This window comes from Janthinobacterium sp. GW823-FHT01H08 (assembly GCF_058797855.1).
Genome location: NZ_CM179504.1, coordinates 115,344 through 172,808 on the forward strand (window position 1 = coordinate 115,344; position 57,465 = coordinate 172,808).

Here is a 57,465-nt window from a genome sequence, read left to right on the forward strand (position 1 = left end):
CTGATTTTCATCAAAGTTGTAGCGTTCGGCGCGCACCTTGTCGCTGTAGAAGGCCCAGTCGGCGGCGCCCACCTTGAAGCCGCCTTTGCCCGCATCGATGACCTTCTGGATATCGTCCGCTTCGCGGCGCGCGTTGACGACGGCCGGCTTCGCCAACTCGCCCAGCAGGGCGTTGACGGCGGTGGTGTCGTGCGCCGTCTGGTCTTCCAGCGAGTAGGCCGCGTAGTTCGGGTAGCCCATCAGCGCGGCACGTTCGGCGCGCAGCTTTGCCAGTGCCAGCACTTCCTCGGTGTTGTCGAACTCGCCGCCACGGCTGCCGCGCGCTTGCGATGCCGCCATGATGCGTTCGCGCACGGCGCGGTTGGTCAGCAGCGACAGCGGCGCCTGGCCCGTCGTGTTGACGAGGGCGATCACGTATTTGCCATCGAGGCCGCGCTTCTTGGCCAGGCCGGCAGCCACTTCGATGGCGGCCGGCGACAGGCCGTCGAGTTCTTCGCGCGTATCGACGACGACGGCCGAAGCGTTCAATTCCTTCAGTACATTTTGTGCGAACTTGGTCGACAGGGCAGCCAGCTGGCCGTTGTAGGCGCGCAGCTTTTCCTTGTCCGCCGCCGACAGCTTGGCGCCGGCGCGGACAAAATCGGTGTGGTAGCGTTCCAGCAGGCGTTTCGATTCCGAATCCAGACCCAGCTTGTCGCGCTTGGCGTACAGGGTGTCGATGCGCTGGAAAAGCTTGTCGTTGAGCATGATCGCGTCGCTGTGGGCCGCCATCTTCGGCGCCAGTTCGCGTTCCAGGCCCTGGATCGTGTCATTCGTGTTGGAACCGGACATCACGGAAAACACGGTGCGCACGCGGCTCAGCAGTTGGCCCGAGCGTTCCATGGCGACGATGGTGTTGTCGAACGTGGCCGCTTTCTTGTTATTCGCAATCGCGTTGATTTCCGCCAGGTTGGCGGCCATGCCTGCCGTAAAGGCGGGCGCGTAGTCGGCGTCCTGCACCTTGTCGAACGGCGGATACTGGAATGGCAGGCTGCTCGCTTGCGCAAACGGGTTCGAGGCGGGCAAGGCGGCGGTAGCGGCGGGCACGGTGGTAGCGGCGGTGGCGGCAAAAGCGGCGGCGGCTGGCGCCAGCATCAGGCTGGCGGCGATGACGAGCATTGTAGGACGGGTCATGTCTTCTTTCAAGGAACGCAAGAGAGCCGCGATTGTGTCGCGGGCCAGCCTGAAATAATAACAGCCTGACACACTTGCGTCACCAGCAACTACCGGTGGTAGCGCGCCTGCCAGTAATGAACGGTTTTCATGCGCCCCGCACTACGATGCCGATTTAATAATGCGGCGGACGTTCGTTGACCAGCCCGCCATTCGCCTGCTGCGCCCCGTCGCGCACATGCTCGCCCAGCTTGTGCAGCATCGCTTCCAGCTGGTCGATGCGCTTGCCCTGCTGGTACACCATCTGGTTCAGCGACTCGACCAGATCTTCCTGCTGCGCCAGCTTGATTTCAATATCGACGAAACGTGTTTCCATCTGTTCTGCATTGTCCATGGTGCTCTCGGTGATTCCTGACTGAAAGCGGCATTCTACCGCCGCAACGGCGTGAGCCAGGACAAACTCCCTCCATTCGCCGCCGGACGGGCCCCGATTTCTGTTTATTCTTCCTGGATGGGCTCAAGCCGCTTGACGAATGAGAACAAACGATTACAATGAACACACCAGCGCCACCAGAACCAGTGCTGATCGATACGCGCAAGACGGCCGAATACCGGCGCTGGGAAGATTCCCTGCACGATGTGGCGGCGGCCGCCATCGATGCGCGCATCAAGCACTTACAGCACGGTAAGAAGGGCGACTGGCGGTCAGTGGGCGAAGGCGTGTGCGAACTGCGTTTTTTACAGACGGGACCCGGCTGGCGCGTGTACTTTCACGAAACCAACCTGGGCACCCTGATCTTGCTGCTGCTGGGTGGCAACAAATCGAGCCAGCAGCGCGACATCAAACAGGCGCAAGCGATACTCAAGGACTTGAAAGCCCGGCAAGCGGCCCTGAAGAAAGCGGCGGCGGCATCCACAGGAGCACGAAAGAAATGAACCAACATATCGACCATGACACCTTCGACCTCGACGACCTGGAAGCCTTAGGCCTGAGCAAATTTGATCCGACGCAACACCTGACCAGCAAGGCCGCCGTGGCCGCCTACATGAGCGAAATCGTCGCCACCGGCAATGCCGAACTGTTCCAGTCGGCCATGAACGACGTGGTGCGCGCGTACGGCATGGGCAAGGTGGCGGCCCGGGCCGACATCACGCGCGAAGGCGCATATAAAGCCTTGCGCGAAGGCAGCAAGCCGCGCTTTGAAACCATTTTGAAGATGCTCGATGCGCTGGGCATGCAGCTGGCCATCGTGCCCAAAACCACGCCCGACAGCACCGTGGAAGCGTGAACGCTGCTTAAGCCTTCGGCGCGGCCAGCAAGGCCTTCATGCGCGCCAGGCGTTCTTTCGGCGAAATCACTTCCGCCTCCGTCGGCACCGCATCGCCCACGTCGAGTTGCATTTCCTTGATGAAGCGCGACGGGTCGCAATGGACTTGCTCGCCCGCCCGCTTGCGCTTCTTGCACCAGGTGACGTGCAAGGTGCGCTGCGCGCGCGTGATGCCCACATACATCAGCCGCCGCTCTTCCTGGATACGCGCGGCGATGGTTTCGGCCGGCGCGTCAGGATCGCCCTTGTGCGGCAAGATCCCCTCTTCCACGCCAACGAGAAATACGTGCGGAAACTCCAGCCCTTTCGACGCGTGCAGGGTGGACATGCGCACGGCGTCCTGCTCTTCGTCCTTGCCCTCGAGCATGGTCATCAGGGCCACCATCTGCGTCAGTTCCAGCACGTTCTTTTCTTCGCCATCGCGGTCCTTGCCGCCCCTGCCCCGTTCCTTGAGCCAGTTGACGAATTCGAGCACGTTCTGCCACTTGCTTTGCGCTTGCCGTTCCTCGAAGGCGTCATACAGATACGATTCGTAGTGGATTTCCTTCATCATGTCGTCCAGCACTTCGGCCGCGTTGTCGCCGCTGCCGGCAGCGCCGGGACGGCTGGCGCGCGACTCGAGGTCGTTGATGAAGTTGCAGAAGTCGCGCAGCGGTCCCAGCTGGCGATCCGTCAGCTTGGCCTCGATGCCGCCCTTGAACACGGCCTGGAACAGCGAGCACTGCCACTGCCCCGAGAATGCGCCCAGCACCTCCAGCGTCGACTGGCCCACGCCACGGCGCGGCGTCGTCACGGCGCGAATGAAGGCCGGGTCGTCGTCTTCGTTGGCCAGCAAACGCAGGTAGCTGATGATGTCCTTGATCTCGGCCTTATCAAAAAAACTCTGGCCGCCCGAGATCGTGTACGGGATGCGCTCCTTGCGCAGACACTGCTCGATGATGCGCGCCTGGTGGTTGCCCCGGTACAAAATCGCGTAATCGGAAAATTTGTTCTTGCGCTCGAAATGGTCGGCCGAGATCATGATGGCGACCTGCTCCGCCTCCTGCTCGTCCGTCTGCATGCCCAGCACCTTGATCGGCTCGCCCAGGCCGTGTTCCGACCACAGCGACTTTTCAAACAGTTTCGGGTTGTTGCCGATGACGGCATTGGCCGCATTGAGCACGCGCATGGTGGAGCGGTAATTCTGCTCGAGCTTGATCACCCTCAAATCGGGGAAATCCGTTTCCAGCGTTTTTAAATTTTCCACCGTGGCGCCGCGCCACGCATAGATCGCCTGGTCGTCGTCGCCCACGGCCGTAAACATCGGCTTCTTGCCGATGCCCGTCACCATCAATTTGACCAGTTCGTACTGGCAGGTGTTCGTATCCTGGTATTCGTCGACGAGCAGATAGCGCAAACGGCGCTGCCACTTGTCGCGCACAGGGCCGTTGTTGCGGAACAGTTCCACGGGCAAGCGGATCAGATCGTCAAAATCGACGGCCTGGTAGGCGGAGAGCGTGGCCACATAGCTGCGGTAGATGCGCGCCGCGTTGGCTTCATCTTCATCCTTGGCTTGCGCCAGCGCCATGTCCGGATCGATCAGGCCATTTTTCCACAGCGACATGGCATTCTGGATGCCGCGGATCACCTGTTTATCGGTGGTAATGGCGAGGTCTTGCACGAGGGAAAAACAGTCGTCGCTGTCCATGATGGAAAAGCGATCCTTGAGGCCCACGCCATTGGCTTCCTGGCGCAGGATTTTCACGCCCAGCGAGTGAAAGGTCGACACCGTCAACTGCTTGGCCTGGCGCGGCTGTTTCAATAATTTGGCGATGCGTTCCTGCATTTCCAGCGCCGCCTTGTTGGTGAAGGTCAGCGCGGCAATGGTGCGCGGGTCATAACCCCGGTCTTCGATCAGATGGGCGATCTTTTGCGTGATCACGCGCGTCTTGCCCGAACCGGCGCCCGCCAGCACCAGGCAAGGGCCGTCGAGGTAGGTAACCGCTTCGCTTTGGGGCGCATTCAGACCGAACTGTGGTGCTTTGGACATCAGGGTATTTCCGCAGGGAACAGCAGCCCATTGTAACAGCGTCGCGCAGCCTATTTGCATGGCGGAGCATGCCCGAAAAACAGGCAATGGCATTGATATATCGCCATATGCCGCCATCTTGGCCGATGCAATGCGTGCGGCGATGCCACGCCTGGAGTACCATTCCGCCTATATCGCCCGTGCGCGCCCACTTACCGAATGGCAGTCCCATGAAATTTGAACACCTGATTGAAATCAATGATCCGTTGAATCCGCTGATCGATACCTTGACCCTGGAACAAGTGTGGCGCGGCCTGGTCTTGCGCGCCGAGTCGCCGAAGCTGTTCGTGCCGCACCTCGATGAGTGCCGGATCAGCGAGCGCAGCGACGCCGGTTTCGCGCGCAGCCTGCGCTATGGCGAGCTGGTCATCAACGACAAGGTGGTGCTGGTGCCGCAACTGCAGGTGCGTTACGAAGTGCCGGCGCAAAAGGACATCAGCGCCTCCTCGCTGGTGATGACCATCGAGATGCCCGACGAAGCGAGCCTGTGGGTGCGCTTCCAGTACGACGACGGCCACGACGCGGCCACCGATGCGGCCAACGCCCTGTACGACGACTTCCGCCGCTCGGCCTACAAGGAGTCGGACATCGACACGGTGCGCATCATGCGCGAGCTGGCGCTCGAGGGACGGCTCGATGCAGGTCTGCTGAATTAAGCTCCCGCGCTAAATTCGTGCGCTGCGGCCCCATAGCTGGTCGGGGCGAAACTGCAGTCCCGCCTGCTCCGCGCTGAGCACTTCGCGGATGGCGTGCAAGTCCACGCGCGTGTCGCGCCGCAGCGGCACGTCCAGGCGCGCGCCGCGGGGGCCGACCAGCGACTGCACGTGGGGCGTGGTGGCATTCAGGCCCTTGCGCGTGACGACGCCGATTTCCCCGTTGAGTAATTTGACGAAAGTGCCGACCGGGTAGATGCCCAGCTCGCGCACCAGCAGGGACGCCAGCGGCGCATCCAGGGTGGCCTTGTCGGCCATCAACATTTCACGCAAGGCCACGTTCGGCAGCAAAGGCTGGCGGTAGCTGCGCTTCGACACGCGCGCGCAATAGCGGTCGGCCAGCATGATCAGCCGGGCGCCGATGCCGATCGCCTCGCCTTGCGTGCCCAGCGGATAGCCGCTGCCATCGATATTTTCATGGTGCTGCAGCACGGCCTGCAGCCAGACGGCATCCGTGCCGCCCGCAGCGCGCAGCAAGTCGACACCGGCTTGCGGATGGGCGCGCAAATAGGCGCGTTCCTGCGCGTCCAGCGGGCCCGCCTTGTGCTGGAAATCCGCATGGCGCTCCAGCATGCCCACATTCATGCTCAGCGCGGCCAGCAGCACGCTGCGCACGACCGCGTCGTCGAGTTTCAGCGCGCGCGCCAGCAGGGCCGTGATGACGGCCGTGTCGACGCTGTGGCGCACGGCAAAGTCGCCCGCGCTCTGGTTGTGCAGGATGCAGGCCAGCGCCACGTCGGCATCCAGAACAACGGCCTCTTCCACCAGTTGCGCCAGCGGCGCCAGGGACAGGTGGCTGCCCGCCTGCCCGGCGGCGACGGCCGGCAAGACGAGGGCCAGCCCTGCCGTGACGAGGTTCAGCATGCGCAGGGCCGATGGCGCTTCCGTGGCCGTGCGCGGCACGTCGGCGCTGGTATCGGCGATGACGCCGCGCGCCAGCAGCAATGCGATCTGGTTTTCGCTGCTGATGACATGGCCCAGCCTGGCCAGCAAGCCGCCCGTTTCGCCATGCACGTCCCAGGGCAGGGCCACGCCCAGGGCGAGTTCTCCCGCGTAAATGCGCCGAATTTTCACATCGTCTCCATCATCGCCTGCACCCGCTTGTTTTTACCATCCTGGCATCAGCGGCATGTGCCAATTGAAATGTTTTTTGCTTTTAATCAATATTTCAATGTGGCAGCGATGATCGCGCAATCATGTGCGCTTGTCTACAAAATTGTATAAATATCAAAATTGCATCAGACGCCAGGCGAGCAGTCGGCGCAGCCCGGTGCGTGTTCCGGGTCTTTTTCCAGGTGCAGCGCCAGTTCGCGCAAGGCCGTGCGCACGCCTTCCTCGATGACGGGGTGGTAAAACGGCATGTCGAGCATGGCGGGCACCGTCAGCTGCGCCTGGCATGCCCAGGCCAGCAAGTGGCCCAGGTGTTCCGCCCGTGGGCCGATCAGCTCGGCGCCGAGAAAGCGCTTGCTGCCGAATTCCGCATACACGCGCAAGATGCCCTGGTTTTGCAGCATGACGCGGCTGCGGCCCTGGTTGCCGAACGACACGGCACCGACGGCAAAGCGGCCCGCGTGACTGACGCACAATTGCTGGTAGGTGGCGCCCACGGTGGCGATCTGCGGCTCAGTGAAAGCGATCGCCAGGGGCGTGCGGCGCAAGCCCGGTTTGACGTCGGGAAAGCGCGCCGCGTTGTCACCCGCGATGCGGCCCTCGTCGGCCGCTTCGGGCAGCAGCGGCAAGGCGTTGTCGGCATCGCCCGCGATGAAGATGGCGCTGTTGCCGCACTGCATGGTGTGCGGGTCATGCAGGGGGATGCCGTGGCGGTCGAGCTCGATTTGCGCCGTGTCCAGGCCGATCTTGTCCACGTTCGGACGGCGGCCGATGGCGGCCAGCACGTACTCGAACTGCTCGGTTTTTTCCTGCCCCGCATCATCGCGGCTGGTCAGCGCGATGCCGCCGCCGTCCGGCGTTGTTGCCATGTGCGCGACCTGGGTCATGAAACGGATATCGAGTTCGCGCGCCAGCACGGCATCGGCCTCCCGCAGCACCAGCGGGTCCGTCAGCTGCGCGACTTTATTACCGCGCGCAAACACCGTCACGCGCACGCCCAGCCGCGCCAGCGCCTGGCCCAGTTCCAGACCGATGACGCCGCTGCCGACCACGGCGACTGACTTTGGCAAGTCCGTCCATTCGAACACGGCGTCGCTGGTGATGACGCGCTCGCCCGCCGCCTGCCACTCGGGCGGCACGATGGGCGTGGAACCGGTGGCGATCACCACGCTGGCCGCTTCGACAAGCGTATGTTCGTCGACCTGCAGCTTGCCCGGCGCAATGAAGCGGGCGTGGCCGCGCAGTTTTTCTTCCTCGGGGATGGCGTTGACGCCGTCGAGCACGAAGCCGACAAAACGGTCGCGCTCGCTGCGCACCCTGGCCATCACTTGCCGGCCGTCGATGCGCACGGGGCCCGGATGCACGCCAAAAGCGGGCGCGGCGGCCACGGCATGGGCCGCCTCGGCCGCCGCGATCAGGAGCTTGCTGGGCATGCAGCCCACGCGCGCGCACGTCGTGCCGTACGGCCCGCTTTCGATCATCAGCACGCGCTTGCCCTGCATGCGCGCGGCCTTGTGCGCCGTCATGCCGGCCGTGCCGCTGCCGATCACGGCCACATCCACTTGTATCGTTTTCATCGTGCTACTTATCTCCGCGTCAGATTGCTCACAGCGTTCGATACTACCCGTTTGCCGAAAATAAGGTTTTACTTTGCTGCAATATGTGTATTAGTATAACTAATCAATTCTAAAATTTATAAGCTGAGCTAATGGGATCACTCGATTATCGCGCGCTGGCCGTGCTGGACGCCGTGGCCAGCCATGGCAGTTTCGACAAGGCCGCCCTGGCGCTGGGCATCACCCAGTCGGCCGTCTCGCAGCGTATCAAGGCGCTGGAAGACGCCAGCGGGCGCTTGCTGATCATCCGTGGCCAGCCAGCCGTGCCGACGGGCCTGGGCCAGCGATTGATCGTGCATCACCGCAACGTCAAGCTGATGGAAGCATCGCTCGACATCGACCTGGGCAACAGCGTCAGCATGCCGGAAATCGCCATCGCCATCGATGCCGACAGCCTGGCCACCTGGTTCCCCGACACTTTATCCGCCCTGCTGGCGCCGCCCCGCTGCCAGCTCGACGTGCGCCTGGCCGACAGCGACAGCGCCCTGCAGATGGTGCGCGACGGCTCCGTGTTCGGCTGCGTGGCGGCCGAGTCCGGCACAGCGCTCGACGCGGCGGCCGCCACCAGCGTCACGCCGCTGGGCACCTTGCGCTATGTCTGCGTGGCCACACCCGTGTTTGCGGGCCACTGGTTCGGCGATGGTTTTATTGCCGAGGCCGTGCAACTGGCGCCGGCCGTCGTGGGCCAGCACGGCTTGCTGGCGCGTTTCCTCGCTGAACAATTGAGCATGCGCGAACCGTTTCCGCACCACACCTTGCCGGTCGAAGCGGCGCGCCGCGCCTGCGTGCTCGATGGCCTGGCCTACGGCCTGATGCCGCAGCGCCTGGCCGCGCAGGCGCTGGCGACGGACAGGCTGGTCGATCTGATGCCGGGCAGCACCCTGGACGTAACGCTGAGCTGGCACGCGTGGACCCTGGACACGCCGTTTACCAAGCTGTTGTCGGAACAGATCGTCAAATCGGCGCGCGATTACCTGCAGTAATTTAAATATCGAGCGGGTCCACTTCCAGCGACCATTTCACGCGCGTCTTCATGGCGCGCAACTCCGCTAACCATTCCTTCAGGAACGCCTGCAAGGCCGGCCGCGAAGGCGATTCCAGCAGCAGCTGGGCGCGGTCCACGTTGTAGACGCGCGTCATGCTCATGGGAATCGGGTCATTGATGGTCACCTGCGGGTGTTCCATGCACTCTTTCGCCGCCTGCAGGAATTCGATGGCCGTGGCCAGCTCGGGCGCCTCGGCACGCAGCAAGGCCTGGAACAGATACGGCGGCAGCGCCGCCTGCGCCCGCTCTTCCAGCAAGGTCGTGGCGAAATGGTCGTAATCGTGGTTGACGACGGCGTCGTACAGCGGATGGCGCGCATAGCGCGTCTGGATCAGCACTTCACTGACGCTGCCGCCTTCCGTCTGCGCGGCCCGCCCGGCGCGGCCCGCCACCTGCATCAGCTGGGCGAACAGGCGTTCGCTGGCCCGGTAATCCTGGGAAAACAGGGCCGTGTCCGGGTTCAGGATGCCGACCAGGGTCAGCTTTTTGAAATCGTGGCCCTTGGCCACCATCTGCGTGCCGATCAGGATATCGACTTCGCCCCGGTGCACGGTGTCGAACGCTTCCTGCGCACTGCCCTTCTTGCGCGTGGAATCGGCGTCGATGCGCAAAATGCGCGCCTCGGGAAACAATTGCTGCAAGCCCTCTTCCACGCGTTGCGTGCCCCGTCCCAGCGGCTGCAGGTCGACGTTGCCGCAGGTGGGGCAATGGCGGGGAATGCGCAATTCCAGGCTGCAATGGTGGCAGCGCAAGCGGTGTTCGGGCTTGTGCAGCACCATGAACGAAGTGCAGCGCGTGCAATTGCTGATCCAGCCGCACGATTCGCAGCAGATCACGGGCGAATAGCCGCGCCGGTTCAGGAACAGCAGCGACTGCTCCCCGCGCTCCATGCGCAGTTTTAATGCGGCGACCAGATGCGAGGTCAGGCCGTCTTTCGGCTTGTCGCGCTCCATGTCGAGGATCTTGACGCGCGGCAAGACCGCATTTTTGACGGCCCGCTCGCGCAATTCCAGCTTGCGGTAGCGCCCCGTCTGCGCGTGGTGCCAGCTTTCCAGCGACGGCGTGGCCGAACCGAGCACGATGGGAATCTGCAATTGCCAGGCGCGCCACACGGCCAGGTCGCGCGCGGAATAGCGCAAGCCTTCCTGCTGCTTGTAGGACGGGTCGTGCTCTTCGTCGATGACGATCAGTTTGAGTTTCGGCAAGGACGCCAGGATGGCCAAGCGCGTGCCGAGCACGATGCGCGCCTGGCCCTGGTGCGCGGCCAGCCAGTGCAGCATGCGCTCGCCTTCGGACAGGCTGCTATGCAGGGTGGCCAGCATGACGCCGGGAAAACGCGCGCGGATATTGCCTTCCAGCTGGGGCGTCAGGTTGATTTCCGGCACTAAAATCAGGATTTGCGCATCGTCCTCGCGCGCCAGCACCTGGGCGCACGCCTGCAGATACACTTCCGTCTTGCCGCTGCCCGTCACGCCGTACAGCAGGGTCGGCTTGAAACCCTGCGCGCCGCCGATGGCGTCCGCCGCCTCTTGCTGGGCAGCATTGAGCGCAGGCATGTTCAGCGGCGTGCCGTCATGCGCGTCGGCCAGCTTGCCCAGCTTCTTGATGGCGCGGTCGAGCGCCACGGTGGTGAGCACGCGCAAATTCTTCGGCAAGCCCGGCAAGGCCACTTCACCGAGCGGGCGCTGGTAGTAATCGGCGGCGAAGGCGGCCAGCGCCAGCCACTGTTCAGACAGGGGCGCCAGCTGGCTGCGCACGGCCAGCACGTCCTTCAATTTCGCGGCGGGCACATCGGTGCTGTCGGACACGCCGACGATCAGCCCCATCACTTCGCGCCGGCCGAATGGCACCAGCGCCAGCTGCCCCACTTGCGGCAGCGGCACGGCAGCGCCCGTATCCGCCGCCGCTGTCCAGCGGTAGTCGAACAAGGCGTTCAAGGGCGTGTCGAGCGCGATTTTCAGGATGCACGACGTCAAAATGCACTGCGACATGGGGGTAGGGCCTATCTCAATAAAAAAGCGCGCCGCAGGGGCGATGGCGCGGCGGGATGTCCGGCATCAAGCCAGCGGGCCATGATACTTGTTTCATCCGTCAAACGCCTAACGACGGACGGGACGGCGTGCTCTCGTGCCTGAAGAAAATTCTGTGGATAACTTTGTGGACAAAGCAAAATTAACTTTCAGAAAAATGTGGACATAAAATTTCGACTGCCGTCAAGAGCGGCACGCAAGAAAAATTAATCATTTAAAATCAATGGCTTAAAAATTGATGCCCGGGCGGCCACAAATCCACAGGACATTTCCGCCGCTGTGCATAACTGAGCCATTTGTAATGTATTTATACAGAAATCGGCACCATTTTGAGGCGTCCGATCGGCAAAAACGCGGACGGCATGCAGCAAAATTGACAATTGCCGGGCAAGCGTTCGTTTTTACCTGACGGACGGCGAAACATTGTCCAATTATCATGCGCTGCAACATGCACTTCAGGTGAAACCTGAACATCGGCGCTAAGTATCGGTTAACAAAATACTTTTCAATTTTATCCACAGAATCTGTTGATAACTTTGTGGACAATGAAGGAATAATGCAAGCGGACGAAAGAATAACCTTATCAATAGCAACAAAGTCCGCTAGTCAATGAATTTTTTATTCCTTAATAATCAATCACTTGAAAATCGCCCCCGGGCATGGCTTTGACACTGCCTCTTATTTCCGCAGCAAAAAAAATTGTGCATAAGTCGGTATGTCTTGCTAAGGCGCAGCAAAGAAAAAGGCAGGCTTCCGTTGGAAAGCCTGCCTTTTCTGCCCCTGCGGGGAAAACGACGACTTACTGGCCGCTGCGCATGGCGCGGCTCATGCTGTGCACGGCTTCCACCATCGCTGCCACGGATTCCGGCGGCGTGAACTGGGAAATGCCATGACCCAGGTTGAACACGTGGCCCGTACCAGCCGATGGCGCGCCGAAGGCGTTGAGCACTTTCGCCACTTCGGCGCGGATCTGCTCGGGGCTGGCGAACAGGATGGCAGGGTCGAGGTTGCCCTGCAAGCCCACTTTATGGCCCACCAGCTGGCGCGCGCGCGTCAGGTTGACGGTCCAGTCCAGGCCCACGGCATCGGCGCCGATGTCGGCGATCTGCTCGATCCACTGGCCGCCGCCCTTGGTAAACACGATGGCGGGAATCTTGACGCCATCCTTGTCGCGTTTCAGCTGCGCCACCACTTGCTGCATGTAGGCCAGCGAGAATTCCTGGTAGGCGCCGTCAGCCAGCGCACCGCCCCAGGAATCGAAGATCATCACGGCTTGCGCGCCGGCATCGATTTGCGCATTCAGGTACTGCGCCACGGACGTGGCGTTGATCGCCAGGATGTGGTGCATCAGGTCAGGGCGGTTGTACAGCATCTTCTTGATGGTATGGAACTCTTTCGAGCCGCCGCCTTCCACCATGTAGCACGCCAGGGTCCACGGGCTGCCGGAAAAACCGATCAGCGGCACGCGGCCATTGAGTTCCGTGCGGATTTGCGTGACGGCCTTGAAGACATAGTCGAGCGACGCCAGGTCCGGCACTTGCAAGGCCTTCACGTCCTGCTCCGTGCGCAGCGGGCGCTCGAACTTCGGGCCTTCGCCATCGGCGAAATACAGGCCCAGGCCCATGGCGTCCGGCACCGTCAGGATGTCCGAAAACAAAATCGCCGCGTCGAGCGGGAAACGCTCCAGGGGCTGCAAGGTCACTTCCGTCGCGTAATCGGGATTCTTCGCCAGGCCCAGGAAGGAGCCGGCCCGCTCGCGCGTGGCGCGGTATTCGGGCAGGTAGCGGCCCGCCTGGCGCATCAGCCAGACAGGAGTGTGCTCGGTCGGCTGGCGCAGCAGGGCGCGCAGGAAAGTGTCATTCTGGAGCGGAGCAAATTGTGGCATGGCAGGCAATCGAGCTTGGAGAAGCGGTATTATCGCATCCAATCGCCGCCATTTCATTGATTCCGGTGCCGCTTTGCAGCATTTGCCACGCACAGCGATGACTTTCGTTGTGCCTGCCCTTCCATTATGATGATGAACGCCGCCGCGCTGCCTGACGCCGCCTGGAGGCCCCTCTACCCACCACGACACGGAGCCCGCATGACCTCGACCGCATCCAGCACCCCTTATGGCATTTGGCCATCGCCGATCAGCGCGGCCATCGTCGCCGCCGGCGCCTCGCCGCTGACGCAGCTGGCCCTCGGGGGAGCGGATGGCGCCGACGTGTTCTGGCTGGCCGGGCGCGCCAGCGAGGCGGGCCGCAACACCCTGCTGCGCCAGCGCGGCGCGCGTGTCGATGAACTCACGCCAGCGCCCTTCAATGTGCGCACCCGCGTGCATGAATACGGCGGCGGCGCGTATGCGGTGGCCGGCGATACCGTGTATTTCTCGCATTTCGCCGACAATTGCCTGTACCGCGTGGTCGGCGACGCCGCGCCCGAAGCGTTCACCACGGGCGGCAATACGCGCCACGCGGACTTCGTCGTCGATGCGGCCCGTGCCCGCCTGATCGCCGTGCGCGAACAGCATCCGGCAGAGGGCCATGCGCAGCCGGAAAACTGCCTGGCGGCCGTCGGCTTCGACGGGCACGAAACGGTGCTGGCGCGTGGCCACGATTTTTATGCGGCGCCGCGTTTGTCGCCGGACGGCAGCCAGCTCGCCTGGATCAGCTGGGACCACCCGCGCCTGCCGTGGCAAGGCACGGAACTGTGGCTGGCCGACGTGCAGGCGGACGGCAGCCTCGGTTCGCCCCGCCTGATCGCCGGCGGCGCGCGCGAGTCGATTTGCCAGCCGGAATGGTCGCCGAACGGCTTGCTGCACTTCGTTTCCGACAGCAGCGGCTGGTGGAATCTGTACCGCCTGCATGGCGCCGACATCGAGGCGCTGTGCCCGATGGAAGCGGAATTTGCCACGCCGCACTGGACCTTCGGCGGCAGCATGTACGGTTTTCTTTCCGACGACGAGATCGTCTGCACGTATATCCAGTCCGGCATCAGCTACCTGGCGCAGCTGAACGTGACGGCGGCCAAGCTGGAACCGATACCGCACCCGTACCAGGAAATCCGCGAACTGCGCGTGGGGCCCGGCTTCGTCGCGCTGCTCGGCGGCAGTCCCACCATCGCGCTGGAACTGGCGCGCATTGACCTGTCGAACCATGAACTGGAAGTGCTGGCGCAGTCGATCACGGCCTTGCCCGCGCTGGCGTACCTGTCCGTGCCGCGCAGCTTGAGTTTCCCTAGCAGCAATGGCCGCACGGCGTACGCGTTCTTCTATGCGCCCACGAATGGCGACGTGCAGGCGCCGGCAGGCACCTTGCCGCCTGTCATCGTCATCAGTCATGGCGGTCCCACGAGCATGGCCAGCAATACCTTGAAGCTGGCGACGCAGTACTGGACCAGCCGCGGCATCGGCGTGCTCGACGTCAACTACGGCGGCAGCAGCGGCTTCGGCCGCGAATACCGCGACGCGTTGCGCGGGCAATGGGGCATCGTCGATGTGGAAGACTGCATCGCCGGCGCCCGCTACCTGGCCGCCGAGGGCCTGGCCGACCCCGAGCGCCTGATTATCCGCGGCGGCAGCGCGGGCGGCCTGACGACCCTGTGCGCACTGACCTTCCACGACGTCTTCAAGGCGGGCGCCAGCTACTATGGCGTATCCGACCTGAAGGGTCTGGACGACGATTCGCACAAGTTCGAATCGCGCTACACCGATTACCTGATCGCCCCCCAGCCGCAAGCCGAGGCCCTGTACCGCGAGCGCTCGCCCATCCACCACACGGACAAACTGTCGCGCCCGATGATCTTCTTCCAGGGCCTCGATGACAAGGTGGTGCCGCCGCAGCAATCGCAGCTGATGGTCGACGCCCTGCAGGCGCGCGGCGTGCCCGTCGCCTACGTGCCGCTCGAAGGCGAGGGCCACGGCTTCCGCAAGGCGGAGAACATCGTGCGCACCCTCGACGCGGAACTGTATTTCTACCAGCGCGTATTCGGCCTGCCCGTGACGGCCGGCGAGCCGCCCGTGCATATCGCCAATTTACCCGCATGAGCGAACCGAATGTAGAGCAACATCTGCTGGACGAGTTCGCCGCCCTGGAGCAGCACGAACAGATGATCCTGGCCTTGCTGGCCATCGCGGGCGAACCCGTGGGCAAGCATGCCGTGTATGAACACTTGCAGCGCGCCAACGTCGTCGAGCCGGACGGCACGCCGTTTGCCCTGCTCACCGTCACGGGCATGCTGCAGCATTTGACGCGGCACGCGCTGGCGTCCGAAGTGGTGGGACGGGGCTATGCCTGCGAAGCGAAGCTGCGCTGGCCCGCCATGCGCGCCGCCATCGAGCACCTGGTGTTCCGCGACCTGTGCCAGGCCATCGAGCTGATCAACCCCGTGCGGCGCAACTGGGATGGCTATGTGGAATTGCGCAGCTACCGGCAAGGCGTGGCGCGCCTGCGCATCGCCCTCTTGCGCAATGACGAGGTGCGCCACGTGGCCGCCATCCTGGCCGCCTGCATGGCGTGCTATGAAGCGCAGCAGCTGCATCCGCTGATCGAGATCTTCGGCCGGCCGTTCGAGCCGGAAATGCTGTCTTTCGTCATGCCGCAACTGCAGGACGACATCCTCGCCGTGCTGCTGGGCAACGCCCCGCGCGAACCGGCCACGGCGCACGCCATCCGTACCTACGCGCGCGCGCACCACGCGCGCCAGGCGGCCGCCGGCGACCACATCGGCGCCGCCCTGCCGCTGGCCTTGGCCGAAGACGCCCTGCTGTGCGGCGAACTCGACGCGGCCGCGCGCTACCTGGCGGGCCAGCAGGGGCCGCAGGCACTGTTTGTCGACAGCAGCATCGCCCTGTTGCGCGGCGAACATGCCCACGCCGTGGCGGGCTTTGAAACGGCCCTGAAAGGGTTGCGCAAGGAAACGGGCAAGCGCAAGCTGTGCTTTACGGGCATCGGCGGCCACCTGTACGTGCTGGCCCTGCTGCGTGGCAACGACGTCAAGCTGCTGAAAAGCGCGGAGACCTACCTCGATATCGCGCTGCATGCGCAACCGAACCACGACAGCATCGTCTACCAGCAACTGAACACCTTGCGCCTGGTGCGCGCCGGCGTGCTGCAAGCCGATGCGATCCCCACGCGCAGCTGGGAAACGGGACTGCAAGCGCAGCTGTTCCAGGCCTTGCTGTACTACTGGCTGGCCCTGCCGCAATTGAGCGGGCGCAAGGATCAACTGCGCCTGTTGGTGCAGCAAGCGGACGCGGCCGGCTACGACCTGATTGCCGCGCAGGCGGCCGGCTTGCTGGGCTTGCTGGGCGAGCCGCAGCAGGAGCGTTATGCCACGGCCAAGCGCGCGCAACACGGTCTGACGGACATGGCGCCGTGGTTCGAGCGCCAGGAAGCGTGGCAGCGCCAGCTGAGCGCCCTGATCAACCTGCAGCAGAACGCGCCCGCCGAAGCGCTGGGCGGCGTCTCGCGCCTCGTGTGGCTGGTGGCGTTCGACCCGCGCTTCGGCCTGACGGCCGTGGAAGTGCGCGAGCAGAAACGCGACGCGCGGGGCGGCTGGAGCAAGGGCCGCGCCATGGGCCTCAAGCGCCTGGCCGAAGAGGCGGGCGACATCGATTTCCTCACGCCGCAAGACGCGCGCGCGGCCGGCAGCATCGCGCCGTTCAAACAATATTATTCGTCGGCGCCGCGCTATGAAATCGAGCTGGACAAGGCTGCCGTGCTGCTGGTGGGCCACCCGCTCGTCTTCTGGCTCGATCACCCCGACACGCGCGTGGAACTGATCGCCGGCGCGCCCGAACTCCTGATCAAGTCGCACGAGGGACAGCTGTGGCTGGGCATGCAGCCGCCGCTGCCCGACAACGGCGGCAACGTCGTGGTGCAGAAGGAAACGCCGACGCGCTTGCGCGTGGTGCACATCCTCGACGAGCACCGGCGCATCGGCGCCATCGTGGGTCTGGGCTTGTCCGTGCCCCTGCATGCGGAAAAACAGGTGATGCAGGCCATCGGCGCCATCTCGTCCATGGTCACCGTGCAGTCCGACATCGGCGGCGGCGCCGGCGACGCGGAAGTCATCACGGCCGACCACCGCCTGCACGTGCATTTGCTGCCCTACCAGCAGGGGTTGAAGATGCAAATTCTCGTGCGCCCGCTGCTCGACAACGGCGCCTATTACGCACCGGGCAGCGGCGCCGAAAGCGTGTTTGCCGATGTGGCGGGCCGGGCCGTGCAAGCGCGGCGCGACCTGAATGCGGAACGCGAAGCGCAGCGCCAGCTGATCGGAAAATGTCTGGTGCTGGAAGAGGCGGAAGAAGAGCATGGCGAATGGCTGCTGGGCCAGCCAGCGCTGGGCCTGCAATTGCTGGTGGAGCTGCAATCGCTCGACCCCGCCGGCATGGTCTTGGCCTGGCCCGAAGGCGAAACCATGCGCGTGTCGAAACGCATCGACAGCGGCCAGATGCGCCTGAATATCAAGAGCGAAAAAGACTGGTTTGCCGCCAGCGGCGAAGTGCAGATCGATGAAGACAAGGTGATGGATTTGCGCGCGCTGCTCGATTTGATGCAGAACAATAAAAGCCGCTTCGTGGCCTTGGGCGACAACCAGTTCCTCGCCCTCAGCGATGAATTGCACCGCCGCCTGTCGGAACTGGCCGCGTATGGCGAAGCGCATGCCGATGGCGTGCACATCCACCCGCTGGCCGCGTTTGCGCTGGAAGAGCTGGCCAACGATGCGGGCGGCGTGAAGGCCGACAAACTGTGGCGCGAACACCTGCTGCGCCTGCGCGCGCTCGACGACTATCAACCGCAGCTGCCCAGCACCCTGCAGGCCGACTTGCGCGACTACCAGCTGGCCGGCTACGAGTGGCTGGCGCGCCTGGCGCACTGGGGCGTGGGCGCCTGCCTGGCCGACGACATGGGACTCGGCAAGACCTTGCAGGCGCTGGCGCTGATCCTCGCGCGCGCACCGAACGGTCCCACCCTCGTCGTCGCCCCCACGTCCGTCTGCATGAACTGGATCAGCGAAGCGCAGCGTTTTGCCCCGACGTTGAACATCAAACTGTTCGGCAGCGGCGACCGGGCCGACATGCTCGACACCCTGCAGCCGTTCGACGTGGTGGTGGCCAGCTATGGCTTGCTGCAGCAGGAAGCCACCATGTTTGCCGGCGTGCGCTGGCATACGATCGTGCTCGACGAAGCGCAGGCGATCAAGAATGGCGCCACCAAGCGCTCGCAAGCCGTGATGGCCCTGCAAGGCGATTTCCGCATGGTGGCCAGCGGCACGCCGCTGGAAAACCACCTGGGCGAACTGTGGAATCTGTTCCGTTTTATTAACCCGGGCTTGCTGGGCACCCTGGACCAGTTCAATTTGCGCTTTGCGGGACCGATCGAAAAGGATCAGGACAAGCGGGCGGCGGCCGGCGCGCGCCTGCGGCTGCGCCGCCTGATCGCGCCGTTCATCCTGCGCCGGACAAAAACGCAAGTGCTGTCGGAATTGCCGTCACGCACGGAAATCGTGCTGGAAGTGGAATTGTCGCCGCAGGAAACGGCACTGTACGAATCCTTGCGCCGCGAAGCGCTGGAAAAGCTGGCCATGGTGGAAGGACCGGCCTCGAAAAAGGCCATCCAGATCCTGGCCGAGATCATGAAACTGCGCCGCGCCTGCTGCAATCCGCAACTGGTGGCGCCGGAACTGGGCCTGGCCAGCAGCAAGCTGGCCGCCTTCGCCGAGCTGCTGTCGGGCTTGCTGGAAAACCGCCACAAGGTGCTCGTCTTCAGCCAGTTCGTCGACCATTTGACACTCATCCGCAAGCACCTGGAGCAGCATGGCGTCAGCTATCAGTATCTCGACGGCAGCACGCCCATGCAGGAGCGCAAGCGCCGGGTCGACGCCTTCCAGGCGGGCGATGGCGACGTCTTCCTGATCAGCCTGAAGGCGGGCGGCATGGGCATCAACTTGACGGCGGCCGATTACGTGATCCACATGGACCCGTGGTGGAACCCGGCCGTGGAAGACCAGGCCTCGGACCGCGCCCACCGCATGGGGCAATTGCGCCCCGTCACCATTTACCGGCTGGTGGCGAAACACACGATCGAGGAAGGCATCGTCGAATTGCACCAGCACAAGCGCGACCTGGCCGACAGTCTGCTGGAAGGCAGCGACGCGGCCGCGCGCATGTCGGCCAGTGACATGCTGGGCATGCTGCAGGAGGGGTTGAAGCGATGAGCTTGAAAAAATGCACGGGCAAGCCGCGTTCCATGCGATGATCGTTTTTCCCTGTTTTGATGCCACGCCATGACCGACTATATCGCCACCAGCGCCGGCCAGCGCGCCACCTTTTTGTGCGGCAAATCCTGGACAGCCTATGTCAGCACGTTCATCATCGCCGTGCTGCTGTTCTTTGCCGCCCTGCCGCTGGCCTTCAAGTACAACGCGCGCGCCGCCTTCGTGGTGCTGATCGGCTCGGCGCTGATCGTCGCCTACCGCCTGCTGACCATCCGCAGCTATCAGCTGTACTACGACGAGACGGGCGTGTGGCTGGCGTCCGGCATCTTGCCGTGGAAAAAGAAACTGACGGGCGTCAAATGGCGCGACATGGATGAAGCCGTCTATGAAACGAACTTCTGGAGCTGGCTGTTCCAAGCCTATACGGTAAGAGTCCGCCAGCGCTACACGCAGGAAACGGAAATCCACGCCACCGGCATGGCGCGCGGCAAGGATGCCGTGGCGGCCATCAATGCGCGCCACCAGGACATGCTGCGCGGCAGCGCCATCGTCGTCTAGCGCCGCGCGCTCCCGGCGCAAAAAACTGCGCAGCGGCGGCAATTAATGCTAATCTTTGGGCCGCCCAGGCAAGCAAGGCCAACCTTTCAATAGTTGTTTGTTACTTATATTATCAGTTTATTATTTTCTGATACTGACAGACAGCAAAATATTCAAGAGATAAACTATGCTGATCAAAAATAAAGTTGCGCTCGCCGCATTGATGATGGCTTTTACCCTGACACCAGCCAGCGCCGCCAAGAAACCGCAGAAGCAAGGCAAGGCCGGCACCAGCAGCAGCAAGAAGAAAACCGTCGGCAAGAAAGCGGCCGTCGTCACGGCGGCCACGGCAGCGACGGTCGCCGCCGTCGCCAGCGAGAACAGCAGCGACCGCTCCATGAATAACCTCAGCGGCCAATTCCTCACGGCCCTGTGGCGCCTGGACCCGGAAAGCGCGATTTCGGTCGGCAAGTACGATGGCGCCGCCAACCTGAGCATTCCCGACGCGGCCAGCCGCCAGAAGCAACTGGCCTTCATCGAAGAATGGCTGGGCAAATTCGGCAAGCTGAATGCCGGCAAGATGTCGGACAAGCAACGCACCGACCTGGCCTTGCTGACGAATAAATTGCTGTCGGACCGCTGGTATCTGACCACCTTCCGCGAATTCGAATGGAATCCCGCCCAGTACAACGTGGCCGGCTCCATCGATTTCATCCTGAACACGGAATACGCGGCCCAGCCGCAGCGCCTGCGCACCTTGCTCAAGCGCATCGCCAGCGTGCCGCAATACTATGCGGCCGCCCGCGCCAGCATCGTCAACCCCACGCGCGAGCACACGCAGCTGGCCATCGCCCAGAGCGCCGGCGTGCTCAGCGTGCTTGACGACCTGAACAAGACGGCACAGGGTTCCATCCTGACGCCGGCGGAAAAACAGCTGTACAACGCGCGCATCGCCGCAGCCCGCACGGCCGTGCAAGGCTATGCGGCCTGGCTGACGGAACAGGATGCCGCGCTGGCGCAGAACGGCAATGCGCGCTCCTTCCGCATCGGCAAAGATTTATATGAACAGAAATTCGCCTACGATATCCAGGCCAGCGTGAGCGCCGAGCAGATGTACCAGAAAGCCCTGGCCGCGCGCGAAAAGCTGCTCGAGCACATGGATAGCCTGTCCGACGAGCTGTGGGTGAAAACCATGGGCAGCACGGCCAAGCCGGCGGACCGCACGGCGAAGATCGGCATGGTGATCGACAAGCTGTCCAGCAAGCACGTGGCCCCCGCCGATTTCGTGCCGGAAATCCGCCGCCAGATCCCGGAATTGCAGGAATGGGTGACCAGCCACAACCTGCTGACGATGGACCCGAAAAAGCCCCTCGTCGTGCGTGAAACGCCCGCATACCAGCGCGGCGTGGCCGGCGCCAGCATCGAGGCGCCCGGCCCCTACCGCCCGCAGGACCGCACCTATTACAACGTGACGCCGCTCGACGGCGAAACGCCGGAACAGGCGGAAAGCAGCTTGCGCGAGTACAACCACTGGATCTTGCAGATCCTGAACATCCACGAAGCCATCCCCGGCCACTACACGCAGCTCGTGTACGCGAACAAGTCGCCGTCGCTGGTCAAATCGATCTTCGGCAATGGCGCCATGATCGAAGGCTGGGCCGTGTATGGCGAGCGCATGATGCTCGAATCGGGCTATGGCAACAACGCGCCGGAAATGTGGCTGATGTATTCGAAGTGGAACTTGCGCAGCGTCACCAACACCATCCTCGACTACAGCGTGCACGTGCTGGGCATGACGGAAGCGCAAGCGCTCGACCTGCTGACGCGCCAGGCCTTCCAGACCAAGCGTGAAGCGACGGAAAAATGGCGCCGCGTGCAGTTGAGCTCGGTGCAACTGACCAGCTATTTCAGCGGCTACAGCGAAATCATGGACTTGCGCGAACAGCGCAAGCAAGCGCTGGGCAACAAGTTCGTGCTGAAGGATTTCCACGAGCAATTCCTCAGCTACGGCAGTGCCCCTGTCAAAGTCATCAAGGAATTGATGAATTAAGCGGCGCTCGCCGTCAGCTTGCAAAGGGCGCCGCGGCGCCCTTTTTGCATGCGTTTGCGCCGCCGCAAACCACCAGCGCCCCTGTCCATTAAGCTGACGGGAAGGCAGGCGCCACCGCACTCCTCACTGGCAATTGCCGATTTTTCTGCTAGGGTGAGAGTCAAGAGCGTCCATGCATATGCCCATCCAGTTCGACACCCTCGATTACGCCAAACGCCTCGCCTCGGCAGGGGTGCCCACGCAGCAGGCGGAAGCCCATGCCACGGCCTTGGGCGAGGTACTGGGCTCGGCCGTCGTCGTGCATGGCGAACTGGCGCTGGAGCGCAATCTGCTGGGGGAAATCAAGCTGGTGTCGCAGAACGTCGATACCAAAGTGGGCGCCCTGGAGATGAAGATCGATGCGCTGGAGCTCAGGCTCGACACCAAAATTGACGCCCTGGAGCAAAAATTCGACGCCCGCCTGGAACGCCTGGACTTGCGCCATGGCGCCGACATGAAACACGTCTACTGGATGATGAGCACCTTGATCCTGCTCAACCTGGGCATCCTCAGCAAACTGATGCTGCAGTAAGCGTGCACTCACTTTCCTGGCAACAAAAAAGCCGCTGCTCCCGGGGGAGGTCAGCGGCTTTTGCTTGCGAGTATAGTAAAGCGTCTAGGACGCCTCTTCCGGCGCCTGGGTAGCCTTGACGAAGATGGGCGCCACCAGCAGGCCCAGCTCGAACAACAGGCACATCGGGATGGCCAGCGAGAACTGGCTGACCACGTCCGGCGGCGTGACGATGGCGGCAATGACGAAGGCGCCGACGATGATGTAGGGGCGCACTTCCTTGAGTTTCGCGATGGAAACCAGCCCCATGCGCACGAGGATCACTACCACCACGGGCACTTCGAACGTGGCGCCAAAGGCCAGGCACATCGACATGACGAAATCGAGGTAGTTTTCGATATCCGGCGTCACCGCGATCGACGACGGCGAAAAGTCGCTGATGAAGTGAAACACGCGGCCAAACACAAAGAAATAGCAGAAGGCCACGCCGGCCATGAACAGCAGCGACGACGAGATGACCAGCGGCGCGATCAAACGCTTTTCATGCGTGTACAGGCCGGGGGCGATAAACGCCCACATCTGGTACAGCACCCAGGGCAAGGCGACGATAAAGGCGATCACCAGCGTCACTTTCATCGGCACGAGGAAGGGCGAGATGACGCCGGTGGCGATCATTTTCGAGCCGGCCGGCAGCGAGGCGATCATCGGCGCCGCAATGAAATCGTAGATATGCGAAGGGCCGGGCCAGTAAAACAGCACGGCGCAGACGACGGCGATGCCGATCGACGCCTTGACGAGGCGGTTGCGCAGCTCGACCAGATGCGAGATAAAGGTTTCTTCCACCGGAGATTTGCTACTCATGAGTAAAAGGAGGAGGAACTGGCGCGCGGACGGAAACGCGCCACGCGGGCGGCCGCCGACTGCACGTGCAGCTTGCCGCCATGGCGCTGCTTGTACCAGCCAGGGATGGCGGAATTGCGCACCAGTTTCTTGCGGCGAAATTCGCGCGCCTTGCGGGCCAGGTCATCGTTGGTGGCGCGCAGCATGGCCTCATGGGCGTCGTGATGCCCCTCATACGAACTGGAATCGCCGCGCCAGGCGTTTTCCACCTCGGCCAGGTTGCCGGAAATCGAATTTTCCACGCCATGCATGGATTTCTCCACACTTTGCTTGACGGAATGGGCCGCCTCCTGCACTTCCTTCTGCAGGTTTTTCAGCTCTTCCAGCTCGATTTCGCGCGTGACTTCGGATTTCACCTGGTTCAGGTAGCGTTGCGCGCGGCCATACAGGGTGCCGGCCATGCGCGCCACTCTCGGCAACTTTTCAGGGCCGATGACTATCAACGCAACCACGCCGATGATGGCGATTTTAGAGAGACCGAGATCGATCATAAGCGGACAAGGCTGTTACCGGACGAGGCAAGCGCCCCGCCACGCTATCAGGACTTGCTTTTCTCTTTCGTTTCGACGTCGATGGTGCTTTTGTCGGCCACTTGCGATGGCGCAGCAGGAGGGGTATTGGCTGCCGGCGCGTCATCGTCGCCCTTGACGCCATCCTTGAAGCCTTTGACGGCCTTGCCGATATCACCGCCGATATTGCCCAGTTTCTTGGTGCCGAAGACCAGCATCACGATAACCAGAACGATCACCCAGTGCCAAATACTCAATGAACCCATCACATTCTCCTTGCGGGACGGTGCCCGAATAGCGTCAACCAATGCCGGTAGTATACACGCGAACCCGGCGCACGGCGAAATCAGTGCTGGCCGCGCCAGGGACGGGGACCGCCGTACACATGCATGTGCAGGTGATACACCTCTTGCCCACCGTTCGGGCCGCTGTTGATCATGGTCTTGAAGCCGCCGGCAGGCGTGCCATCGGCGTCATAGCTGACGGCGCAGCCGAACTCGGCGGCGAGTTTCGGCGCCAGGCGCAGCAGCTTGCCCAGTATTTCCGTATGGCTGTCGTCGCAATCGGACAGGCTGGCCACGTGGCGCTTCGGGATCAACAGCAGATGCACGGGGGCGGCCGGGTTGATGTCCTTGAAGGCCAGCAAGTCGTCATCCTCATACACGATGGTCGAGGGAATTTGTTTTGCAGCAATCTTGCAGAAAATACAGTTATCCACGCACGCTCCAGTAGGTCAGTGTTTGTCTGTTTCGCCAGCGTCGCGCAGCTCGTCCTTGCGCGCCGCCTTTTCCTCGAGGCCGGACAGGCCTTCGCGGCGCGCCAGCTCGTCGAGCACCTGCTGCGGCGTCAGGTCGAACTGCGCCAGCATCACCAGCGAGTGAAACCACAGGTCGGCGCATTCGTACAAGACCTTCGACGGGTCGTTGTCGCGGCGCGCATCCTTGGCGGCCATCACCGTTTCCGTCGCTTCCTCGCCGATTTTTTTCAAAATGGCATCATCGCCCTTGGCAAACAGGCGCGCGACATACGAGGTGGCGGGGTCGCCGCCATTGGCCAGCTTGCGCGATTCGATCACGGCGGCCAGGCGTTTTAACGTTTCACTCATTTGCTCTTGCTTTCCGCATAAATCGTCTCAGGGTCTTTCAGGACGGGGTCGGTGATCTGCCATTCGCCCGTTTTCTCGTCGCCTTCGAACTTCTGGAAGAAGCAAGAATGGCGACCCGTATGGCAGGCGATGCCGCCCGCTTGCTCGATTTTCAGCAAGACCACGTCTTCGTCGCAATCGAGGCGGATTTCCAGCACCTTTTGCGTGTGACCCGATTCTTCGCCCTTGTGCCACAGTTTCTTGCGCGAACGGCTCCAGTATACGGCTTCGCCCAGCTCCACCGTGCGCGCAAGCGCGTCGCGGTTCATCCAGGCGAACATCAGCACGTCATTGCTGCCCGCTTCCTGCGCGATCACGGGCACCAGGCCGTGCTCGTCCCATTTGACCTTTTTCAGCCACTTGGCATTGCTTGCTAAGATGGTTCCGTTCTGCATGTTCTTCTATCCCGCTGATATTGACTTGCTTGTCTTTACGCCAGGCGCATGGGGATGCCCTGCTGCGCCATGAAGCGCTTGGCTTCCTGCACCGTGTGCTGGCCATAGTGGAAGATGCTGGCGGCCAGCACGGCGTCCGCCCGGCCCACCTTGATGCCGTCGACCAGATCCTGCAAGCCGCCCACGCCGCCCGAGGCGATCACGGGAATGCTGACGGCGTCGGACACGCCGCGCGTCAGGCCCAGATCGAAGCCCACCTTGGTGCCGTCGCGGTCCATGCTGGTGAGCAAGATTTCACCGGCGCCCAGGCTTTCCATTTTACGCGCCCATTCGAACGCGTCCAGGCCCGTGGCCGTGCGTCCGCCATGGGTAAACACTTCCCACTTGCCGGGCGACACCTGCTTGGCGTCGATGGCGACGACGATGCATTGCGAACCGTGCTTTTGCGATGCCTCAAACACGAGCTGGGGGTTCGTCACGGCCGAGGTGTTGATGCTGACCTTGTCGGCGCCCGCATTGAGCAGCCGGCGCACGTCTTCCACCACGCGCACGCCGCCGCCCACGGTCAGCGGAATGAACACTTGCGACGCCACCGCTTCGATGATGTCGAAGATCAGGCCGCGGTTGTCGCTCGAAGCGGTAATGTCGAGGAAAGTGATTTCGTCGGCGCCCTGCTCGTCATAGCGGCGGGCGATTTCCACGGGATCGCCCGCGTCGCGCAATTCCGTGAAATTGACGCCTTTGACGACGCGGCCATTGGTCACGTCGAGGCAGGGGATAATACGTTTTGCAAGCATGATGGGTTCCAGATTGTCGCCAGGCCAGGACACGCGCAGGCGCGCCCCGGCCGGGCAGGCTTAAACGGCGGCGTCGGTCAGTTCGTCGGCGCGTTCCTGCGCTTGCGCCAGGTCGATCGTGCCTTCATAGATGGAACGGCCGCAGATCACGCCTTCGATGCCTTCGGCCTGGACTGCGCACAGCGCTTCCACGTCGCCGATGTTGTGCAGGCCGCCCGAAGCGATGACGGGGATCTTGACGGCTTGCGCCAGCTTGACGGTGGCTTCGATATTGATGCCGCCCATCATGCCGTCGCGGCCGATGTCCGTGTAGATGATCGATTCGACGCCGTAGGCTTCAAATTTTTTCGCCAGGTCGATCACTTCGTGGCCCGACATCTTGCTCCAGCCATCGGTTGCCACTTTGCCATCCTTGGCATCGAGGCCGACGATGATGTGGCCCGGGAAGGCACCGCAGGCGTCGTGCAGGAAGCCGGGACTTTTCACGGCCGCCGTGCCGATGATGATGTAGGTGATGCCGGCGTCGAGGTAACGCTCGATGGTGTCGAGGTCGCGGATGCCGCCGCCCAGCTGCACGGGGATTTCCTCGATGTCGTTTTCCACGGCGAAATCCTGCACGGCTTTCAGGATGGCTTTCACGGCGCCTTCGTTCTTCGGCTTGCCGGCAAAGGCGCCGTTCAGGTCGACCAGGTGCAGCCGGCGCGCGCCCTGCATCAGCCAATGGCGGGCCATTTCGGCCGGGTCTTCGGAAAATACGGTGGCAAGTTCCATATCGCCTTGTTTCAGGCGTACGCAGTGACCGTCTTTCAGGTCGATGGCGGGAATAAGCAGCATGGTCAGTGTGGTTTAAAAGTGAGTGAGAGGCGGAAAAAAAGCCGGAGAGCCAACGTTAAGGTTGCCAGTGAACGAAGTTCTTGTACAGCTGCAAGCCAGCGGCAGCACTTTTTTCAGGGTGGAACTGTGTCGCGAAAATATTATCACGGGCGACGGCGCAGGCGAACGGCGCGCCATAGACAGTCTCGCCCACCGTGTGCGCTGCCTCTTGAGGTTGAGCAAAATAGCTGTGCACAAAGTAAAAATACGCGTTGTCGGCGATGCCATCCCACATGGCATGGGACGCCGTTTGCCGCACTTGGTTCCAGCCCATTTGCGGCACCTTGAAGCGCGAGCCGTCTTCCTGCACCTGGCCGTCGAGCTGGAAGCGCACGACTTTGCCTGGCAACAAGCCCAAGCCGGCCGCGTCGCCCTCTTCGCTGCCGTCGAACAGCATTTGCTCGCCGATGCACACGCCCAGCACGGGCTTGCTGTCGGCGGCGCGCAGCAGCGCCTCCAATACGCCCGATTCGCGCAGGCTGCGCATGCAGTCGGGCATGGCGCCCTGGCCCGGCAGGACGATGCGGTCGGCGCTGTCGATGTCGGCAGCGACACCGGAAATGCGCACGTCGGCTTCTGGCGCCACGGCACGCAAGGCTTGCGCTACCGAGCGCAAATTGCCCATGCCGTAATCCACCACCACAATTTTATTCATGTTTGATCCCGGAATCTACAATATAGCGAGAGCGGCGCTCACAGGCTGCCCTTGGTCGATGGAATGATGCCGGCCGCGCGCTCGTCGAGCTCGGCAGCCATGCGCAGCGCGCGGCCAAAGGCCTTGAACACGGTTTCGCACTGATGGTGGGCATTCGTGCCGCGCAAGTTGTCGATATGCAAGGTCACGCCCGCGTGGTTGACGAAGCCGCGGAAAAATTCCAGCGTCAGGTCGACGTCGAAGCCGGCGATCATGGCGCGCGTAAACGGGATGTGGTATTCGATGCCAGGGCGGCCCGAGAAATCGAGCACCACGCGCGACAGCGCCTCGTCCAGCGGCACGTAGGCGTGGCCATAGCGGCGGATGCCCTTCTTGTCGCCGATGGCCTTGGCCACGGCCATGCCCAGCGTGATGCCCACGTCTTCCACCGTATGGTGGTTGTCGATATGCACGTCGCCCGTCGCTTCGATATCGAGGTCGATCAAGCCATGGCGGGCGATCTGGTCCAGCATGTGGTCGAGGAAGGGCACGCCGGTATTGAGCTTTTGCTGGCCCGTGCCGTCCAGGTTGAGGGCGACGCGAACTTGCGTCTCATTGGTGTTGCGCGTGATTTCTGCGGTGCGGTTCATGGGAGGCTCTGGCGGTAGGCTAAACGAGGGATGCCTTGAAGGCATCGTAAAAAAGGGAATTTTCTTCCGGGGTGCTGACGCTGATGCGCAGGCAATTGGCCAGCGCAGCATGCATTTTACTCATATTTTTAATTAAAACCCTGCGGGCAAGCAGTTTTGCGCAAACATCGTCGGAATCCGCCACACGAATCAGAAGAAAATTTGCCTTCGAGGGAAATACCGTCACGCCGGGCAGCTCCGCCAGGCGCCGTGCCAGGTCGTCGCGCGCGCTGTTGAGCAGGGCCGCCTGCGCGTTGAGCACGTCGAGGTGCTCGAGCGCGAATTCGGCCGCCGCCTGCGTCAGCACATTCACATTGTACGGCGGACGCACTTTCTCGAACTGCGCCAGCAAGGCCGGCGCGGCCGACATGTAGCCGAGGCGGATGCCGGCCAGGCCCAGTTTCGACACGGTGCGCATCACCACCAGGTTTTCATATTCGGGCAGGCGGCCCATGAAGCTGCGCTGCGCGAACGGCTCATAGGCTTCGTCGACGACGGCGATGCCCGTGTCGCCCAGGGCGGCCAGGATGCGTTCGATATCGGCAGCGGCGAACAGGTTGCCCGTCGGGTTGTTCGGATAGGCGAGGAAGACCAGCGCCGGGCGGTGCGCTTCGATGGCCGCCAGCATGGCCGGCATGTCCAGGCTGAAGTCGGCCTGCAGCGGTACGCCGACGAAATCCATGCCGGCAAACTGCGCCGAACGGGCATACATGACGAAGGCCGGCACGGGCGCCAGCAGCACGGCGCGCTGGCCCGGCGCCTGGCGGGCGCAGGCCATGGCCAGGATGGAAATCAGTTCATCGGAGCCGTTGCCCAGCATGACGTCGTAACCGGCGGGCACGCCCAGTTTGGCGCAGATGGCCGCCTGCAGGCTGGCGTACGACGGCGGATAGCGGTTCAGCGCCACGCCGGCCAGGCGCGCGCCCAGTTCCTCGCGCAGATGCTGCGGCAGCGGATACGGGTTTTCCATCGCATCGAGCTTGATGTAACCGCTGGCATCGGCTACCTGGTAGCTCTTGACGGCCCGCACATCGGCGCGCACGGTGTTGCTGATTAACTGATCGAGGAAAGACATGCTGCAAACACTCCTGATGAAATGAAATGGAGACTAAATGACGACGTCTTCCGGCACGCTAGCGCTGCGCGCCTTGCGGGCCGGCGCTTTTTTCACGGCGGGCGGCTTTTTCACGGCAGCCGTTTTTCTGACCGCCGCCGGCTTTTTCGCCGCCTTGGCGGGCTTGGCCGCGGGCGATGTGGCCGGTTCGGCCAGCTCCTGCGCGAGGGCCGCCAATCGCTGTTCGATGATGGCGCAGTAGTCGGGATTGAGTTCAAAACCGACGAAATCGCGCCCGCAGCGTTTCGCCGCCAGCGCCGTGGTGCCGCTGCCCATGAACAGGTCGAGCACCACGCCGCCGGGCGGGCACGACGCCTTGACCATGCGCTCGATGATTTCGAGCGGCTTTTGCGTCGGGTGGTCGGCCCGTTCCGGGTGTTCCTTGTGCAGGCGCGACACGCTCCACAAGTCTTTCGGGTTGTAGCCCACTTCCAGCCATTTGGCGCCGATGAAGATCGAGCGCGAACGGGCTTTCTTGGTGGCCGCGTCGTAGGCGATGCGCACCGCGTCAAGGTCGAAGTAGTAATCCTTGCGCTTGACGAAGAAGCCGATGGTGTCGTGCACCGATGAAAAGCTGCGCACGCTGCCGCCCATGGACGGCACGCGGCGGTCCCAGATGATTTCATTCATCATCGCCATGCGCTGTTTCAGCATGACGAAGATTTCCGGCGAATAGCGCCAGGTGAGAAAGATATACAGGCTGCCGTTGGCTTTGAGCTTGGGCAGCGCCGCATCGATCCACTGTTCCGTCCAGCGCAGGTAGTCGGCCACCGACTGCTGGTCCGAGGTATTGCCGTAATCCTTGCCCAGGTTGTACGGCGGATCCGTCAGGATCAGGTCCACCGAGCCATCGGGAATGCGCGCCAGCCCCGCCAGCGCATCTTCGCAATAGACCCGGTTGACCCAGTCCGGCCGCTCCGCCATATTCGTCATGGCTGCGGCTTCAGACGCAGTTCGGCGCTGCGCGCGTGCGCCTGCAAGCCTTCGCCATACGCCAGGGTGGCGGCGACACGGCCCAGGGTTTGCGCGCCCGCCTCGCTGACGTGAATGATGGACGAACGCTTCTGGAAGTCATACACGCCCAGCGGCGACGAAAAGCGCGCCGTGCGCGACGTCGGCAGCACGTGATTGGGACCGCAGCAATAGTCGCCCAGCGATTCGGACGAAAAGCGCCCCAGGAACATGGCGCCCGCGTGACGGATCTGTTCGGCCCACTGCTGCGGGTTGTCCGCCGAGATTTCCAGGTGCTCGGCGGCGATGGCGTTGGCGATCTCGCACGCCTCTTGCATGCTGCGCACCTTGATCAGCGCGCCGCGGTCGGCCAGCGAAGTGCTGATGGTGGCCTGGCGCGGCATCGTCGGCAGCAGCCTGGCGATGCTCTCTTCCACTTTCGCGATGTAGGCCGCATCGGGGCACAGCAGGATCGCCTGCGCCAGTTCGTCGTGCTCGGCCTGCGAAAACAGGTCCATCGCGACCCAGTCCGGGTCCGTCGTGCCGTCGCACAGCACGAGGATTTCGGAAGGCCCCGCGATCATGTCGATGCCGACGATGCCGAACACGCGGCGCTTGGCGGCCGCCACATAGGCGTTGCCGGGGCCGACGATTTTGTCGACGGCGGCAATCGTCTGCGTGCCGTAGGCCAGCGCGCCGACGGCTTGCGCGCCGCCGATGGTGATCACGCGCGTCACGCCCGCGATCGCGGCGGCGGCCAGCACCATCTGGTTTTTCACGCCATCGGGCGTCGGCACCACCATGATGATTTCGCCCACGCCTGCCACGTGCGCGGGAATGGCGTTCATCAGCACGGACGACGGATACGCGGCCTTGCCGCCCGGGACGTAGATGCCGACCCGGTCCAGCGGCGTGATCTTTTGCCCCAGCACCGTGCCATCGGGCTCGGTGTAAGTAAAACCGCGCAATTCCTCGCGCTGGCGTTCGTGGAAGGCGCGGATGCGCTGCGCGGCGATCTGCAGCGCCTCGCGCTGGGCCGACGGCAGGCCGTTCAGGGCCGCCTGCAGTTCGGCTTGCGAAATATCGAAGGCCGCCATTTCCGCCGCGCCGCCATGCGGGATGCGGTCGAAACGGTTGGTGTATTCCAGGACGGCGGCGTCGCCGCGCGTTTTCACGTCGGCCAGGATTTTTGCGACCGACGTTTCAATCGCTGCATCGGTGCCCGCCTCGAACGCCAGCAAGGTGTCGAGCGATTGTTGGAAACCTTCCTGGCTTGAATCGAGCTTGCGTATCTGTATCGGCATAATCGGCTTTCTGCTACTGAATGTGTCTAGGCTTGCGAGGCGCGTTCAAACGCCTCGATAATCGGCTGCAAGCGCTCGCGCTTGAGCTTTAATGCCGCCTGGTTAACCACCAGGCGCGACGAAATTTCCATGATGTGCTCGACCTCGACGAGGTTGTTTGCGCGCAAAGTGCTGCCCGTGCTGACCAGGTCGACGATCGCGTCGGACAGGCCGACCAACGGTGCCAGCTCCATCGAGCCGTACAGCTTGATCAGGTCGACGTGCACGCCCTTGGCGGCGAAATGCTCGCGCGCCGTGTGCACGAACTTGGTGGCCACGCGCAAACGCGCGCCCTGGTGCACGGCCTTTTCATAGTCGAAACCGGCCTGCACCGCCACCGACATGCGGCAGGAAGCGATATTCAGGTCGATCGGCTGGTACAGGCCTTCGCCGCCGTGTTCCAGCAGCACGTCCTTGCCCGCCACGCCGAAATCGGCCGCGCCGTACTGCACGTAGGTCGGCACGTCGCTGGCGCGCACGATGATGACGCGCACGTTCGGATCGTTGGTGGCCAAAATCAGCTTGCGCGAGGTCTCGGGGTTTTCCAGCACCTTGATGCCGGCCGCTTCCAGCAGCGGCATGGTGTCTTCAAAAATGCGGCCCTTCGAGAGCGCCAGGATCAGCTGGGAGCTGTCGCCGTTGTTCGATCCGTTCATGCTCGTTCCTTACTCATTTATGATTTACAACACCTGACAAAACCGTAGCGAGCGAAAGTGATTTGTGGTCGAGAAGCGCAACTGTACGAAGGTACAGTGAGCATCGCAGGCCGCAAAGCACGACGCGCAGTAGGTTTTGACAGGCGTTACTTGATGCGTACGATGTTGGCGCCAACTGCCGACAATTTGACTTCCATGCGGTCGTAGCCGCGGTCGAGGTGATAGATGCGGTCGATCAGGGTTTCGCCGTCGGCGGCCAGGGCCGCGATCACCAGCGAGGCCGAGGCGCGCAGGTCGGTCGCCATCACGGGTGCGCCGCGCAGCTGCTTGACGCCGGCGATGATGGCCGTGTTGCCCTCGATGGTGATGTCGGCGCCCAGGCGGTTCATTTCCTGCACGTGCATGTAGCGGTTCTCGAAAATCGTCTCGGTGACGCGGCTGGCGCCGTTGGCGATGGTGTTGACGGCCATGAACTGCGCCTGCATGTCGGTCGGGAAGCCCGGGTATTCCGTCGTGCGGAAGCTGACGGGGTTCGGACGGGCCGACATCTCGGCACGGATCCAGTCGGCGCCGAAGGTCATCGTCAGGCCCATGGCGCGCAGCTTGTCGAGCGCCGCGTCGAGAATGTCGGTGCGCACGTTGCGCAGGGTGATGTCGCCGCCGGTGGCCGCCACGGCGCACAGGAAGGTACCCGTTTCGATACGGTCGGCGATCACCGCGTGCGAGGCGCCGTGCAAGGCGTCCACGCCCTGGATCACCAGGCGGCTGGTGCCGATGCCGTCGATCTTCGCGCCCATGGCCACCAGCAGGTGCGCCAGGTCGGTGACTTCCGGTTCGCAGGCGGCGTTTTCCAGGATGGTCTCGCCTTCGGCCAGGGTCGCGGCCATCAGCAGATTTTCGGTGCCGGTGACGGTGATCATGTCGGTGACGATGCGCGCGCCCTTGAGCTTGGCGCACTTGGCGTAGATGTAGCCCGCTTCGATGCGGATCTCGGCGCCCAGCGCTTCCAGGCCCTTGATGTGCTGGTCGACGGGGCGCGAACCGATGGCGCAGCCGCCCGGCAGCGAGACCTTGGCTTCGCCGAAGCGCGCCAGCATGGGGCCCAGCACGAGGATCGAGGCGCGCATGGTTTTCACCAGCTCATACGGCGCTTCCAGGGTGTCGATGGCGCTGCCGTTGAGAACCACGCGGTCGCCGTCCTGCTGCACTTTCAGGCCCGTCTGGCCCAGCAATTTGAGCATGGTGGCCACGTCGTGCAAATGCGGCACGTTGGTCAGGTCCAGGTCGCCCGCGGTCAAGAGACCCGCGCACAGGATGGGCAGGGCGGCGTTTTTCGCGCCGGAGATGGCGATGTCGCCGTTCAGGCGGTTGCCGCCGTTGATGAGGAGCTTGTCCATGTGCTTATCCTTGGAATTCTTCAGGTGTCAGGGTTTTCATCGACAGCGCGTGGATTTCTTCGCGCATGCGGTCGCCCAGCGCCGCGTAGACGATCTGGTGACGCTGGATCAGGCGCTTGCCGGCAAACGCGGGCGAGACGATCACGGCCTGGAAGTGCTGGCCATCGCCCTCCACTTCGAGGTGCGTGCATTCGAGGCCGGCCGACAGGTAGCCGTGGATCAGTTCTGGAGTGGTGGTCACGATAAGTCCTTGATATTGAATAATGTAGTGATGTGATGTGCCGTAATCAATGGCGCAATCTGTAACCGCTTTTCAGCAGGCGGATCGATGCCAGCGCCAGGATCACGAGGAAGCCGGCGACGATGGAAAGACTGAGCCACGGGCTGACGTCGGACACGCCGAAGAAGCCGTAGCGGAAGCCGTCGATCATGTAGAAGAAGGGGTTCAGGTGCGATACCGTCTGCCAGAATGGCGGCAGCGAGTGGATCGAATAGAACACGCCCGACAAAAAGGTGGCCGGCATGATCAAAAAGTTCTGGAAGGCGGCCAGCTGGTCGAATTTCTCGGCCCAGATGCCGGCGATCAGGCCCATTGTGCCCAGCATGGCGGCGCCGAGAAACGCGAAGATGACGATCCACAGCGGCGCGACAAACGACAGGTCGGCGAACCAGCAGGTGATGGCAAACACGCCAAAGCCCACGGCCAGGCCGCGCGCGACGGAAGCGAGTACATACGCCGAGAAGATTTCCCAGTGCGACAGGGGCGTGAGCAGCACGAACACCAGGTTGCCTGTGATCTTGGACTGGATCAGCGAGGACGAGGAATTGGCAAACGCGTTTTGCAGCACGCTCATCATCACCAGGCCGGGAATCAGAAAGGCCGTGTAGCTGACGCCGGGGCTCGGCTCCACGCGGCCGTCGAGCACATGGCCGAACACCAGCAGGTACAGCATCGACGTGAGCATGGGTGCGGCCACGGTTTGCGTCGCCACTTTCCAGAAGCGCAGCGTCTCTTTGTAGACGAGGGTGCGGAATCCTGTCGAAATCATACGGTACCTTTATCCATGATCTGCAAGAAGATATCTTCCAGGTCGGCTTGTTGCAATTGCATTTCATCGATCTCGACGCCCGCCTCGCGCAGGCGGGCGAGGATTTTCTCGACTTCGCTGTATTCGTTGACGCGCAGGCTGAACTTGTTCGGCGCCTGCTGTTCTTCCGGGTGCAGCACCAGGTGCTGCAGGTCGGCCGGCAGGCTGCCGTGTTTCAGGTGCACCTGCAGCTGCGAGCCGGCGATGCGGCGGATCAGCGCCGACATGGTGTCGAGCGCCACCACCTTCCCGCTTTTCAGCATGGCCACGCGCTGGCACATGGCTTGCGCCTCTTCCAGGTAGTGGGTGGTCAGCACGACCGTGTGGCCGCCTTCGCGGTTCAGGCGCGAGATGAACTTCCACAGGGTCTGGCGCAGTTCCACGTCGACGCCGGCCGTCGGTTCATCGAGCACGATGACGGGCGGCTTGTGCACCAGCGCCTGGGCCACGAGCACGCGGCGCTTCATGCCGCCGGACAGGGCGCGCATGTTGGTGTCGGCCTTGCCGGTCAGGTCGAGGTTTTCCATGACCTCGTCGATCCACTTGTCGTTGTTCGGCAGGCCGAAGTAGCCGGACTGCAGGCGCAGGGTTTCGCGCACGGTGAAAAACGGGTCGAACACGAGTTCCTGCGGCACCACGCCCAGGTTGCGGCGCGCATTGCGGAAGTCCTTGACCACGTCATGGCCGTGGATCTTGACGGTGCCCGCGTCGGGGCGTATCAGGCCGGCGATGATGGAAATGAGGGTGGTCTTGCCGGCGCCGTTGGGGCCGAGCAGGCCAAAAAACTCGCCTTCTTCGATGGCCAGCGACACGCCGCCCAGCGCCTTGAGCGATTTATAGCTCTTTTCTACATTCGTTATTTGAATTGCGGTCATGTGCTTGTTTCAAGTGTAATGCGTCTGGTGTGATGCGCCAGTTGCCGGAGACATCCAGGCCGGCAGGCCGGTGCAGGGCGCCACCTTCAGGCGAGGACGGCGCAACAGTCAATTATAGTTGGAAAATTCGTGGAACACTTGGAGATCAATCCGGCGGCGCTGCTGGCCTGCCGGCTTGAAAGCTACTGCTGATGCGGGGAGTGGGACAGGATCAATGATGATGCAGGTCGGACGGGCTGCGTTCGGCGTGGCCGCCGGCGCTGGCGCAGTCGTCGGCCGTCAACGTGCTCGAGACGAGCGAGCAGACGCCATACAGCTTGGTGAGGTTTTTCAGGTTGTTCGGCAGGTTTTTCAGCTCCAGCACGGCGCCCGCATCCTGCGCCGCGCGCTGCCACGTCAGCATGACGGACACGGCGGCCGAATCGACGGCCTTGACGTTGCGCAAGTCGAACTTGGTCTGACCCGAGCGGATGGCGTCCAGACCCTGCTCCAATGCCGAAGTGGCATTGTGCACGGTCAGGGAAGTCAGGGACTGCAAGGTGTCGAGAGAGTCGGGCATGGCGTCGGGCTGCGCTGGTCTGGAGCTGGGTCTGGAGCTATATGATAGCCGATTATTTGGCTTTGGCAGCGGGACGGCTGGCCAGGGCCTTGTTTTTTGCCTGCAAGGTCTTGATCAGGCCATCGATGCCGCCCTTGCTGATCTCGCTGGCGAAGCTGCTTTTGTACGTTTCCACCAGCCACGCGCCCAGCACGTTGATGTCATAGATCTTCCAGCCGGACGGGGTTTTCGCCACGCGGTAGTTCAGGGGCACGGGTTCGCCGCGCGCCACGTTGACCTGCGAACGCACTTCCACTTCCGTGTCAGCCGGGTCGGCGCGCAGCGGCTTGAATTCCACGGTTTCGTTCTTGATCTGCGACAGGGCGCCCGAATACGTGTAGATCAGCAAGGTGCGGAATTCCGCCGACAGCTGCTTTTGCTGGTCCGGCGTGGCGTCGCGCCAGAAGCGGCCGGCGGCCAGGGCCGTCATGCGCTGGAAATCCACGTAAGGCAGGATTTTGCTTTCCACCAACTCGGTGACGCGCTTGATATCGCCAGCCTGGATGGCCTTGTCGTTCTTGGCCGTGTCGATCACATCCTGGCTTATGCGCTTGACCAAGACGTCCGGCGCTTCGACAGCAGGAGCGGCCTGGGCGGCGGTGGCAAAGGCGATGGTCGCCATCGCCAGCAGTTGTTTCATCAATTTCATGGTTCTACCTTTCATGGTGTTGCTATGCACCGGCTGGCGTTGATCGCAGCCGTGGTGTTTCTGTACCGGAGTTTACTCCTGGGGCCTGGCCTCGGAAGCAACGGTATTGCTACCAGATGTTACGAGGTCCGCTGGCGCCACCTCGGCGGCGGCCGTGGCCGCAGGCGCGTCATTGGCAACTTGCGGTTTTGCCTCGTACTCCGGCTCGTAATCGCTGCTGTCGTTTTTTGGCACTTTGCGGTCGCGGCGGTCCGTATCGCCGTCGAAAACCTTGCTTTCACGCGCTTGCAGGAAGCCGTCGCGGATGAATTCATAACGGTCCAGCGCGGCCGCTTCCATCAGGTTGGTCGCGTCGAGCAGCGCGGCGCGCTTGTCGACCACGCGCGTCACCGTGCCGATATTGCGTACATTGACGGGATCCTTGTAGCGCCATGGGTCGCCCGCGATATCGAGCGGCAAGGCCACCGTGTCGCGCACGGTCGATGGGCCCAGCAGCGGCAGCATCACGTACGGACCCGACTGGACGCCGTACCAGCCCAGGGTCTGGCCAAAGTCTTCGTTATGCTTGGGAATGCCGGCCTGCGACGCGATGTCGATCAGGCCGAGGATGCCGAAGGTCGAGTTCATGCTGACGCGCACGACGTCTTGCAAGCCCGCTTCACCCTTGCCTTGCAGCAAGTTGTTCACGGCACTCCACACATCGGCCAGGTTGCCGAAGAAGTTGCCCACGCCCGTTTGCACGAACGACGGCGTCACCGTCTTGTAGGCCGTGGCGACCGGTTTCAGGGCCACCTGGTCAACGGTATCGTTGAACTTGAACATCGCGCGGTTATACCCTTCCAGCGGGTCGCGCGGATTGGTGCCGGTGGCGCAGGCGCTCACGCTGGCGGCGATGGCCATGGCCAGGCCGATACGCGCCAGGCTGCCTTGGGGTTTCTTGGTCGACTCGCTCATTTGCTGTCCTTTCCTTCCGCTGCCTTGCTGTAGATGAACTGATTGATCAGGTCTTCCAGCACTGTGGCCGATTGAGTACGGGCGATCTTGTCGCCCTCTGCCAGGTTCGCCAAATCGCCGCCTGCTTCCAGGCCGATATATTGCTCACCCAGCAAACCGGCCGTCAAAATCTTGGCCGAGCTGTCTTTCGGAAATTTGTAGCCATCTTCGATATCGAGTTTCACCAGCGCCTGATACGTCTTGTCGTCAAAGCGGATCTCCGCCACGCGCCCCACCACCACGCCAGCGCCCTTGACGGGCGCCTGCGGCTTGAGGCCGCCAATATTGTCGAACTTGGCCGTAATGGTATACGTCTTGCTGAAAGACAGCGAGCTCATATTGCCGGCCTTGAGCGCCAAAAACATCAATGCCGCCACACCCAGCAAGACGAACAAGCCGACCCAGACATCCAAAGATTTACGTTGCATAAACAATCCTAAATAATTTTTACTTGCCGCCACCTGCGCAGAACACTGCCCAGGCCGATAATTTTGTCGCCTATCGGCAATTACTTGCTAAACATCAACGCCGTCATCATGAAATCGAGCCACCACACCATCAACGACGAAATGACCACCGTGCGCGTGGTGGCGCCGGACACGTCTTCCGGCGTCGGCTGTGCCTGGTAACCCTGGAACAGCGCGATGAAGGTCACCGCGATGCCGAACACCAGGCTCTTGATGGTGCCGTTGCCCACTTCTTTCCAGACATCCACGCCGCCTTGCATCTGCGACCAGAACGAGCCTTCATCGACGCCGATCAGCACCACGCCGACCAGGTAGCTGCCGATGATGCCGACGGCCGTGAAGATGGCGCCGAGGATCGGCATGGCGATCACGCCGGCCCAGAAACGGGGCGCCAGCACGCGCTGGATCGGGTTGACGGCCATCATTTCCATGGCCGACAGTTGCTCGCCCGCCTTCATCAGGCCGATTTCCGCCGTCAGCGAGGTGCCGGCGCGGCCGGCGAACAGCAGCGCCGTGACGACAGGGCCCAGTTCGCGCGTCAGCGACAGCGCCACCAGCAAGCCCAGCGACTGCTCGGCGCCATACGTGGTCAAGGTGTAATAGCCTTGCAAACCCAACACCATGCCGACAAACAGGCCGGAGACGGCGGTAATCACCAGCGAGCGGTTACCGATAAAAAACAGTTGCTCGATCACCAGGCGCGGACGGCGCCACAGGCCGCCCGACGAGGCGATGATGATAAAGAACGAACGCACGGCAAAGCCGAGGTCTTGTACCGAATTGCGCAACCATGCTCCGATCGACGCGAGGAAACGCGCGATCATCGGCCCGCTCCCGCATGCAGGCCCAGGTCGTCGGCCAGCGACTTGCCCGGGTAATGGAACGGCACGGGGCCATCGGCCTCGGCATTGACGAATTGCTTGACGTACGGATGCGTCGACACGGCCATCTCGGCCGGCGTGCCGTGCGCCACAATTTTGCCCGATGACAGAAAATAGACGTAATCAGCGATGGCGAAACACTCCTTCACATCGTGCGATACCAGGATAGACGTGGAGCCCAGCGCATCGTTCAAATTGCGGATCAAATTGGCCGTCACGCCCATGGAAATCGGGTCCAGGCCGGCGAACGGCTCGTCGTACATGATCAGTTCAGGGTCGAGCGCGATGGCGCGCGCCAGCGCGACGCGGCGGCCCATGCCGCCAGAAATCTCGGCCGGCTTCAATTGCGCCGCATTGCGCAGTCCCACGGCGTGCAGCTTCATCAGCACCAGGGTGCGGATCAGCTCTTCATTCAAGTCCGTGTGTTCGCGCAGGGGGAAGGCCACGTTTTCGAACGCCGTCAGGTCCGTAAACAGCGCGCCGTGCTGGAACAGCATGCCCATCTTGCGGCGCAGCTGATACAGCTCGTCGGTTCCCAGCGTATGCACGATCTGGCCGTCCACATTCACGGAACCGGAACTGGGGCGCAACTGCCCGCCGATCAGGCGCAGTACGGTCGTCTTGCCACTGCCGGAGCCACCCATGACGGCCACAACTTTTCCACGTGGGAAATCCATTTGAAGGCCCGATAAAATCGAACGTTCTCCATAGGCAAAGTGTAAATCACGGATCTCAACAAGATTTGGCACGACGAAGCTCACTATTTTAATGGCGTATTGTAGTGCAGAAACGCCAACCTCTGCTGAGACACCCCTTGGGACAGCCCCGTAAAGGGGAAGAATACAACACTAATGAATCGAAAGTCAGATATTGTAGTGGAAATTTGACCTGCGCATCGCGCCCCCATCCGCCGGCGTTCATGGCCGTCCACTTGATAACTAAAATAACAAGGGCCACGCCGCAATCCGCGCCGTGGCCCTGTCAAAAAAACGAACAGTTGCTCGTTAATTAGCGTGGCAGCACGGATGCCCCCATCAGGAACTCATCGACGGCGCGCGCGCACTGGCGCCCTTCGCGGATGGCCCACACCACCAGCGACTGGCCACGGCGCATGTCGCCGGCCGCAAACACCTTGGCCACCGAGGTCTGGTAGCAGCCGGCGCCATCCGTTGTCGCCTTGACATTGCCGCGCGCATCCGTATCGACGCCGAACGCTTGCAACACTTGTTGTACTGGCGAAACAAAACCCATGGCCAGGAAGACCAGATCCGCCTTCATCTCGAATTCCGAGTTCGGCACTTCGCTCATCTTGCCGTCTTTCCATTCGACTCTGCAGGCGATCAGCTTTTCCACCTTGCCGCCCTTGCCTTCGAAACGCTTGGTGGCCACGGCCCAGTCGCGCTCGCAGCCTTCCTCGTGCGAGGACGAGGTGCGCAGCTTGGTCGGCCAGTACGGCCAGACCAGCGGCTTGTTTTCCTGTTCCGGCGGCTGCGGCATCAGTTCGAACTGGGCCACCGAGGCGGCGCCATGGCGGTTCGAGGTGCCGACGCAGTCGGAACCCGTGTCGCCGCCGCCGATCACCACCACGTGCTTGCCCGTCGCCTTGATCTGGTCCTTGAGCTTGTCGCCCGCGTTGACCTTGTTTTGCAGCGGCAGGAAATCCATGGCGAAGTGCACGCCTTTCAAGTCGCGGCCCGGCACGGGCAAGTCGCGCGGCTGCTCGGCGCCGCCGGCCATGATGACGGCGTCGAATTCTTTTTCCAGGTCTTCCGGGAAAATGGTTTCCTTGGCCCAGTTGTTGACGTTGGCAGGGAAATCCTTGCCGACCAGCACGCTGGTGCGGAACACGACGCCTTCGGCCTCCATCTGTTTCACGCGCAGGTCGATGTGCGACTTTTCCATCTTGAAGTCGGGGATGCCGTAGCGCAACAAACCACCGACCCGGTCGCTTTTCTCGAACACGGTGACGGCATGGCCGGCGCGCGCCAGCTGCTGCGCCGCCGCCAGGCCGGCGGGACCGGAGCCGACGATGGCCACTTTCTTGCCGGTGCTAAAACTCGCCGGCTGCGGCGTGACCCAGCCGTGCTCCCAGCCCATGTCGATGATTTTATGCTCGATCGACTTGATGCCGACCGGATCTTCATGGATACCCAGGGTACAGGCCGATTCGCACGGCGCCGGGCAGATGCGGCCCGTAAATTCCGGGAAGTTATTCGTCGAATGCAAGATATCGAGCGCTTCGCGGTAGGCGCCGCGGTATACCAGGTCATTCCAGTCGGGAATGATGTTATTCACGGGGCAACCCGTGGTGCAGAAGGGAATGCCGCAATCCATGCAGCGCGCACCCTGCACGGTCGCTTGCGCGTCCGACAGGTGCAAGACGAATTCCTTGTAGTTCTTCAGACGCGCGGCAGGCTCCAGATAGTGTTCGTCCTGGCGCTTGAATTCCATGAAGCCGGTAATTTTACCCACGATATTTCCTTTGTATTTGGCTGGCGGGGAGCGGCATGGCCGCTCCCTGGTCATTCATTTGGCAATGAGCTTGGCTGGCTCAGGCGGCGACGGCTTGCACTTCCATGGCGGCATCCGCTGCCATCTCGATCAGCGCGCGCTTGTATTCGTTCGGGAAGACTTTCACGAACTTGCCGCGCGCCGCAGCCCAGTCGTCGAGCAGGACGCGGGCACGGGTGCTGCCCGTGTGCTTGAAGTGACGCTCGATCAGGCGCTTGAGGATGACTTCGTCCGCTTCCGGCACGCCGTCGCGGTGCTGCGTGTGCCAGGCGTCGCGGTCGACATGCTGTTCCGCTGCCGACACGACCTTGTCCAGGCTGACCATGGCCGTGTTGCACTTGCTGGCAAAGTCGCCGGCCGGGTCATACACGTAGGCGATGCCGCCCGACATGCCGGCCGCGAAGTTGCGTCCCGTGTTGCCCAAGACCACCACCGTGCCGCCCGTCATGTATTCGCAGCCATGGTCGCCCAGGCCCTCGACCACCGTGGTGGCGCCCGAGTTGCGCACGGCAAAGCGTTCACCGGCCACGCCGTTGAAGAAGGCTTCGCCGGCGATGGCGCCGTACAGCACCGTGTTGCCGATGATGATGTTGTCCACGGCCCAGCCGCGGAACTCGGTATTGGGCCGCACGATGATGCGTCCGCCCGACAAGCCTTTACCGACGTAATCGTTGCCCTCGCCCACCAGGTCGATCGTGATGCCGTGCGCCAGGAAGGCACAGGCCGACTGGCCCGCCGTGCCTTGCAACTGGATGTGGATGGTGTCGTCCGGCAAGCCGGCGTGGCCGTATTTCTTCGCCACTTCGCCGGACAACATGGTGCCCACCGTGCGGTTCAAGTTGCGCACAGGCGAGATGAAGGAGACGCGCTCGCCCTTTTCCAGCGCCGCGCGCGCTTGCGCGATCAGCTTGTGGTCGAGCGCCTTTTCCAGCGCATGATCCTGGAATTCCACGTGGCGGCAAGCCTGGCCATCCGGGGTTTCCGGCTTGTAGAATATGGACGAGAAGTCCAGCCCCTGCGCCTTCCAGTGCGAAATCGCCTTCGATTTGTCGAGCAAGTCGACACGGCCGATCAGCTCGTCATACGTGCGGATGCCCAGCTGCGCCATCAATTGACGGGCTTCCTCGGCAACGAAGAAGAAGTAATTGACGACATACTCGGGTTTGCCCGAGAACTTGGCGCGCAGCACGGGATCTTGCGTGGCCACGCCCACCGGGCACGTATTCAAGTGGCATTTGCGCATCATGATGCAGCCTTCGACCACCAGCGGCGCCGTGGCGAAACCGATCTCGTCGGCGCCCAGCAGGGCGGCGATGACCACGTCGCGGCCCGTCTTCATCTGGCCGTCGGCCTGCACGCGGATGCGGCTGCGCAAACCGTTCAAGACCAGCGTTTGTTGCGTTTCAGCCAGACCCAACTCCCACGGCGTGCCTGCATGTTTCACGGACGACAGAGGCGAGGCGCCCGTGCCGCCGTCGTGGCCGGCGACGACCACGTGGTCGGCCTTGGCCTTGGTGACGCCGGCAGCGACCGTGCCGATGCCCACTTCCGACACCAGTTTCACGGAAATCGAGGCGCGCGGATTGGCGTTCTTCAAGTCATGGATCAGCTGCGCCAGATCTTCGATCGAATAGATGTCGTGGTGCGGCGGCGGCGAAATCAGGCCCACGCCCGGCACGGAAAAGCGCAGGCTGGCGATGTATTCGGACACCTTATGGCCCGGCAACTGGCCGCCTTCGCCCGGCTTGGCGCCCTGCGCCATCTTGATCTGGATCTGGTCGGCCGAATTCAGGTAGGCGGCCGTGACGCCGAAACGTCCCGACGCCACCTGCTTGATGCGCGAACGCATGGAATCGCCTTCCTGCAGCGGAATATCGACGACGATCTGCTCGGCGCCCACGACGGACGCCATCGTGTCGCCCTGGCGGATCGGAATGCCCTTCAATTCCTGCGTGTAGCGGTTCGGATCTTCGCCGCCCTCGCCCGTGTTCGACTTGCCGCCGATGCGGTTCATGGCGACCGCCAGCGTTGCGTGCGCTTCCGTGCTGATCGAACCGAGCGACATGGCGCCCGTGGCGAAACGCTTGACGATTTCCTTGGCCGGTTCCACTTCATCGAGCGGGATCGCCTTGGTCGGGTCGAGCTTGAACTCGAACAGGCCGCGCAGGGTCAGGTGACGACGGCTCTGGTCGTTGATGATTTGCGCGTACTCCTTATAGCTGGAGAAATTGTTGCTGCGCGTGGAGTGCTGCAATTTCGCAATCGCATCCGGCGTCCACATGTGGTCTTCGCCGCGCACGCGGAACGCATACTCGCCGCCCGCGTCGAGCTTATCGACCAGCACGGGATCGTTGCCGAAGGCCAGCGCGTGCAGGCGCAATGCCTCTTCCGCCACTTCAAACACGCCGATGCCTTCCACGTTCGAGGCCGTGCCCTTGAAGTATTTGTCGACCAGCGACTTGTTCAGGCCGATGGCTTCGAAGATTTGCGCGCCGCAGTAGGACATGTAGGTCGAAATGCCCATCTTCGACATGACCTTCATCAAGCCCTTGCCGACCGCCTTGGTGTAGTTATAGATGGCTTTGTCGCCCGACAAGTCGCCGGGCAAGCCGTGCGCCATCTCGGCCAGGGTTTCCATGGCCAGATACGGGTGGACGGCTTCCGCGCCATAGCCGGCCAGCAAGGCGAAGTGGTGCGTTTCGCGGGCCGAGCCCGTTTCCACGACGAGACCGGTGGACGCCCGTAAACCCTTGCTCACCAGGTGCTGGTGTACGGTGGACGTGGCCAGCAGCGCGGGGATCGCCACCTGGTCGGCGCAGATGGCGCGGTCCGAGACGATCAGGATGTTGTGGCCGGATTTCACGGCGTCGACGGCTTCCGCGCACAGCGAGGCCAGGCACGCTTCCACGCCTTCCTTGCCCCAGGCCAGCGGGTAGCAGATGTCCAGCTCGTACGACTTGAACTTGCCGCCCGTGTGGGCGCTGATGTTGCGCAGACGCGCCATGTCGTCAAAGCCCAGCACGGGCTGCGCCACTTCCAGGCGCATCGGCGGGTTGACGTTGTTGGTATCGAGCAAGTTCGGTTTCGGGCCGATGAAGGACACGAGCGACATCACCATCGCTTCGCGGATCGGGTCGATCGGCGGATTCGTCACTTGCGCGAACAGCTGCTTGAAGTAGTTATACAGCGGTTTCAGCTTGTTCGACATGACGGCCAGCGGCGAGTCATTGCCCATCGAGCCCGTCGCCTCTTCGCCGGCCAGTGCCATCGGCGCCATGAGGAATTTCAAGTCTTCCTGCGTGTAGCCGAACGCCTGCTGGCGGTCCAGCAGCGACGGCTGGGCTTTTTCGCCCTGGGCGCGGTCTTGCTTGGCTTGTCCTTCGGCCAGCTTGATCTCGTCGAGCTTGATGCGCACCGAGTTGATCCACGCTTTATACGGCTTGGCGTTCGCGTAAGTGTTTTTCAGTTCCTGGTCGTCGATGATGCGGCCCGCTTCCAGATCGATCAGGAACATTTTACCGGGCTGCAAGCGCCATTTCTGGATGATCTTCGACTCGGGAATCGGCAATACGCCCGATTCCGACGCCATCACCACCAGGTCGTCGTCCGTGACGATGTAGCGTGCCGGACGCAAGCCGTTGCGGTCCAGGGTGCCGCCGATGTGGCGGCCGTCCGTGAATGCCATGGCGGCGGGGCCGTCCCACGGTTCCATCATGGCCGCGTGGTATTCATAGAAGGCGCGGCGGTTGTCGTCCATCGTCGTGTGGTTTTCCCACGCTTCCGGAATCATCATCATCATCGCCTGGGCGATCGGATAGCCGGCCATCAGCAGCAGTTCCAGCGCATTGTCGAAGCAGGCCGTGTCGGACTGGCCTTCATAGATCAGCGGGAACAGTTTCTGCAGGTCGTCGCCCAGCACGGCCGACTTCATCACGCCTTCGCGCGCGCGCATCCAGTTGAAGTTGCCTTTCACCGTGTTGATCTCGCCGTTATGGGCGATCAGGCGGTACGGGTGGGCCAGCGGCCATTCGGGGAAGGTATTCGTCGAGAAACGCTGGTGCACCAGCGCCAGGGCCGAGATGCAGCGCGCGTCCTGCAAGTCCTTGTAGTACACGCCCACCTGGTCGGCCAGCAGCAAGCCTTTGTAGACGATGGTACGGGCCGACATCGACGGCACGAAGAATTCCTTGCCGTGCAGCAGTTTCAAGGCCTGGATGGCGTGGCCCGACGATTTGCGGATCACATACAGTTTGCGCTCGAGCGCGTCGGTGACCATGATGTCCGGGCCGCGGCCGATGAAGATCTGGCGGATGACCGGTTCCTTGGCGCGCACGGTGGGCGACATCGGCATATCGGTATCGATGGGCACGTTGCGCCAGCCCAGCACGACCTGGCCCTCGATGCGCACGGCGCGTTCGATTTCCTGTTCGCAGGCAATGCGCGACGCGTGTTCCTTCGGCAGGAAGACCATGCCCACGCCGTATTCGCCAGGCGGCGGCAATTCCACGCCCTGCTTGGCCATTTCTTCGCGGTAGTACTGGTCGGGAATCTGGATCAGGATGCCGGCGCCATCGCCCATCAGCGCATCGGCGCCCACGGCGCCCCGGTGATCGAGGTTTTTCAGAATCAGCAAACCCTGTTCGACGATCGAATGGGTCTTGTTGCCCTTGATATGGGCGACGAAACCGACGCCGCAGGCATCGTGTTCATTGGCTGGGTCGTACAGGCCTTGCGCTTTCATGGGCTTCTCCGCTGCATATGACTATCGAAAAACTAGAGTAGTGCAACGCAACAAAAAACTCAACCAGAACAATTAGGGTCGGAGTCGAATTAAATTCGATTCCGTCGCTCTAAAAATTTAATAGGGACACAGTCGAAGCCATTTCAATAAAACGTCAGAAAGAAACCATTTTTTGTTTTAAATGCGAATGCTTTTCAATTGGCGTCCGTTGCGGCCGCGACTTTGCGGGGACGGCCCCGCTTGGCGGGCAGTACTTGCCGCTGCATTTTCTGCTCCAGCGCCTGCTTGAAAGCGTCGGAACCAAGCGGCCAGCCCTTCAAAACAGCCTGTTCCACGGTTTTCACCTCGCTGCTGCCCAGTCCCTGCTCGAACAGGCGCAGATACGCCGCCTCGCGGTCGAACGGCGTGTTGCCCAGCGCCCAGTACAGCGCATGGTCGGTGATGACGGGATCGGGCCGCACACCGGCATGGTGGGCATAGCTGGACCAGCTGTAATCGAGCGCCTGGCCCGCCAACCCCGTTTGCACGGGCACGCATTCCAGGTAACGGCAGCAAGTAAGGAAGAAATTGTCGGAATCGATGACGGAAGTTTTGTAGCGTCCCTGCCACAGCGCCCCTTCACGGCCGTATTTCTGGTTGAAATACGGCACGTAATAGCGTCCCAGCCACTGCATCAGCTGTCCCAGTCCCGTCGCATCGGCTGGCGTCGCCAATAAATGTAGCTGATCTGGCAATAAAACGTAGGCATGGATGGCCACCTTGAACATTTTCGCGCCCGTTTTCAGCCAGGACAGAAATTGGGCATAGTCCGCCGCGTCCTGGAACACGCTCTGGCGGTTGCTGCCGCGCTGGATCACGTAATGGGGCAGTGCAGGAATGATGAGGCGGGGCAAACGGGCCATGGCAAAATCGAAAAGTGAAGGCTAAGGCCTTGATTTTACACACTTGCGAGCGCAGGACGCGACTCTGACCCTGTTTTATTTGAAATGCTGGAAAAAGCGATTGACTCTGTCCCTGAATTGTCCTGCAGGAGACTATGCACCTTCGCAGGCGGCAAGTTGGTAGTCCCAACGACCACCATGATCAAGGCAACTATCAATTTTCCACTCCTTGCGCAGCCAGAGAGCGGCACTGGCCAGTGCAACGATCAACAACAGGCCAGATAGGAATCGCCGTTTCATGCTACTGGCCGCCTCTGGCGGTCAGGACAGGTTAAAACTGGCCGACAGGCTGTAGCCCTCGCCATACGCGCTGCGCAGCGGCAAGTCCTGGCCCAGGCCCGTCTTGGCTTTCTTGCGCAGGCGGTACACGAGCATGTCGACGCGGCGGCCCGCATCCGGATCTTCGCCGCCCATGCCGGCCACGATGACGTCGCGCGGCACGGGGCGGGTATTGATGGTCAGCAGGTGCAGGAAGTTGAATTCCTTTTCCGTCAGGGCGATGACGGCGCCCATCAATTCAAGTTGGCGAGCGCTTACTTTCAAGGTCCACTTGCCCGGCTCGGGCACGGGATCTTGCGGGCCGACACGGCGGTCGAGCGCCTCGATGTGGGCGGCCAGTTCGGGGAATTTGATCGGCTTGGTCAGATAGTGGTCGGCACCGAGGCGCAAGCCGAGGATGCGGCTGTCGAAGGCGACACGCCCCGTCAGCACCAGCACGCCGATCTGCGGATACAGCTGGCGCATGCGGGGGATGACGTTGAAGCCATCCTCATCGGGCAAGCCCAGGTCCAGCACGACCACCCCGACATTGCCATGGCTCAACGCCGTCCACATCCCGCCAGCGGAGCTGGTGATATGCACTTCGTGTTCGAGCTCAACGAGAAACTCCGCCATGTCTTCGGCGTAGTCCAGATTGTCTTCGACGATCAGTATTTTCGTCATTGCAACGCCATTCTTCCATTAGTGAGCTACCGTGGGCAAACCATGCCATTCACTTCTGCACCATGATGGACGGCACAATAGGTTTACGTCAAGGAATTATCACGGTTGCCTTCAGCGGAAGCAACTTTTTTCTAGTCTAGCCAGGAAGCGGCAGCCAAATGCGGAAAATAGCCCCGCCTTCGGGCAGATTATGCCCCTGCAAACTCCCGCCATGCACGTCCACCACGGCGCGCGCCATGTACAGGCCCAGGCCCGCACCGGCATGCGTGGCATCGGTTCCACGGAAACCTTTTTCGAACAGCTGCGCCAGTTCTTCTTCCCGCAAACCGGGCCCCGCATCGCGCACGCACAGCGCCACGCCGCCCTCGGGCACCAGCTTGCCAGACACGGTTATGCTGCTGCCCGGCGGGCTGAACTTGACCGCGTTGTCGAGCAGGATTTTCAGGCACAGGGCCATACCGGGCACGTCGCAGCGCAGCCGGGCCGGCAAGTCTTCATCGAGTTCCAGCTGTACGCGGTGGCTGGCCGGCACGGTGGCGGCCGCCTGCTGCAGCAAGGCCAGCGGCGCGATGCCATCGGCGGCCCGTTCGCGGCCGATGGCCGCCATGCGTTCTGGCGACAAATAGTCGTCGATCATGGCCAACAAACGGTCGACGGCCGTCTGGATTTTCACGTAGCGCTTGCGGGTGGCCTCGTCGGCGTCTCGGGATGTCGAGACGAGGCGCTGGATGGCGCCGTCGATGGTGGCCAGCGGCGTGCGGAATTCATGCGACAGCATCGAGGCGAAACGCTTCTGTTCCTTTTCCCGCTCGGCTTCCTGCGCGTGGGCGACGCTGACGTCGCGCACCGTGCCGACGATGGTGATGCCCCGTTCCCTCGCCGACGCGGGCACGATGGTCGAGCTGATTTCCAGCGCCAGCAGGCGGCCGTCGGCGTGCGGCAATTCCACTTCGCGCAGCAGGGTCAAACGGCTGGTGTCGCCATCGCGCCAGCGCTGCAGCCGGGCCGGCACGTCCGCCGCCAGGCGTGCCGCGTGTTCACGCAAGGCTGCCTGGTCGTAACCGGTCAGGCGTTGCGCCGCGGGGCTGATGTAGCGTAATTCGAGGGTGGTGGCGTCGAGCAGGAAGGCGGCGTCGCGCCCATGTTCGGCCAGCAGGCGGAACGTCGCTTCGCCGGCGCGCGCGCGCAGCAGGGCGCGGCGCAACTGGACGAAGCGCAGCGCCATGAGGACGGCGCCGGCAAGCAGCAGGAGGAAAATAGGCAGCATGCGTTATACCTGGCAAGAAAGAATTGCCAAGTATAAGCGTGCGCTGCCCTTAATCTTCCAGCGGGGCGAAAATCTGCTGCAAGTCTTCCTGCGTGAGGGCCATCTTCTGCGATTCGCCTTCGGCCAGGATCGATTGCGCCAGCTCCGATTTCTTTTGCTGCAGCAGCTGGATTTTTTCTTCCAGGGTGCCCTTCGCAATCAATTTGTAGACGAACACGGGCTTATCCTGGCCGATGCGCCAGGCGCGGTCCGTGGCCTGGTTTTCCGCCGCCGGATTCCACCACGGATCGTAGTGGATGACCGTGTCGGCGGCCGTCAGGTTCAGGCCCACGCCGCCCGCCTTCAGGCTGATCAGGAAGATCGGCACGGCGCCCTGCTGGAAGGCCGCCACCTGCGCGCCCCGGTCCTTCGTTTCGCCCGTCAGCAGCGCGTAGGGGATGTCGCGCGATTCCAGCTCTTCCTCGATCAATTCCAGCATGCTGGTAAATTGCGAGAAGACGAGGATCTTGCGCCCTTCGTCGAGCAAGTCTTCCACCATCTGCATCAGGTCGAGCAACTTGGCCGAACCGGCCGACTGCTTCTTCGCCGGCAAGGATTTCACCAGACGCGGGTCGCAGCAGACCTGGCGCAGTTTCAGCAGCGCTTCGAGGATGACGATCTGGCTGCGCGCCACGCCCTTCTTGTCGATTTCTTCACGGACCTTTTGATCCATCGCAAGACGCACGGTTTCATACAGGTCGCGCTGCGGCCCCGTCAATTCCACCTTGCGCACCATTTCCGTTTTCGGCGGCAATTCCTTGGCCACATTGTCCTTCGTGCGGCGCAGCAGGAACGGTTTGATGCGGCGGTTCAGCAGCATGCGGCGCAGCGGATCGTCCTGGCGCTCGATCGGGTGGCGGAACTGGGTGTTGAACGTCTTCTCGTCGCCCAGCAAGCCCGGCAGCAGGAAGTGGAATTGCGACCACAGTTCGCCCAAATGATTTTCCAGCGGCGTGCCGGACAAGCACAGGCGGTGGCGCGCGCGCAGCAGGCCCGCGCTTTGCGCCGCCTTGCTGCGCGTATTCTTGATGTAATGCGATTCGTCGAGAATGACCAGGTGGAAATCGTGCTCGCGCAAGGTTTCCTCGTCGCGCGGCAACAGCGCGTACGTGGTCAGCACCAGGTCGCACTGGTCGATCTGGTCGAATTGCTGGGCGCGGTCCTTGCCTTGCAGCAGCAACACCTTCAGGCTGGGCGCGAACTTGGCCGCCTCGTCCTGCCAGTTGCCCATCAGACTCGTCGGTGCAATCACCAGGGCCGGATGCGTAAGGCGGCCCGCTTCCTTTTCCACCAGGATATGCGCCAGCGTTTGCACCGTTTTACCTAAGCCCATGTCATCGGCGAGGATGCCCGCCAGGTCGTGGTCGCGCAGGAATTGCATCCACGCCAGGCCGTCGGCCTGGTAATCGCGCAAGGTTGCCTGCAGGCCGGCGGGCGCCGCCACTTTTTGCACGGAACCGAACTGGCTCAGCTTGCGGCCCATGGCGCGCAGCTGTTCGCCGCCCGTCCACTGCATGTCCAGGCCCCGCGCCAGCTCTTCCAGGCGCGCCGCATCGAGCGTCGACATGCGCACGGCACGCTTGATCTTGTCGCTGAAATACAGTTCGCCCAGCGTGTTCAAAATCGGACGCACGCGGCCCCACGGCAGGGCCACGCGCGTGCCGTCCGGCAAGGTTGCCAGCATCTGGTCATCGTCCGCATGTGCTTCGATGACTTTCGGATTGAAATCGTTGGGCGCGTTGCGGATCAGCTGCACCAGCACGGGCAGCAGCGGCACGCGCTCGTGGTTGACGACGATGCCCAGTTCCAGCTCGAACCAGGCGTTGCCGCTGTCCGGATCCTGGTCATCGATTTCCGCGTACCAGTCGCCCACGTCGCTCACGTCGTAGCGGTACTTGGCCGTCTTTTCCACGATCCAGCCCTGCGCCAGCAAGGCGTCGATGCCGGACTCGGCAAAACGCAGCCATTCCGCCTGGGAAGGCAGCAGCAAGGCGCCCTTCAAGCCGCTCAAGGGAGCCGAGCCCGGCTTCTTGAATTGCAGCTCGGCCAGGGTAGCCAGCGCGCGCGCTTCATCGACCGTATTTCTCTGGATAATTTCCGTCACCTCGCCCACTTGCCGCACCACGCGCTGCGACGGGTCGAACGAGACTCTTTCGCCATCGTAGTCGTAGGACAGCACGGCGAAGTCGCTCCAGCGCTGCAGGCTGCCATCGGCCAGCATGGCGCTGTCCAGCAGCAACACCGGTTGCGCCGGCACGTCCTTGCGCAAGCGCTGCGGCAACGGTTGCGGCAGCGGCATCAGATGCTGCAAGCCTTGCGCCAGCAGCAACTGCGACACGCGCACCTTGTCGTTCGCATTCAGGGGCGGCGCCTGCGCCACCAGCGCCTGCAGGTCGGCCAGGGAAATGTCGGAGCCGCCCTGGTTCAGTTCCAGCACGCCGCACGACAGATTGTCGATGTACCACGGCGGATCGGTGGGCAGCATGTAGTCGATCTGGTCGGCGCCATGGTGCTTCGCGCCTTCCGGCGGGTCCACTTGCCAGCCCAGGCGCATGGTCTTGCCTTCGTCGCGCCAGAACAGGCGGGCGGGACGCACGGGACCTTCCTTCAATGGATACACGAGACCATTGCCGACGTCGGCCCAGGAATTGGCCCACAACAATTTATCCTGCTCTGCCAGCATTTTCAGCAGGGCCGCACCCACCTTGCCCTTCGGCTCCGTGGCGCTGCCCGTCTGCGAATTCTGCCCGCTGCGCATGGCCACGAAGAAACGCACGAGGTCTTCGTCGGCCGGCGTCAAAAACGTGGGCGGCGCCGACAGCAGGGAAAAGATTTCGCTGATGGGGGACGCCGCCGCCACATCGCCGTTCGGCCGCAGCCGCGCCTTGTACAGGCACAGGGCCACGTGGCGGCCGCCGCTGGTGGGCGCCAGCACGTAGATCAGGCGGTGCTGGTTGAGTTTGGGATCGGGCTCGGCAATCGTCAGCACGGCCTTCGGATGGGCGGCAGCCTCCACCCGCTGCAGCCAGGTGGCGACGGCATACGGCAAAGGCGCTCCCGGCGCGCTGGCCGGGGCAACTGGGGTTTCACTGGTTTCGTCGCGGGTAAAATCCATGGGGCGCATTTTTGTGTAAAGGTCGTATCCAAATCGGCAACAGGCAATATTATCCGCCATACAGGCGTTGCTGGCTTGATTCACACACGCTCTTTGAGCAGTTTTAATGCGCGATGCCTAAAAAATAAGTATTTAATACGACACTTGGGGTCCGCTGACGGCAAAAAAGGCCCGTCACGGGCCTTTTTTCGCCGCCTGTGGAGGGCTTATCAGGCCGGCACAGTTTCTTCTTCGGCCACGCTGGCGGCCTCGACTACCGGTGCCGTGCTCGTATCGGCCGGCGTAAAGTTGCGCAAAAACAAGAAGAACTGGCCCATCATCTGCGTCCACAGTTGCAGATTGATATTCAGGTACTCATTGCTGACGCCGCCGGCGACCAGCACATCCATCTCCAGCACGACGAAATCGCCATGCTGGGCCACGCGGGCAAAACGCTTGCTGCGGTGCCATTCGGCCAGCAAGCCGGCCGGCAAGTCGCCGCCCTGCACGCGCAGCGGGCAGCTCAGGGTCAGGTCCGCGTACTGGCCAGGCGCGGCTTCATTACCCCACAGCACCTGGAAACCGATGCCATGGCTGGCGCTGTGCAGGCGCACGACACCGTCGTGTTCGATGCTGGTGACGGCGCAGCCGGCCGCCTTGATGGCCTCGGCCGTTTGTTCCGCATTCAGGGTGGTCAGCAAGCTAGTCGTGTTTTCCATCGTCATTCCATTCATTTCAAAAAGTAAAAATTATTGGGGTGCCGGCGCGGGCGCGGCCGGCGTTGCTGCCGCTTCGGTTTGACGTGCATCAAAGCGGCCCTGGTACAGCTGGTCGCCGTACTGCTGCGCGATTTGCTCGAGTTTCACCCGGCTTTGCGCGGCGAACGGCTGGCGCGCTTTCATGACGTCCAGCACGTCCAGGCTTTCATACGCTTGCAGGATCTCTTTCCCGGCCGCATACAGCTGGGCATTCTTGCTTTCGCAGCGCGCCAGGGCACTGCGCTGGGCCGTCACTTCGCCGTCCAGGCGCGCCCGCTCCGCTTCGATCTGCTTGCCCGTGGCGGCCAGCCGTTCGCCGGCCTGGCGGTACTGCGCCAAATTCGCGGTTGCCTCCTGTGCGGCGGCGGCGCTGCGCTGCTGCTCGGCGGCCAGTTTTTCCCGCTGCGCGCGTTCCTGCGCCAGCTGCGACTGGCTGCGCGCCAGCTCCTTTTTCACGCCATCGCTGGCAGGCGCCGCGGCGGCGGCGGGCGCCGCCTTGGCGGCCGGCACGCCCTTGGCTTTCAGCGCTTCCAGTTCGCCGCGCGTCTGCTGCAGCTGCGCCGTGACATTGCGCAACTCGGCGCGCAAACGCTCTTCCATGCTTTGCCCCTTCTGTCCCTGCGCCTGGGCGGTGCCGGCGGCCAGCAAGCTCAACAGCAATAAAGGCAGGCGCATTTTGTTGGATATCAACATCATGGCTCCTTAAAAACGCGCGTTCAATTCGATTTGCAGGGTGTCGATCGACAGTGCCGAACCGAACACTTCGCGGCTCGACGTCCAGCGGCCGTTCAGCCAGGTATTCTTGTCGAGCGCATACGCGCCACCGAGGTAGTAGCCGCGCGCATTCGTGCCGCCCAGATGGAAGGTGGAATCGTTGTAGGCGTCAGGCAAGGCGTCCGGTTCGATGCGCTTGTAACCAAGCAGCACGTTCCAGTCGCCGCGCGCCGCCGGGCTGGCCTTGCCCAGGGTCGCCTGCAGCATGTAGGCATTGCCGCCGCTCTTGAAATCGGCTTGCGAGACGCCGCCCGTGCCGCCGAAGTTATTCATGATGCCGCCCTTGGCGCGCGCCCACATTTCATTCTTGTCGTAGGCCATGTTGCGCACATAGTCGCCTTCGATGCGCAAGTCCGTGCCGCCCGCGACCTTGCTATCCCAGCGCGCATTCAGGTTGGCCAGGCGGAATTTCGACGCCAGGCCCACGAATTGCGGCTGCGGCGTGTTGGCCGGATCGAGCGGATTCAGGGCGATATTGCGCAGCAACATCAAGCTATTGCCCTTTTGCATGCTCGATGGACGCGACCAGTCCGTGCTGCAGCCATCGGCGCCCGCGTACAAGGCGCACGGCTGCGAATACTCGCCGCTGATGTTGCGGAAGTTGTAGTAGGCCAAGGCGCCACGCAATTGGTGGTCGCTATTGATCTTCCACGACGCGCCCACTTGCGCACCGAGCAGCCATTTGTTTTCGCTCGACATTTTTGCCTGGCTGCGGCTAGGCGCATTGTCGGACGAATACTCGAGCGGAATCAGGCCCAGAGTGCCGAACACGGTGACGTCCTTGCTCTCGCCGACCGGCTGCTGCACCTTGGCGGCGATGCCGTCGAAATTGAGTTCGCTGGAAAACAGTTCGTCGCCGGACACGAATGGATTGTCGAAGCGGCCCGCCGTCAGTTTCAGCCACGAAGCAGGCTGGTAGGACAGCCAGGCCTGGTCCAGCCAGATGTTCTTCTTGCCCAGGCCGCCACCGAGAGTTTGCGTGGTCGATACCGGGCTGTCGTCATTGCCGCTGGCCAGGCGGATGCCCGCTTGCGTAGTATCGGAAATGTCGGCCAGGATGCCGAGGCGGGCACGGGCGCGCAGCAAGTGCTTGCGGTCTTCGCGCGTGTTCAGCAACGCCGGCAGGGCCAGGTTGCTGTTCGAATTGACGTCGTAGCCGCTGCCGCTGTTGAGCGAGCGCCAGTCGATCTCGATATTGCTGTTGGCCATGTCGTAGTAGCGCGATTCGTAGCGTGCGCGCACGTCGCCTTCCACGCGGATGCGCTTGGTCCAGGCCGGCGTTTCATTCGGCGCCGCCCAGCCGCCCGCTTTTGCTTCGGCCATGACCTGGCCCTTGATCTCGTCGCGGATCTGCTCGCGCACGGTTTGCGAAATATACGGCACGCGCACGTCGCCCGGCTGCACTTGCGCCAGGGCGGCCGGCGCAGCGGCCGGACGGGCTTGCGCCGCGGCCAGCGCTTCGCTCTGCGCCTGCGCCAGCAAGGCTTCGCCGGCATCCTTGTTCAGGGCGCCGCTCTGGATCAGGCCGCGGATCAGCTTGACCATGGTGCTGTCGGCCGGGACGGCCTGCGCCTGTACCGCGCCTGCCGCCACGCTCAGGGCGAAAGCGGCCAGCGCCAGCGGAAGGCGGCGCGCACGCTGTGGGGAAGAAAATATGAGGTTCATCGCTTCTTTCGGTAAAAATGAATATGAATTAAGGACGCTATGGCCTGCGGCCTTTAATGGATACGCGGGCCGGGAAACGCAGGGATGCCGGCGGCCGCTCATCGGCGCGGAAGTCGCGCACCATGGCCAGCACCTGCTCATCCGTCTGCGCATTGCCCGTGCCTTGCACCAGCTGCACTTTCGTCGCCCTGCCTTCCGTATCGAGCCACAGGTCGACGCGGATATCGCTGAACGCCAGCTGGCGCGTGCGCGGGTCGCGGGCGAACGCCAGCTGCAGCGCGTTGGCGACATAGCGGCCATACGATCCCGCGCCGAGTCCGCCGCCACCGCCACTACCGCTCATGCCGCCGCCGCGCCCGGCCTGGATGCCGAACGCGTCGCTGCCGGCCTGCGCCGCGCCGTCGATGGTGACGGGGTCGCCCTTGTCCGGCGACGGGCTTTCCGGCGCGTCATCCATGGGCTTGTCGGCAGGCGTCGGTTCCGGCTCGGACACTTCCGGCACCACCTTGTCCGGTGTCGGTTCCGGCAGTTTTTCCGGTTCCGGCGGCGGCGGTGGCGGCGGTGGCAGCATCAGCATCGGCGGCGCCGCCACTTCGCGCTTGGTGGCCGCCGTATCGGACAGCAAATACCAGACCAGCGCGGCCAGCGCAGCGGCCAGCAGCGCGCCGCCGGCCACGCCGCCCCAGCGGCGCCACCACTGCGCCGCGCCCGACGATTCCGAGCCGGCCATCTTCATCATGTCGTCACGCTTCACCTTGCGCTCCTCATGCCGGCTTGCCGGTCACCAGGCCCACCTGGTTCAGGTCGATGCGGCGCAGCAGGTCCAGCACTTCGACCACTTTCGCGTATTGCACGGCGGCGTCGCCGCGCACGATCACGGGGAAGTCGGGCGTCAGCGCCTTTTCCGTGCGCAAGCGCTCTTCCAGCTCGGGCAAGGTGACGGGATAGGCGTCGAGGAAGACCTGGCCCGCGTTGTCGATGGTGATGGCCTTGGTCTTCGGTTTTTCCAGCGCCATGGCCGAGCTGGCCTTGGGCAGGTCGACCTTGATGCCGGGGATGCTGGCGTTGCTGGTCAGAATGAAAATCACCAGCACCACCAGCAGCACGTCGACGAAGGGCGTGATGTTGATGCCGCCGCTACGCTTGCGGGGGGTAAACTTGGCGGAGGTGGCCATGGTTATGCGCCCCTCACGCCTGATGCAGCGCGGGACGCATCTGGCGTCCGTCGCCCTGCTCTTCCGCCAGACGCGTGGCGAATTCATCGACGAAGACGGCCATATCGGCAACGATGGCGTCCGAACGCGAGGACAGCCAGTTGTAGCCGAACAGCGCGGGAATCGCCACGCCCAGGCCGGCAGCCGTACACAGCAGCGCTG

General features: G+C 62.7%; 52 protein-coding genes (2 of these 52 running past the window's edge). 9 read left to right on the forward strand and 43 right to left on the reverse strand.

Annotation, left to right across the window (positions count from 1 at the left end; genetic code table 11):
* Positions 1 to 1,173 carry the 5' portion of a M3 family metallopeptidase gene (locus tag AC3RCG_RS00485; protein WP_492404912.1) on the reverse strand. It extends 984 nt beyond the left edge of the window, so only the first 1,173 of its 2,157 coding nucleotides appear in the window; the start codon lies at positions 1,171 to 1,173; its stop codon lies off the left edge, out of view.
* A 154-nt stretch (positions 1,174 to 1,327) separates the two neighbouring features.
* Complete coding sequence (locus tag AC3RCG_RS00490; RefSeq protein ID WP_070290273.1) at positions 1,328 to 1,546, reverse strand: SlyX family protein; 219 nt, start codon at positions 1,544 to 1,546, stop codon at positions 1,328 to 1,330.
* Between the two features lie 158 nt (positions 1,547 to 1,704).
* On the opposite strand from AC3RCG_RS00490, the gene AC3RCG_RS00495 reads away from it, so the two are divergent.
* Positions 1,705 to 2,088, forward strand: coding sequence for a type II toxin-antitoxin system RelE/ParE family toxin (locus AC3RCG_RS00495; protein WP_492404910.1), 384 nt, complete (start codon positions 1,705 to 1,707; stop codon positions 2,086 to 2,088).
* Positions 2,085 to 2,441, forward strand: a complete 357-nt coding sequence (locus AC3RCG_RS00500) for an addiction module antidote protein (protein ID WP_070219611.1) — start codon at positions 2,085 to 2,087, stop codon at positions 2,439 to 2,441. The genes AC3RCG_RS00495 and AC3RCG_RS00500 overlap by 4 nt, the downstream gene beginning before the upstream one ends.
* 7 nt (positions 2,442 to 2,448) lie before the next feature.
* Here AC3RCG_RS00500 and AC3RCG_RS00505 read toward each other — a convergent pair whose 3' ends face one another.
* Positions 2,449 to 4,509: a UvrD-helicase domain-containing protein gene (locus tag AC3RCG_RS00505; RefSeq protein WP_070219613.1), complete on the reverse strand. Its 2,061-nt coding sequence runs from the start codon at positions 4,507 to 4,509 to the stop codon at positions 2,449 to 2,451.
* 209 nt (positions 4,510 to 4,718) lie between these two features.
* On the opposite strand from AC3RCG_RS00505, the gene AC3RCG_RS00510 reads away from it, so the two are divergent.
* Positions 4,719 to 5,204 (forward strand): SRPBCC family protein, encoded by a 486-nt coding sequence (locus tag AC3RCG_RS00510; protein ID WP_492404907.1) that lies wholly within the window; start codon positions 4,719 to 4,721, stop codon positions 5,202 to 5,204.
* Between the two features lie 9 nt (positions 5,205 to 5,213).
* On the opposite strand, the gene AC3RCG_RS00515 is transcribed toward AC3RCG_RS00510, so the two are convergent.
* Together AC3RCG_RS00515 and AC3RCG_RS00520 are read right to left on the reverse strand one after the other, a co-directional pair.
* A complete protein-coding gene (locus AC3RCG_RS00515) occupies positions 5,214 to 6,335 on the reverse strand; it encodes an HD-GYP domain-containing protein (protein ID WP_492404905.1) in 1,122 nt (373 codons plus the stop codon).
* A gap of 164 nt (positions 6,336 to 6,499) precedes the next feature.
* Complete coding sequence (locus tag AC3RCG_RS00520) at positions 6,500 to 7,948, reverse strand: dihydrolipoyl dehydrogenase (RefSeq protein WP_492404903.1); 1,449 nt, start codon at positions 7,946 to 7,948, stop codon at positions 6,500 to 6,502.
* A gap of 131 nt (positions 7,949 to 8,079) precedes the next feature.
* Between AC3RCG_RS00520 and AC3RCG_RS00525 the strand changes: the two genes are divergently transcribed.
* Positions 8,080 to 8,970 (forward strand): ArgP/LysG family DNA-binding transcriptional regulator, encoded by an 891-nt coding sequence (locus AC3RCG_RS00525; protein WP_492404901.1) that lies wholly within the window; start codon positions 8,080 to 8,082, stop codon positions 8,968 to 8,970.
* Between the two features lies 1 nt (position 8,971).
* Here the strand turns inward: AC3RCG_RS00525 and AC3RCG_RS00530 are convergent, their stop codons facing one another.
* Both AC3RCG_RS00530 and hemE read right to left on the reverse strand, forming a co-directional pair.
* A complete protein-coding gene (locus tag AC3RCG_RS00530; protein ID WP_070219618.1) occupies positions 8,972 to 11,023 on the reverse strand; it encodes a primosomal protein N' in 2,052 nt (683 codons plus the stop codon).
* A gap of 838 nt (positions 11,024 to 11,861) precedes the next feature.
* Positions 11,862 to 12,947, reverse strand: a complete 1,086-nt coding sequence (gene hemE, locus AC3RCG_RS00535; RefSeq protein ID WP_070312001.1) for a uroporphyrinogen decarboxylase — start codon at positions 12,945 to 12,947, stop codon at positions 11,862 to 11,864.
* Positions 12,948 to 13,145: 198 nt separating this feature from the next.
* Here hemE and AC3RCG_RS00540 point away from each other — a divergent pair, with 198 nt between their 5' ends.
* The 5 genes from AC3RCG_RS00540 to AC3RCG_RS00560 all read left to right on the forward strand — a co-directional run bounded on the left by AC3RCG_RS00540 (position 13,146) and on the right by AC3RCG_RS00560 (position 22,425).
* Entirely contained in the window at positions 13,146 to 15,089 is a 1,944-nt protein-coding gene (locus AC3RCG_RS00540) for a dipeptidyl-peptidase 5 (protein ID WP_492404898.1), read from the forward strand.
* Positions 15,086 to 19,267, forward strand: a complete 4,182-nt coding sequence (locus AC3RCG_RS00545; protein ID WP_492404896.1) for a DEAD/DEAH box helicase — start codon at positions 15,086 to 15,088, stop codon at positions 19,265 to 19,267. Before AC3RCG_RS00540 ends, AC3RCG_RS00545 begins: the two co-directional genes overlap by 4 nt.
* Positions 19,268 to 19,336: 69 nt before the next feature.
* A complete protein-coding gene (locus AC3RCG_RS00550; protein WP_492404894.1) occupies positions 19,337 to 19,825 on the forward strand; it encodes a hypothetical protein in 489 nt (162 codons plus the stop codon).
* A gap of 169 nt (positions 19,826 to 19,994) precedes the next feature.
* Positions 19,995 to 21,854 (forward strand): DUF885 domain-containing protein, encoded by a 1,860-nt coding sequence (locus tag AC3RCG_RS00555; RefSeq protein WP_492404937.1) that lies wholly within the window; start codon positions 19,995 to 19,997, stop codon positions 21,852 to 21,854.
* A 172-nt stretch (positions 21,855 to 22,026) separates the two neighbouring features.
* Positions 22,027 to 22,425 (forward strand): hypothetical protein, encoded by a 399-nt coding sequence (locus AC3RCG_RS00560; protein ID WP_162995523.1) that lies wholly within the window; start codon positions 22,027 to 22,029, stop codon positions 22,423 to 22,425.
* 84 nt (positions 22,426 to 22,509) lie between these two features.
* On the opposite strand, the gene tatC is transcribed toward AC3RCG_RS00560, so the two are convergent.
* The 36 genes from tatC to AC3RCG_RS00740 all read right to left on the reverse strand — a co-directional run.
* Positions 22,510 to 23,265: a twin-arginine translocase subunit TatC gene (tatC, locus tag AC3RCG_RS00565; RefSeq protein ID WP_035823092.1), complete on the reverse strand. Its 756-nt coding sequence runs from the start codon at positions 23,263 to 23,265 to the stop codon at positions 22,510 to 22,512.
* Positions 23,262 to 23,795, reverse strand: a complete 534-nt coding sequence (gene tatB / locus AC3RCG_RS00570; RefSeq protein WP_070313394.1) for a Sec-independent protein translocase protein TatB — start codon at positions 23,793 to 23,795, stop codon at positions 23,262 to 23,264. Before tatB ends, tatC begins: the two co-directional genes overlap by 4 nt.
* Before the next feature lie 47 nt (positions 23,796 to 23,842).
* Positions 23,843 to 24,079 (reverse strand): Sec-independent protein translocase subunit TatA, encoded by a 237-nt coding sequence (gene tatA / locus AC3RCG_RS00575; RefSeq protein ID WP_046683197.1) that lies wholly within the window; start codon positions 24,077 to 24,079, stop codon positions 23,843 to 23,845.
* An 80-nt stretch (positions 24,080 to 24,159) separates the two neighbouring features.
* Positions 24,160 to 24,531: a histidine triad nucleotide-binding protein gene (locus tag AC3RCG_RS00580; RefSeq protein ID WP_070313395.1), complete on the reverse strand. Its 372-nt coding sequence runs from the start codon at positions 24,529 to 24,531 to the stop codon at positions 24,160 to 24,162.
* Positions 24,532 to 24,546: 15 nt separating this feature from the next.
* Positions 24,547 to 24,918 carry a phosphoribosyl-ATP diphosphatase gene (locus tag AC3RCG_RS00585; RefSeq protein WP_034753849.1) on the reverse strand — a complete coding sequence of 124 codons (372 nt, stop codon included), beginning with the start codon at positions 24,916 to 24,918 and terminating at the stop codon, positions 24,547 to 24,549.
* Positions 24,915 to 25,352: a phosphoribosyl-AMP cyclohydrolase gene (gene hisI / locus AC3RCG_RS00590; RefSeq protein ID WP_492404890.1), complete on the reverse strand. Its 438-nt coding sequence runs from the start codon at positions 25,350 to 25,352 to the stop codon at positions 24,915 to 24,917. The genes AC3RCG_RS00585 and hisI overlap by 4 nt, the downstream gene beginning before the upstream one ends.
* 35 nt (positions 25,353 to 25,387) lie before the next feature.
* Positions 25,388 to 26,149, reverse strand: a complete 762-nt coding sequence (gene hisF, locus AC3RCG_RS00595) for an imidazole glycerol phosphate synthase subunit HisF (RefSeq protein WP_070219637.1) — start codon at positions 26,147 to 26,149, stop codon at positions 25,388 to 25,390.
* A gap of 60 nt (positions 26,150 to 26,209) precedes the next feature.
* Complete coding sequence (hisA, locus tag AC3RCG_RS00600; protein ID WP_070219639.1) at positions 26,210 to 26,983, reverse strand: 1-(5-phosphoribosyl)-5-[(5-phosphoribosylamino)methylideneamino]imidazole-4-carboxamide isomerase; 774 nt, start codon at positions 26,981 to 26,983, stop codon at positions 26,210 to 26,212.
* A 55-nt stretch (positions 26,984 to 27,038) separates the two neighbouring features.
* Entirely contained in the window at positions 27,039 to 27,677 is a 639-nt protein-coding gene (gene hisH / locus AC3RCG_RS00605) for an imidazole glycerol phosphate synthase subunit HisH (protein WP_141171105.1), read from the reverse strand.
* Between the two features lie 38 nt (positions 27,678 to 27,715).
* Entirely contained in the window at positions 27,716 to 28,306 is a 591-nt protein-coding gene (hisB, locus tag AC3RCG_RS00610; RefSeq protein ID WP_010402123.1) for an imidazoleglycerol-phosphate dehydratase HisB, read from the reverse strand.
* A gap of 19 nt (positions 28,307 to 28,325) precedes the next feature.
* Positions 28,326 to 29,420, reverse strand: a complete 1,095-nt coding sequence (gene hisC, locus AC3RCG_RS00615; RefSeq protein ID WP_121670710.1) for a histidinol-phosphate transaminase — start codon at positions 29,418 to 29,420, stop codon at positions 28,326 to 28,328.
* A gap of 33 nt (positions 29,421 to 29,453) precedes the next feature.
* Positions 29,454 to 30,383: a DNA-methyltransferase gene (locus AC3RCG_RS00620; protein ID WP_121671251.1), complete on the reverse strand. Its 930-nt coding sequence runs from the start codon at positions 30,381 to 30,383 to the stop codon at positions 29,454 to 29,456.
* A gap of 5 nt (positions 30,384 to 30,388) precedes the next feature.
* Positions 30,389 to 31,714, reverse strand: coding sequence for a histidinol dehydrogenase (gene hisD, locus AC3RCG_RS00625; protein ID WP_070219644.1), 1,326 nt, complete (start codon positions 31,712 to 31,714; stop codon positions 30,389 to 30,391).
* Between the two features lie 26 nt (positions 31,715 to 31,740).
* Positions 31,741 to 32,409 (reverse strand): ATP phosphoribosyltransferase, encoded by a 669-nt coding sequence (hisG, locus tag AC3RCG_RS00630; protein ID WP_070219646.1) that lies wholly within the window; start codon positions 32,407 to 32,409, stop codon positions 31,741 to 31,743.
* Positions 32,410 to 32,555: 146 nt separating this feature from the next.
* Positions 32,556 to 33,806 carry a UDP-N-acetylglucosamine 1-carboxyvinyltransferase gene (gene murA, locus AC3RCG_RS00635; protein WP_070290314.1) on the reverse strand — a complete coding sequence of 417 codons (1,251 nt, stop codon included), beginning with the start codon at positions 33,804 to 33,806 and terminating at the stop codon, positions 32,556 to 32,558.
* A gap of 4 nt (positions 33,807 to 33,810) precedes the next feature.
* A complete protein-coding gene (locus AC3RCG_RS00640; RefSeq protein ID WP_034753824.1) occupies positions 33,811 to 34,047 on the reverse strand; it encodes a BolA family protein in 237 nt (78 codons plus the stop codon).
* A gap of 46 nt (positions 34,048 to 34,093) precedes the next feature.
* Complete coding sequence (locus tag AC3RCG_RS00645; RefSeq protein WP_492404885.1) at positions 34,094 to 34,855, reverse strand: ABC transporter permease; 762 nt, start codon at positions 34,853 to 34,855, stop codon at positions 34,094 to 34,096.
* The gene (locus AC3RCG_RS00650; RefSeq protein WP_070290317.1) at positions 34,852 to 35,769 is read right to left on the reverse strand and encodes an ABC transporter ATP-binding protein; all 918 of its coding nucleotides are present in this window, start codon (positions 35,767 to 35,769) and stop codon (positions 34,852 to 34,854) included. The genes AC3RCG_RS00645 and AC3RCG_RS00650 overlap by 4 nt, the downstream gene beginning before the upstream one ends.
* Positions 35,770 to 35,980: 211 nt before the next feature.
* A complete protein-coding gene (locus AC3RCG_RS00655; RefSeq protein WP_034753819.1) occupies positions 35,981 to 36,328 on the reverse strand; it encodes an STAS domain-containing protein in 348 nt (115 codons plus the stop codon).
* A 52-nt stretch (positions 36,329 to 36,380) separates the two neighbouring features.
* Positions 36,381 to 37,016 carry an MlaC/ttg2D family ABC transporter substrate-binding protein gene (locus AC3RCG_RS00660; protein WP_070219656.1) on the reverse strand — a complete coding sequence of 212 codons (636 nt, stop codon included), beginning with the start codon at positions 37,014 to 37,016 and terminating at the stop codon, positions 36,381 to 36,383.
* A 72-nt stretch (positions 37,017 to 37,088) separates the two neighbouring features.
* Positions 37,089 to 37,970: an MlaA family lipoprotein gene (locus AC3RCG_RS00665; RefSeq protein ID WP_070219658.1), complete on the reverse strand. Its 882-nt coding sequence runs from the start codon at positions 37,968 to 37,970 to the stop codon at positions 37,089 to 37,091.
* Entirely contained in the window at positions 37,967 to 38,437 is a 471-nt protein-coding gene (gene mlaD / locus AC3RCG_RS00670) for an outer membrane lipid asymmetry maintenance protein MlaD (protein WP_070219660.1), read from the reverse strand. Before mlaD ends, AC3RCG_RS00665 begins: the two co-directional genes overlap by 4 nt.
* Positions 38,438 to 38,517: 80 nt before the next feature.
* Positions 38,518 to 39,300: a lipid asymmetry maintenance ABC transporter permease subunit MlaE gene (gene mlaE / locus AC3RCG_RS00675; RefSeq protein WP_070219663.1), complete on the reverse strand. Its 783-nt coding sequence runs from the start codon at positions 39,298 to 39,300 to the stop codon at positions 38,518 to 38,520.
* Entirely contained in the window at positions 39,297 to 40,106 is an 810-nt protein-coding gene (locus tag AC3RCG_RS00680; protein WP_070219703.1) for an ABC transporter ATP-binding protein, read from the reverse strand. The genes mlaE and AC3RCG_RS00680 overlap by 4 nt, the downstream gene beginning before the upstream one ends.
* A 259-nt stretch (positions 40,107 to 40,365) precedes the next feature.
* Entirely contained in the window at positions 40,366 to 41,829 is a 1,464-nt protein-coding gene (locus tag AC3RCG_RS00685; RefSeq protein WP_492404880.1) for a glutamate synthase subunit beta, read from the reverse strand.
* A gap of 79 nt (positions 41,830 to 41,908) precedes the next feature.
* A complete protein-coding gene (locus tag AC3RCG_RS00690; RefSeq protein WP_070290323.1) occupies positions 41,909 to 46,609 on the reverse strand; it encodes a glutamate synthase-related protein in 4,701 nt (1,566 codons plus the stop codon).
* A 194-nt stretch (positions 46,610 to 46,803) separates the two neighbouring features.
* Positions 46,804 to 47,511: a transposase gene (locus tag AC3RCG_RS00695; protein WP_492404878.1), complete on the reverse strand. Its 708-nt coding sequence runs from the start codon at positions 47,509 to 47,511 to the stop codon at positions 46,804 to 46,806.
* Between the two features lie 300 nt (positions 47,512 to 47,811).
* Complete coding sequence (locus tag AC3RCG_RS00700) at positions 47,812 to 48,492, reverse strand: response regulator transcription factor (RefSeq protein ID WP_034753797.1); 681 nt, start codon at positions 48,490 to 48,492, stop codon at positions 47,812 to 47,814.
* Positions 48,493 to 48,628: 136 nt separating this feature from the next.
* A complete protein-coding gene (locus tag AC3RCG_RS00705; protein ID WP_492404876.1) occupies positions 48,629 to 49,759 on the reverse strand; it encodes a PAS domain-containing sensor histidine kinase in 1,131 nt (376 codons plus the stop codon).
* Between the two features lie 49 nt (positions 49,760 to 49,808).
* Positions 49,809 to 52,913, reverse strand: coding sequence for a DEAD/DEAH box helicase (locus tag AC3RCG_RS00710; protein ID WP_070290329.1), 3,105 nt, complete (start codon positions 52,911 to 52,913; stop codon positions 49,809 to 49,811).
* A 209-nt stretch (positions 52,914 to 53,122) separates the two neighbouring features.
* Positions 53,123 to 53,611, reverse strand: coding sequence for a YbjN domain-containing protein (locus AC3RCG_RS00715; protein ID WP_492404873.1), 489 nt, complete (start codon positions 53,609 to 53,611; stop codon positions 53,123 to 53,125).
* 30 nt (positions 53,612 to 53,641) lie between these two features.
* Positions 53,642 to 54,346, reverse strand: a complete 705-nt coding sequence (locus AC3RCG_RS00720) for a hypothetical protein (protein WP_492404872.1) — start codon at positions 54,344 to 54,346, stop codon at positions 53,642 to 53,644.
* Positions 54,347 to 54,352: 6 nt separating this feature from the next.
* Complete coding sequence (locus tag AC3RCG_RS00725) at positions 54,353 to 56,089, reverse strand: putative porin (RefSeq protein ID WP_492404870.1); 1,737 nt, start codon at positions 56,087 to 56,089, stop codon at positions 54,353 to 54,355.
* Positions 56,090 to 56,126: 37 nt separating this feature from the next.
* Positions 56,127 to 56,843, reverse strand: coding sequence for an energy transducer TonB family protein (locus AC3RCG_RS00730; protein WP_409027564.1), 717 nt, complete (start codon positions 56,841 to 56,843; stop codon positions 56,127 to 56,129).
* A gap of 10 nt (positions 56,844 to 56,853) precedes the next feature.
* Positions 56,854 to 57,264 (reverse strand): ExbD/TolR family protein, encoded by a 411-nt coding sequence (locus tag AC3RCG_RS00735; protein ID WP_034753784.1) that lies wholly within the window; start codon positions 57,262 to 57,264, stop codon positions 56,854 to 56,856.
* A 13-nt stretch (positions 57,265 to 57,277) separates the two neighbouring features.
* Positions 57,278 to 57,465 carry the final stretch of a DUF2341 domain-containing protein gene (locus tag AC3RCG_RS00740; RefSeq protein ID WP_121670715.1) on the reverse strand. The gene runs 1,591 nt beyond the window's last position, so 188 of the gene's 1,779 nt are visible here — the last part of the coding sequence; the start codon falls outside the window, past its right edge; its stop codon occupies positions 57,278 to 57,280.

Bases quoted from the DNA above. Each gene is read 5' to 3' on its own strand.
- AC3RCG_RS00490 (WP_070290273.1), bottom strand. From the start codon at position 1,546: ATGGACAATGCAGAACAGATGGAAACACGTTTCGTCGATATTGAAATC.
- AC3RCG_RS00495 (WP_492404910.1), top strand. From the start codon at position 1,705: ATGAACACACCAGCGCCACCAGAACCAGTGCTGATCGATACGCGCAAG.
- AC3RCG_RS00500 (WP_070219611.1), top strand. From the start codon at position 2,085: ATGAACCAACATATCGACCATGACACCTTCGACCTCGACGACCTGGAA.
- AC3RCG_RS00505 (WP_070219613.1), bottom strand. From the start codon at position 4,509: ATGTCCAAAGCACCACAGTTCGGTCTGAATGCGCCCCAAAGCGAAGCG.
- AC3RCG_RS00510 (WP_492404907.1), top strand. From the start codon at position 4,719: ATGAAATTTGAACACCTGATTGAAATCAATGATCCGTTGAATCCGCTG.
- AC3RCG_RS00520 (WP_492404903.1), bottom strand. From the start codon at position 7,948: ATGAAAACGATACAAGTGGATGTGGCCGTGATCGGCAGCGGCACGGCC.
- AC3RCG_RS00525 (WP_492404901.1), top strand. From the start codon at position 8,080: ATGGGATCACTCGATTATCGCGCGCTGGCCGTGCTGGACGCCGTGGCC.
- AC3RCG_RS00530 (WP_070219618.1), bottom strand. From the start codon at position 11,023: ATGTCGCAGTGCATTTTGACGTCGTGCATCCTGAAAATCGCGCTCGAC.
- hemE (WP_070312001.1), bottom strand. From the start codon at position 12,947: ATGCCACAATTTGCTCCGCTCCAGAATGACACTTTCCTGCGCGCCCTG.
- AC3RCG_RS00540 (WP_492404898.1), top strand. From the start codon at position 13,146: ATGACCTCGACCGCATCCAGCACCCCTTATGGCATTTGGCCATCGCCG.
- AC3RCG_RS00545 (WP_492404896.1), top strand. From the start codon at position 15,086: ATGAGCGAACCGAATGTAGAGCAACATCTGCTGGACGAGTTCGCCGCC.
- AC3RCG_RS00550 (WP_492404894.1), top strand. From the start codon at position 19,337: ATGACCGACTATATCGCCACCAGCGCCGGCCAGCGCGCCACCTTTTTG.
- AC3RCG_RS00560 (WP_162995523.1), top strand. From the start codon at position 22,027: ATGCATATGCCCATCCAGTTCGACACCCTCGATTACGCCAAACGCCTC.
- tatC (WP_035823092.1), bottom strand. From the start codon at position 23,265: ATGAGTAGCAAATCTCCGGTGGAAGAAACCTTTATCTCGCATCTGGTC.
- tatB (WP_070313394.1), bottom strand. From the start codon at position 23,795: ATGATCGATCTCGGTCTCTCTAAAATCGCCATCATCGGCGTGGTTGCG.
- tatA (WP_046683197.1), bottom strand. From the start codon at position 24,079: ATGGGTTCATTGAGTATTTGGCACTGGGTGATCGTTCTGGTTATCGTG.
- AC3RCG_RS00585 (WP_034753849.1), bottom strand. From the start codon at position 24,918: ATGAGTGAAACGTTAAAACGCCTGGCCGCCGTGATCGAATCGCGCAAG.
- hisI (WP_492404890.1), bottom strand. From the start codon at position 25,352: ATGCAGAACGGAACCATCTTAGCAAGCAATGCCAAGTGGCTGAAAAAG.
- hisF (WP_070219637.1), bottom strand. From the start codon at position 26,149: ATGCTTGCAAAACGTATTATCCCCTGCCTCGACGTGACCAATGGCCGC.
- hisA (WP_070219639.1), bottom strand. From the start codon at position 26,983: ATGCTGCTTATTCCCGCCATCGACCTGAAAGACGGTCACTGCGTACGC.
- hisH (WP_141171105.1), bottom strand. From the start codon at position 27,677: ATGAATAAAATTGTGGTGGTGGATTACGGCATGGGCAATTTGCGCTCG.
- hisB (WP_010402123.1), bottom strand. From the start codon at position 28,306: ATGAACCGCACCGCAGAAATCACGCGCAACACCAATGAGACGCAAGTT.
- hisC (WP_121670710.1), bottom strand. From the start codon at position 29,420: ATGTCTTTCCTCGATCAGTTAATCAGCAACACCGTGCGCGCCGATGTG.
- AC3RCG_RS00620 (WP_121671251.1), bottom strand. From the start codon at position 30,383: ATGGCGGAGCGGCCGGACTGGGTCAACCGGGTCTATTGCGAAGATGCG.
- hisD (WP_070219644.1), bottom strand. From the start codon at position 31,714: ATGCCGATACAGATACGCAAGCTCGATTCAAGCCAGGAAGGTTTCCAA.
- hisG (WP_070219646.1), bottom strand. From the start codon at position 32,409: ATGAACGGATCGAACAACGGCGACAGCTCCCAGCTGATCCTGGCGCTC.
- murA (WP_070290314.1), bottom strand. From the start codon at position 33,806: ATGGACAAGCTCCTCATCAACGGCGGCAACCGCCTGAACGGCGACATC.
- AC3RCG_RS00645 (WP_492404885.1), bottom strand. From the start codon at position 34,855: ATGATTTCGACAGGATTCCGCACCCTCGTCTACAAAGAGACGCTGCGC.
- AC3RCG_RS00650 (WP_070290317.1), bottom strand. From the start codon at position 35,769: ATGACCGCAATTCAAATAACGAATGTAGAAAAGAGCTATAAATCGCTC.
- AC3RCG_RS00655 (WP_034753819.1), bottom strand. From the start codon at position 36,328: ATGCCCGACTCTCTCGACACCTTGCAGTCCCTGACTTCCCTGACCGTG.
- AC3RCG_RS00660 (WP_070219656.1), bottom strand. From the start codon at position 37,016: ATGAAATTGATGAAACAACTGCTGGCGATGGCGACCATCGCCTTTGCC.
- AC3RCG_RS00665 (WP_070219658.1), bottom strand. From the start codon at position 37,970: ATGAGCGAGTCGACCAAGAAACCCCAAGGCAGCCTGGCGCGTATCGGC.
- mlaD (WP_070219660.1), bottom strand. From the start codon at position 38,437: ATGCAACGTAAATCTTTGGATGTCTGGGTCGGCTTGTTCGTCTTGCTG.
- mlaE (WP_070219663.1), bottom strand. From the start codon at position 39,300: ATGATCGCGCGTTTCCTCGCGTCGATCGGAGCATGGTTGCGCAATTCG.
- AC3RCG_RS00690 (WP_070290323.1), bottom strand. From the start codon at position 46,609: ATGAAAGCGCAAGGCCTGTACGACCCAGCCAATGAACACGATGCCTGC.
- AC3RCG_RS00695 (WP_492404878.1), bottom strand. From the start codon at position 47,511: ATGGCCCGTTTGCCCCGCCTCATCATTCCTGCACTGCCCCATTACGTG.
- AC3RCG_RS00700 (WP_034753797.1), bottom strand. From the start codon at position 48,492: ATGACGAAAATACTGATCGTCGAAGACAATCTGGACTACGCCGAAGAC.
- AC3RCG_RS00705 (WP_492404876.1), bottom strand. From the start codon at position 49,759: ATGCTGCCTATTTTCCTCCTGCTGCTTGCCGGCGCCGTCCTCATGGCG.
- AC3RCG_RS00710 (WP_070290329.1), bottom strand. From the start codon at position 52,913: ATGGATTTTACCCGCGACGAAACCAGTGAAACCCCAGTTGCCCCGGCC.
- AC3RCG_RS00715 (WP_492404873.1), bottom strand. From the start codon at position 53,611: ATGGAAAACACGACTAGCTTGCTGACCACCCTGAATGCGGAACAAACG.
- AC3RCG_RS00720 (WP_492404872.1), bottom strand. From the start codon at position 54,346: ATGATGTTGATATCCAACAAAATGCGCCTGCCTTTATTGCTGTTGAGC.
- AC3RCG_RS00725 (WP_492404870.1), bottom strand. From the start codon at position 56,089: ATGAACCTCATATTTTCTTCCCCACAGCGTGCGCGCCGCCTTCCGCTG.
- AC3RCG_RS00735 (WP_034753784.1), bottom strand. From the start codon at position 57,264: ATGGCCACCTCCGCCAAGTTTACCCCCCGCAAGCGTAGCGGCGGCATC.